This is a genomic window from Streptomyces albipurpureus (genome assembly GCF_023701525.1).
Classification (GTDB): domain Bacteria; phylum Actinomycetota; class Actinomycetes; order Streptomycetales; family Streptomycetaceae; genus Streptomyces; species Streptomyces albipurpureus.
The window spans coordinates 224,731-266,232 of the sequence record NZ_JAMQAW010000029.1 but is presented as its reverse complement, the minus strand read 5'-3'; the positions used below and the strand labels follow the sequence as shown (position 1 = coordinate 266,232).

38 protein-coding genes and 1 tRNA gene are annotated in these 41,502 nt (G+C 67.5%); 27 read left to right on the top strand and 12 right to left on the bottom strand.

The genetic code is table 11. The features are described from left to right. Window positions 1–208 precede the first annotated feature (208 nt). The 10 genes from NBG84_RS24020 (at window position 209) to NBG84_RS23975 (ending at window position 8,605) form a co-directional block, all read left to right on the top strand. A complete protein-coding gene (locus NBG84_RS24020) occupies window positions 209–580 on the top strand; it encodes a DUF6251 family protein (RefSeq protein WP_250921640.1) in 372 nt (123 codons plus the stop codon). Window positions 581–656: 76 nt separating this feature from the next. Next, on the top strand, window positions 657–1,061 hold the full coding sequence (locus tag NBG84_RS24015; protein WP_250921639.1) for a hypothetical protein: 405 nt from the start codon (window positions 657–659) through the stop codon (window positions 1,059–1,061). Between the two features lie 74 nt (window positions 1,062–1,135). Beyond that, the gene (locus tag NBG84_RS24010) at window positions 1,136–1,303 is read left to right on the top strand and encodes a hypothetical protein (RefSeq protein WP_250921638.1); all 168 of its coding nucleotides are present in this window, start codon (window positions 1,136–1,138) and stop codon (window positions 1,301–1,303) included. Further along, on the top strand, window positions 1,300–1,500 hold the full coding sequence (locus tag NBG84_RS24005) for a DUF6257 family protein (protein ID WP_250921637.1): 201 nt from the start codon (window positions 1,300–1,302) through the stop codon (window positions 1,498–1,500). Before NBG84_RS24010 ends, NBG84_RS24005 begins: the two co-directional genes overlap by 4 nt. 88 nt (window positions 1,501–1,588) lie before the next feature. Continuing rightward, window positions 1,589–3,706 (top strand): zonular occludens toxin domain-containing protein, encoded by a 2,118-nt coding sequence (locus NBG84_RS24000; protein ID WP_250921636.1) that lies wholly within the window; start codon window positions 1,589–1,591, stop codon window positions 3,704–3,706. A gap of 195 nt (window positions 3,707–3,901) precedes the next feature. Further along, complete coding sequence (locus NBG84_RS23995; protein WP_250921635.1) at window positions 3,902–4,210, top strand: hypothetical protein; 309 nt, start codon at window positions 3,902–3,904, stop codon at window positions 4,208–4,210. Between the two features lie 88 nt (window positions 4,211–4,298). After that, entirely contained in the window at window positions 4,299–5,168 is an 870-nt protein-coding gene (locus tag NBG84_RS23990) for a bifunctional DNA primase/polymerase (RefSeq protein WP_250921634.1), read from the top strand. 3 nt (window positions 5,169–5,171) lie between these two features. Next, complete coding sequence (locus NBG84_RS23985; RefSeq protein WP_250921633.1) at window positions 5,172–6,644, top strand: ATP-binding protein; 1,473 nt, start codon at window positions 5,172–5,174, stop codon at window positions 6,642–6,644. Between the two features lie 567 nt (window positions 6,645–7,211). Beyond that, entirely contained in the window at window positions 7,212–7,421 is a 210-nt protein-coding gene (locus NBG84_RS23980; protein ID WP_250921659.1) for an excisionase family DNA-binding protein, read from the top strand. Further along, window positions 7,421–8,605 carry a tyrosine-type recombinase/integrase gene (locus NBG84_RS23975; protein ID WP_250921632.1) on the top strand — a complete coding sequence of 395 codons (1,185 nt, stop codon included), beginning with the start codon at window positions 7,421–7,423 and terminating at the stop codon, window positions 8,603–8,605. The genes NBG84_RS23980 and NBG84_RS23975 overlap by 1 nt, the downstream gene beginning before the upstream one ends. Before the next feature lie 51 nt (window positions 8,606–8,656). Here the strand turns inward: NBG84_RS23975 and NBG84_RS23970 are convergent. After that, window positions 8,657–8,730 (bottom strand) — tRNA-Gly (locus NBG84_RS23970). 462 nt (window positions 8,731–9,192) lie between these two features. Between NBG84_RS23970 and dcd the strand changes: the two genes are divergently transcribed. Next, the gene (gene dcd / locus NBG84_RS23965; RefSeq protein ID WP_250921631.1) at window positions 9,193–9,768 is read left to right on the top strand and encodes a dCTP deaminase; all 576 of its coding nucleotides are present in this window, start codon (window positions 9,193–9,195) and stop codon (window positions 9,766–9,768) included. A 3-nt stretch (window positions 9,769–9,771) separates the two neighbouring features. Next, window positions 9,772–10,269 carry a phosphoribosyltransferase gene (locus tag NBG84_RS23960; protein WP_250921630.1) on the top strand — a complete coding sequence of 166 codons (498 nt, stop codon included), beginning with the start codon at window positions 9,772–9,774 and terminating at the stop codon, window positions 10,267–10,269. A 63-nt stretch (window positions 10,270–10,332) separates the two neighbouring features. On the opposite strand, the gene NBG84_RS23955 is transcribed toward NBG84_RS23960, so the two are convergent. From NBG84_RS23955 to NBG84_RS23940, 4 genes are all read right to left on the bottom strand, one after another. Then, window positions 10,333–11,223 carry a Yip1 family protein gene (locus NBG84_RS23955; RefSeq protein WP_250921629.1) on the bottom strand — a complete coding sequence of 297 codons (891 nt, stop codon included), beginning with the start codon at window positions 11,221–11,223 and terminating at the stop codon, window positions 10,333–10,335. Window positions 11,224–11,434: 211 nt separating this feature from the next. Next, window positions 11,435–12,520, bottom strand: a complete 1,086-nt coding sequence (locus NBG84_RS23950) for an FG-GAP repeat domain-containing protein (RefSeq protein ID WP_250921628.1) — start codon at window positions 12,518–12,520, stop codon at window positions 11,435–11,437. Window positions 12,521–13,060: 540 nt separating this feature from the next. Then, entirely contained in the window at window positions 13,061–15,352 is a 2,292-nt protein-coding gene (locus NBG84_RS23945; RefSeq protein WP_250921627.1) for a heterodisulfide reductase-related iron-sulfur binding cluster, read from the bottom strand. Window positions 15,353–15,524: 172 nt separating this feature from the next. Then, entirely contained in the window at window positions 15,525–16,091 is a 567-nt protein-coding gene (locus NBG84_RS23940) for a sugar transferase (RefSeq protein WP_250921626.1), read from the bottom strand. 393 nt (window positions 16,092–16,484) lie between these two features. On the opposite strand from NBG84_RS23940, the gene dnaK reads away from it, so the two are divergent. From dnaK to NBG84_RS23920, 4 genes are read left to right on the top strand one after another with little or no spacing between them, the layout of a single operon-like run. Further along, window positions 16,485–18,341 carry a molecular chaperone DnaK gene (gene dnaK / locus NBG84_RS23935; RefSeq protein ID WP_250921625.1) on the top strand — a complete coding sequence of 619 codons (1,857 nt, stop codon included), beginning with the start codon at window positions 16,485–16,487 and terminating at the stop codon, window positions 18,339–18,341. Beyond that, the gene (gene grpE, locus NBG84_RS23930; RefSeq protein ID WP_250921624.1) at window positions 18,338–19,063 is read left to right on the top strand and encodes a nucleotide exchange factor GrpE; all 726 of its coding nucleotides are present in this window, start codon (window positions 18,338–18,340) and stop codon (window positions 19,061–19,063) included. Before dnaK ends, grpE begins: the two co-directional genes overlap by 4 nt. Before the next feature lie 39 nt (window positions 19,064–19,102). Then, entirely contained in the window at window positions 19,103–20,293 is a 1,191-nt protein-coding gene (gene dnaJ, locus NBG84_RS23925; RefSeq protein WP_250921623.1) for a molecular chaperone DnaJ, read from the top strand. Between the two features lies 1 nt (window position 20,294). After that, the gene (locus tag NBG84_RS23920; protein WP_250921622.1) at window positions 20,295–20,747 is read left to right on the top strand and encodes a heat shock protein transcriptional repressor HspR; all 453 of its coding nucleotides are present in this window, start codon (window positions 20,295–20,297) and stop codon (window positions 20,745–20,747) included. Window positions 20,748–22,153: 1,406 nt separating this feature from the next. On the opposite strand, the gene NBG84_RS23915 is transcribed toward NBG84_RS23920, so the two are convergent. Then, window positions 22,154–23,137, bottom strand: coding sequence for a helix-turn-helix transcriptional regulator (locus tag NBG84_RS23915; RefSeq protein ID WP_250921621.1), 984 nt, complete (start codon window positions 23,135–23,137; stop codon window positions 22,154–22,156). 368 nt (window positions 23,138–23,505) lie between these two features. Here NBG84_RS23915 and NBG84_RS23910 point away from each other — a divergent pair, with 368 nt between their 5' ends. Continuing rightward, on the top strand, window positions 23,506–23,826 hold the full coding sequence (locus NBG84_RS23910; protein WP_153486448.1) for a Rieske (2Fe-2S) protein: 321 nt from the start codon (window positions 23,506–23,508) through the stop codon (window positions 23,824–23,826). 345 nt (window positions 23,827–24,171) lie between these two features. Here the strand turns inward: NBG84_RS23910 and NBG84_RS23905 are convergent, their stop codons facing one another. Next, window positions 24,172–24,579: a pyridoxamine 5'-phosphate oxidase family protein gene (locus NBG84_RS23905; protein ID WP_250921620.1), complete on the bottom strand. Its 408-nt coding sequence runs from the start codon at window positions 24,577–24,579 to the stop codon at window positions 24,172–24,174. A gap of 150 nt (window positions 24,580–24,729) precedes the next feature. On the opposite strand from NBG84_RS23905, the gene clpB reads away from it, so the two are divergent. Beyond that, a complete protein-coding gene (clpB, locus tag NBG84_RS23900; protein ID WP_250921619.1) occupies window positions 24,730–27,327 on the top strand; it encodes an ATP-dependent chaperone ClpB in 2,598 nt (865 codons plus the stop codon). A 172-nt stretch (window positions 27,328–27,499) separates the two neighbouring features. Then, the gene (locus tag NBG84_RS23895; RefSeq protein WP_250921618.1) at window positions 27,500–28,030 is read left to right on the top strand and encodes a type III secretion system chaperone family protein; all 531 of its coding nucleotides are present in this window, start codon (window positions 27,500–27,502) and stop codon (window positions 28,028–28,030) included. 227 nt (window positions 28,031–28,257) lie between these two features. Here the strand turns inward: NBG84_RS23895 and NBG84_RS23890 are convergent, their stop codons facing one another. Together NBG84_RS23890 and NBG84_RS23885 are read right to left on the bottom strand one after the other, a co-directional pair. Beyond that, window positions 28,258–29,529 carry a hypothetical protein gene (locus NBG84_RS23890; protein WP_250921617.1) on the bottom strand — a complete coding sequence of 424 codons (1,272 nt, stop codon included), beginning with the start codon at window positions 29,527–29,529 and terminating at the stop codon, window positions 28,258–28,260. A gap of 453 nt (window positions 29,530–29,982) precedes the next feature. After that, window positions 29,983–31,179: a pyridoxal phosphate-dependent aminotransferase gene (locus NBG84_RS23885; RefSeq protein WP_425608687.1), complete on the bottom strand. Its 1,197-nt coding sequence runs from the start codon at window positions 31,177–31,179 to the stop codon at window positions 29,983–29,985. Between the two features lie 845 nt (window positions 31,180–32,024). On the opposite strand from NBG84_RS23885, the gene NBG84_RS23880 reads away from it, so the two are divergent. From NBG84_RS23880 to fbaA, 6 genes are all read left to right on the top strand, one after another. Continuing rightward, complete coding sequence (locus NBG84_RS23880; protein WP_250921615.1) at window positions 32,025–32,573, top strand: DUF2617 family protein; 549 nt, start codon at window positions 32,025–32,027, stop codon at window positions 32,571–32,573. A gap of 75 nt (window positions 32,574–32,648) precedes the next feature. After that, the gene (locus NBG84_RS23875) at window positions 32,649–34,247 is read left to right on the top strand and encodes a polyamine aminopropyltransferase (RefSeq protein WP_250921614.1); all 1,599 of its coding nucleotides are present in this window, start codon (window positions 32,649–32,651) and stop codon (window positions 34,245–34,247) included. Window positions 34,248–34,288: 41 nt separating this feature from the next. Continuing rightward, window positions 34,289–35,212: an SRPBCC family protein gene (locus tag NBG84_RS23870; RefSeq protein ID WP_250921613.1), complete on the top strand. Its 924-nt coding sequence runs from the start codon at window positions 34,289–34,291 to the stop codon at window positions 35,210–35,212. A 95-nt stretch (window positions 35,213–35,307) separates the two neighbouring features. After that, complete coding sequence (locus NBG84_RS23865) at window positions 35,308–36,108, top strand: aldose epimerase family protein (RefSeq protein ID WP_250921612.1); 801 nt, start codon at window positions 35,308–35,310, stop codon at window positions 36,106–36,108. 19 nt (window positions 36,109–36,127) lie between these two features. Next, window positions 36,128–36,676 carry an orotate phosphoribosyltransferase gene (gene pyrE, locus NBG84_RS23860; RefSeq protein ID WP_250921611.1) on the top strand — a complete coding sequence of 183 codons (549 nt, stop codon included), beginning with the start codon at window positions 36,128–36,130 and terminating at the stop codon, window positions 36,674–36,676. A 283-nt stretch (window positions 36,677–36,959) separates the two neighbouring features. Then, window positions 36,960–37,991 (top strand): class II fructose-bisphosphate aldolase, encoded by a 1,032-nt coding sequence (gene fbaA, locus NBG84_RS23855; RefSeq protein WP_250921610.1) that lies wholly within the window; start codon window positions 36,960–36,962, stop codon window positions 37,989–37,991. 674 nt (window positions 37,992–38,665) lie between these two features. On the opposite strand, the gene NBG84_RS23850 is transcribed toward fbaA, so the two are convergent. From NBG84_RS23850 to NBG84_RS23840, 3 genes are all read right to left on the bottom strand, one after another. Next, complete coding sequence (locus NBG84_RS23850; RefSeq protein ID WP_250921609.1) at window positions 38,666–38,869, bottom strand: hypothetical protein; 204 nt, start codon at window positions 38,867–38,869, stop codon at window positions 38,666–38,668. Beyond that, the gene (locus NBG84_RS23845) at window positions 38,866–39,204 is read right to left on the bottom strand and encodes a hypothetical protein (protein WP_250921608.1); all 339 of its coding nucleotides are present in this window, start codon (window positions 39,202–39,204) and stop codon (window positions 38,866–38,868) included. Before NBG84_RS23845 ends, NBG84_RS23850 begins: the two co-directional genes overlap by 4 nt. A gap of 383 nt (window positions 39,205–39,587) precedes the next feature. Then, window positions 39,588–39,809, bottom strand: coding sequence for a hypothetical protein (locus NBG84_RS23840; protein WP_250921607.1), 222 nt, complete (start codon window positions 39,807–39,809; stop codon window positions 39,588–39,590). A gap of 170 nt (window positions 39,810–39,979) precedes the next feature. Between NBG84_RS23840 and NBG84_RS23835 the strand changes: the two genes are divergently transcribed. Both NBG84_RS23835 and NBG84_RS23830 read left to right on the top strand, forming a co-directional pair. Then, complete coding sequence (locus NBG84_RS23835; protein WP_250921658.1) at window positions 39,980–40,819, top strand: helix-turn-helix domain-containing protein; 840 nt, start codon at window positions 39,980–39,982, stop codon at window positions 40,817–40,819. Further along, window positions 40,816–41,025 carry a DUF397 domain-containing protein gene (locus NBG84_RS23830; protein ID WP_250921606.1) on the top strand — a complete coding sequence of 70 codons (210 nt, stop codon included), beginning with the start codon at window positions 40,816–40,818 and terminating at the stop codon, window positions 41,023–41,025. The genes NBG84_RS23835 and NBG84_RS23830 overlap by 4 nt, the downstream gene beginning before the upstream one ends. Window positions 41,026–41,502: the final 477 nt, after the last annotated feature.

Below are 41,502 nucleotides of genomic sequence, written 5' to 3'. Positions count from 1 at the left end.
CGATCTTGTCGGCACCAAGCTGCCCAAACTGCCGCACTCATAGGCATTTTCAATGACGCTCAACAATGGGCTGCACCTGGATGACCAACGTCGAAGCCCGCCAAGCCGTCCCACCCGCCTACACCCAGTGGATCGGTCGGCAGTTCCTCACCCACCAGGTGCAGGGGGCCGCCGCGTGAACCCATCTGACCCTCCTGAGGAGCCCCGCATGGAGTCCCTGCCCGAGCCTGCCCGGGTGCGGCTGCCGGACGGTAGCCAGGTCTACGCCTACATCAACCCCGCCGACCTACCCACCGCTCACCAACCGCAGATCGTGCACCAGCACATCCACCAGGCGCCCCCGGACCGCACCGTGCAGCGGGTCGCATTGGGGTCCGGGATCGGGGCCGGAGCAGTCGGAGCCAGCGTCTATTTCGGTCCGCTGCTGGTCGCCGCCATCACGTCCATGGCTGTTTCGCTTGCCGTGGCCGCGCTGGTCATCATCGCGATCACCTGGGGCCTGGTCACTGTCGTGCGATCCGTGGGCGGTCCGGATGGCAAGGCCGCTGCGAAAAACCTGAGCAAGGCCCGTCGCGGCTGACGGCTGCCTAGTCGCACCCGGACCTCGTTCCGGGTGCGGTGGGGAGCCGGGACAGTCCCGGCACCAGGAAGGTGGCATGACCTCATACCCACGACAGGACGGCCGGCCGCTGCCAGCGTGGACCGCTATGTGTCTGGAGGCCCGGCAGGATCTGGCCGAGGAAACGCCCCACAGGCTTCAGCGGCTGATGTACATGAGCAACGCCGTCGATGTGCCCGCCGACGCGTTCGCCGCTCACACCGCCGCCGCTGGCCGCAGGCTGCGGAAGCTGCTGCGCGACGACCCCAACGCCATGGCCTACTTCAACGGCTGGACGTTCGCCGCCGCAGCCGACACCGCCGACCCCATGCGCGCAGCGGAAGCCGAGTACTACCTGTGCGACGCGCTGATCGAATACGGCGCCCAGGTCCACGACTTTCCCGGTCACCCAGTGCTCGACCCCTCCCTCTACGGCCTCTACGAGGAAGAGCAACCGGCCTGACGGCTGCCTGCCCTACCCGCCACACGCGGGCGGGGTGGGGAGCCGGGACAGACCCGGCGCCAGAAACGGGAGCCATGACCAGCCAGGAATACCGCACCCGCGCTGAGCAGCTGCTCACGCCTCTGCCCGGACGGCCGATGCCGTCACTCGACGCCGTACGACTCGCGGACGTCTATGCACGCCTCGCCCTCTCCGCCTCCCTCGACACCGGTAGCGAGCACACCGAGGAGGCCCGTCGATGAACCGCGACGAACCCCAGCTGACCGTGGCCGAGAAAGCGCGGGTCGTGTACTACGTCGCCCGCATGGCTAAGCGCGGTATCGCCGACCCTGACCGGCAGCGCGGCACGGTCGATCTCTCTGACCTGGAACGCGGGGTGGAGCGGGTCATCGACGGTGCCCGCAAGCGCGAAGAACGCGCCGCCAAGGCAAGCAAGTAGCTGCCCCGGGGTGACCGCCCGGTCTCGCCAAAGATGCGCGGTCACCCCGGCCCATCAGTCCCGAATCAGACCTCAGGAGGTCTCCAGCATGACGGACAACGCCAACGTCGTTCCTCTGTTCAAGGCCCCACCCGACGCTCCGCCCATGCCATCCCATCCACCGGTCTCCATCCCGGCCCCGGTCGATGCGACCGAGCGAGCGGGGAAGCTGCGGCGTTCGGCCCGGTCGGTGAAGCGGGTTGCCACCCACGAACGCACCCGTACCGCGGCTGCGTTGGTCGCCCGACATGGCGCCTACACCCTCGGTGGCACCCGCATCGTTGCCCGCCGCGCGTGGGACGGCCGTACGACCGCACGCTATGAGCGGATGATGCGGGGCGCTGAACTGGCCGGTCAGTACGAACAAGCCGCAGAGTGGGAACAGCGTGCGGCGGTGTTCCGGTCCGCGCGTCATCAGCGGCGCATGGATCTGTTGGCGGCTCCGCAGCGTGCGGCCAAGGCGGCCCTGTGGGGTACCGGTCTGGGTGTCGGCGGTCTCCTCGCTCTGGGTACGACCATGGCGATTGCCACCGAGGATGTATCGAACGTGATCGCCCCGACCATGGGCGTGATCGAGTTGGTTCACTGGCTCGCGGTCATCGTCTCCGTCGTGTGGGGGCCGCTGGTCGCGTTCGGTCCCTGGCTTGCCCTGGTCGCGTTGTGGGCGGTGGGTCGGTCGCGTGGGGCGGCTCCTGCCTGGTCCATGCCCCCAAGTGCCGGTGGCCAGGGGGATGTTGTCCCCGATGAAGGCGCCATTCTCGATGCGCTGCGGCATTTGGGTATCGGCCCGTTGAACAAGGCGGTCAAGGAAGGGTGGCAACCCCGCTGGGTGTCCGGTACCGGCCGGTTGGGCAACGGATGGCACACCCAACTCCAACTCCCCTTGGGCGTAACCGTGGAGATGGTCAACGGCAAGAAAACCGTCCTCGCACACAACCTGCTGCGCAAGCCGGTGGAAGTCTGGCCCACCGAACCGCACAACCAACCCGGTGTCCTTGACCTGTGGGTGGCCGATCAGGGGTCCCTGTCCGGGACAGTGCCCGACTGGCCGCTGCTGGTGGAGGGGGAGGCCGACTACTTCAAGGGCGTGCCGCTGGGTGTGTCCCAGCGTGGTGAGCCGGTGTTCGGCAAGCTCATGGCCGCCAACTACATGGTCGGCGGGATCATGGGATCGGGTAAATCGTCCCTGGTCGTGGGCCTGCTCCTGGGTGCCATGCTCGATCGGCTGGTAGAGATCGAGGTCTATGTCATGGCCTACAACGTCGACTACGACGTCATGAAGCCGCGGCTGCGGACCCTGGTCAAGGGCGACGAAGACGAACAGATCGAGGCCGCGCTGATCGCGCTGCGGGGGCTGCGGGATGAGGTCACCCAGCGCGGGAAGCTCCTGGATGAGATGGGCGGGGAAGAGGTCGCCCTCACCCGGGGCATCGCCGAGCGGGACGTGCGGATGCGGCCCAAGGTGGTCGTTTTCGACGAGTGCCACGAACTCTTCATGCACAAGAAGCACGGCCCCGAAGCGGCTGAACTGGCCGTGAAGGTGATGAAGAAGGCGAGGAAGGTCGGCATCACGCTGATCTGGGTCACCGTCTCGCCGACCGCTGACAGCATCCCGAAGGACGTCACCCGCAACACCTCCCACCGGGTGGCGTTCGCGGTTGGTGACCACGTCGCCAACGATGGCCTACTCGGCACCGGGAAGCACAAGGCGGGGATCACCGCGACCACCCTCAACCCCGCCGAAAACGTCGGCACCGCCCTCACCGTGGGGTTCACCAAGAACCCGTTCGAACTGGTCCGCGCCTACTACGTCCGCAAAGACTCGACCATCGACCAGATCACCCCGGTGGTCACCCGCGCCCGCGCTCTACGAGAAGGCCTCACCGTGGCCCCGGTCGCGGAAGCCGGGCCGGTCGACCACCTAGCGAACATCGTCACCGTCCTCGGAGACAAGCCCACCATGCGGTCGACCGAAGTCCTGGCCGCGCTCATCGCGACGTGGCCGGCGCTGTATGGCAAGTGGACGTTCGCTGACCTGACCGGCGCCTTGACCGAGGTCGGGGCCGAGCCGCGCAAGCTCGGCGGGATCATGACCGTCCGCCTCTCCCGGGTCCTGGAAGGCATCGAAGAACGCGCCACCGGCACCGACGAAAGTAACGCTTCGTAAGGGGAGCTCGGAGGGGAGGTGGGGAGTTCTCCCCTACCGCCTCCCCTAGCCCGCCTCCCCGCCCCTGATCAGCGCATACCCCGGATTGGGGAGGCAGGGGAGGCGCCCCAGACACACCCCGTGGGCCCCGGTTTTCGCACTCTTCCAGGCCTTAGCTTGCCTCCCTCCCCGTCACAACCAGTTAAGGAGACCTCAATGGTCGACACCGTCACCGTGACGCGGCAGGTACACGGAAAACCAGATGTCCGCGATCTCGGCAAGAGCATCATCACGCCCCAGACCGTGCGGCTCATCTACCGGCTCGACAGTCCCGGGCCCATCAACGGGATCTATCCCGTCCGTGCCGAAGTGACCGGCCCCGCCCGCAGCGCACAGACAAACAAGCCACACAGCGACGGCATCCGCCACCTCACCGAGTTCTTCGACCGCGACCAACCGCAGCACTGGCCCACCTGGCTGATCCAGCTCGGAGCCGAACACCGCCCCCAGCAACACCACGCCTAACCCGAACACACCGAGGGCGGCCCCCGTCTCGCCAAAGTCCGGGGCCGCCCTCGTTCCAGCACCGACTTAGAGAACTGGAGATACCAGCATGACCCATGACCGCACCACCGCGCTGCTATCCGCGGCGCTGAATCTCGCTCAGCACGGGGTTCCCGTGCTGCCGCTACGGGCTAAGCGTCCCCCCGCGAACTGCCGATCCTGCCGGGACATGGTGTGTGGGGGAAGGCCGAACATGCTGCGTCCCGGCCCGTGCGGGTGCCCGCTCCCCTGCCACGCGTGGGCAGCTGCCACCACCGACACCCGTGTGCTCACCTCTGCCCAGTGGGCAGCCGACTGGCGCCACGCGGACGGCATCGCCTACCACCCCGGGGGAACAGAGCTGACCGTCGTGGACCTCGACAACCCCACCGCCGTCGCGTGGGCCCGTCGGGAGCTCCCCGCCACCCGGATCGTGTCCACCACCCGCGGGGAACACTGGATCTACCAGGGGGCCATGCGATCGGCGAACGCTGTCCGGGCCGGTGTCGACATCAAATCGACCATGGCCTATGCCCGGTGGCTCGGACCCGGTACCGGAACGATGACCGCACTGCCGGACACCCTGCGTGCCCTGGTGCTGAAGGACGCGACCGTCCCCAGCAAAGTCGAGCCTGTCTCCATTGGTGTGCGGCCCGTCCCGGTGCCCACGTCGGCCGGTGGTGGGGAGTGCAGGCACCGCACCCCCACCTACCTGACCCGCGGTATCGCCATGGCCGAGCAGTGCATCACCGAAGCTCAGAGCGCGATTCACGCGACCGTGTACCGCACGTTCCTCGCTGTCCTGTCGACGCATGGCCGGTGCGGCTGCCTCACCGAAGCCCACATCGACCGGCTATTCGCCGCCGCGCAGACCAAGGGCGAATCACCCCGCCACTGCTCTGATGCGTGGGCCAACGCCCAAACTGCGCTGGGGCTGTGAGCCATGAGCGACGACGAGAAGACCCCGGGCCGTGAAGTCATCACCGACTACGCAGCCCAGCATTTCCGCTACTTCCGCACCGCGGACGGGACCGTGTACGCGCAGAAGAACGGCCACCCCGTCGCCCGCCCGATCCGCTCACAAGGCACAACCGGCAGCCACCGACAGGAACTCATGGTCGGCCTCTACAACGACGGGCGTGGTGTGTTCAACGGAACCGCGCTCAAAGAAGCCCTCGACCTCATCGAAGCACTCGCCCTGAACACGGAGGTACAGGCCGTGCACATCCGCGTCGCCCCCGGCGCCGACGGAGCCACCTGGCTCGACCTCGGACGCAACGACGGGCAGTCGATCCGTATCCACCCCACCGGCTGGGACATCCTCACCCCCGACCCGCGGGAAGTGTGCTGGCGACGCACCCAACTCACCGGGGAACTACCCCTCCCAGTGAAGGGCACAAACGGCAAAGGCATCGACCTGTTGTTGCGGCTCAACAACTTCGCCACCGCGGAAACCGAGTGCCTTGCCATCGCGTGGTTGATCGGCTGCCTGGGCCCGTCCGTCCCCGTCCCCGCCCCCTTCCTCACCGGCCCCCAAGGGGCGGGCAAGAGCACGTCGGGCCGGATGCTCACCCGGGTCATCGAAGGAATGAGCGCAGACCTACGGCGCCCCCCGAAAGACGAAGAATCCCTAACAGCAGCCGTGGCCGCTGGATGGATCACCGCCCTCGACAACCTGTCCCACCTTGGCCCCGATCTGTCCGACCTCATGTGCTGCATCGTCACCGGCGCCGAGACCTTGAAAAGGGCCCTGTTCACCGACGGAGACGTCTACCGGGCCCGCTACCGGCGCCCCCTACTCATGACCGGCATCGACGTAGGCGTCATCCGACCCGACCTCGCCGAACGGCTCCTGCCACTACGGCTCGAACGCCCCACCATCCGCCGCACCGAGGCCGAGCTGTGGCGGGAGTTCGAAGAGGTCCTGCCCGTGATCCTCGGTTCGCTGCTGGACCTGACCGTCCAGGTGCGAGCCGCGCAGACCGACATCCCCACCGACCTACGTATGGCCGACTTCGCCCACCTGTGCGCCCAGTTGGACGCGGCGACCGGTCTCGGAGCGCTAAACGCCTACCGGGCCACTCTGGACGACCTCAATGACGACGTCATCGAAGGTGACCTGCTCGCGCAGACCGTCCTTCAGCACGCTGCCACCCTCGAACCCGGCGCCGTGCTCCGGATGACGTCGGCTGAGTGGCTCCACGCGCTCACCCGCCTCTACAGCGGCGAAGACTGCCGCCCCCTACCTAAGGGATGGCCCACCACCGGCAAAGTCCTCTCAGACCGCCTCAAACGCCTCCAACCCACCCTCTCAGCCCGCGGCGTCGTCATCGAGTGGGGCCGCACCAAAACCGCCCGCTACATCGAACTCGACTGCCCCCCACCACCCAGCCCGGACCAACAGACAGCGTTCTAACCCACAGACATCCGCTGCGCTGCTGAACAAGCAAGAGGAGCACCCCGGCGCCGCGGTGCTCCTCTTGCTTATCCGGCGCTGTGCGCCGCCCAAAGGTCGTGCCGCGAAGCGGCTCCTTCCTCACGTTCTAACGGGTCGCACCACAACAGACACCACCCTCTTTTGTCCGAAGAAAGAAGACCCTGCGTCACCTGCGTCACCACCGGTACCAAGACCGTCAATGACCTGCGGCTTCACGGGTGACGCAGACGCCAAAAGCCTGCGTCACCCCGCGTCACCTGCGTCACCAATGACGCACGCCCTACGTCACCAATGACGCAGATCCGAACCCCTGCGTCACCCCAAAACCCCAGCTCAGACCACATCAGTGACGCAGATGACGCGGTGACGCAGAAATCCGCACCTCGGACAACACAGCCAACGCGAGAGACCGATACCGCTTCCCCGCAGACAGAAACGGGGCCTCCACCCCACCGCCTCACTGACAAGGAGTCACGCCTGATGGGCAACCTTGCTCACGCTGGCCGCAGGCTCACAGCCGTGCCCACCACGGTCAGACCTGCGCCGCTGGAGGAGACCTACCTAGACGTTCCAGCGCTCGCAAAGCTGCTGGGGACCACTGAGCGATTCCCGCGCCGTCTCGTAGCTGAGCGACGCATCCGGTACCTCAAGGCCGGTACTCACGTGCGTTTCCCTGCGAGCGCTGTCGAAGAGTTCCTTGCCGCCAACACCGTTGAACCGATTCGGCCGCGGCGCCGCATGAGGAGGGCCGCTTGATGGCCAAGCGCAACAAGAGCAAGACGAAGATGACGATGCGTCGGTTCGGGGCAGTCAGGCAGTACCGGTCCGGGCGCTGGACTGCCTCGTACCTGGACCCGACAGGGGAACGGCGCCGTGCGCCCGAGACTTTCGAGACGAAGACCGATGCCGAAATTTGGCTCTCGCAGGTCGAAGCGGACATGACCCGCGACACGTGGCGGAACCCGGACGCAGGGGCAGTGAACTTTGCGGAGTACGCGAAGAAGTGGGTGGTGGAACGGAATGTCGCCCCCCTCACTGAGGAGTTGTACACCCGGCTGCTCAGGCTCCACCTCCTCCCTACATTTGGTGCGGTCGACCTTGACGAGATCACCCCACCGCACGTGCGGGAGTGGAGGGCGGAGCGTCTGACCACTACGGGTGCCACGACCGTGGCGAAGTCCTACCGGCTACTGAAAGCCATCCTGGAGACCGCGACCGATGACGAGCTGATCCGCCGCAACCCCTGCCGCATCCGCGGCGCTGGAAAGGAGGTCTCCCAGTCGGGCCAGGTGGCGACAGTGGATCAGGTCGATGCGCTCGCTGATGCCGTCGGGCCTCGCTGGCGGCTCATGGTGTACCTCGGCGCGTACGGTCCGATGCGCCCAGAGGAACTGGCCGAACTACGGCGCAAAGACGTCGACCTCGATGCGATGACCATTCGGGTGCGCATGGCAGCGCCCGAACTGGCGACCGGTCGTCGCGCTCTGGGCGAGACCAAGTCAGACGCTGGTAAGCGGCTCGTCGCCCTGCCGGCCTTTCTGCGGACCGACCTTGTGCGGCATCTCGACTGGTACGCCGAGACGGGCCCGAGCGGGCTGCTGTTCGTGGGGGAGCGGGGCAAGCCGTTCCGGCGCTCCACCTTCGGGCGGAAGTGGCGCAAGGCTCGGGCGTACGTCGGGCTGCCGGACGACTTTCGTTTCTACGATCTTCGTCACACGGGGCACACCCTCTCGACTCGGTCGGGCGCGACGCTCAAGGACACGATGGTGCGGGCCGGGCAGTCGTCGGAGAAGGCCGCGCTGATCTATCAGCACTCTGACCATGAGCGGCAGAAGGAGGTAGCGGGCGGACTGGACCGGATGGTGCGGCTGACCCGTGAGAAGGGGCGCGAGGAGCGCGAAAAGGGTTCAGGCGGTGCGCAGGTGGTGCGGGAGCCCTAGAGAGGTCTAGACAACATGAAGCCCCCGGGTCTCTGACCTGGGGGTTTTCTTTGGAGCGGGTGACGAGAATCGAACTCGCGCTCTGAGCTTGGGAAGCTCATGTTCTACCATTAAACTACACCCGCGAATGACCGCCCATAGGCAGTCGCAGCGACGCTCACTCTACCCCATTCCAGGCCCATGGCGTATGAAGCCCATGGGCCTTTCGCGTGTGTCGGGTGGCTATGTGGGTGCGGTGGGCGGGAGTTGGGGCGTACCGTTGGGGGGCGGAGTGCCGGGTGCGGTGCGGGGTGGTTGATCCCCTAATGTGGTCGTTCGTCCACATTCTTTGGGGAAGGGACTCGATGGACTTGATGGATCGCACCGTCGTCCGCTGTGCCGACGGGCACGTCTTCGCTACTGCCTCGTTTCCGATGCAGCACCTTGGGGCTGCCAGGATCGGGCCCGGGCGGCTTGTGCGGTGTCCGCGGTGTGCGCGGCTTCGCAGTGCTGTGCCGGTGGGTGCTGCCAAGCGGTAGTTGCCCATGAGGTGGCGCGCGGAGCCGTCCGATTGGGGCGGGTCCGCGCGCTCTGCGTATCCTCGGGGGGTGCTTCTCTCAGACAAGGATATCCGGGCCGAGATCGCCGCCGGTCGTGTACGAATCGACCCTTATGACGAATCCATGGTGCAGCCCTCAAGCATCGATGTACGACTCGACCGCTACTTCCGGGTGTTCGAGAATCACCGCTACCCCCACATTGACCCTGCCGTAGAGCAGGCTGATCTCACTCGTACCGTTGAGCCCGAGGGCGATGAGGCGTTCATCCTTCATCCCGGTGAATTCGTCCTGGCTTCGACCTATGAAGTCATCTCCCTGCCGGACGATCTTGCGTCACGGCTTGAGGGGAAAAGCTCTCTCGGCCGGCTCGGGCTCGTCACGCATTCCACCGCGGGATTCATCGATCCCGGGTTCTCCGGGCATGTGACCCTTGAGCTCTCGAATCTCGCCACTCTGCCGATCAAGCTCTGGCCAGGAATGAAGATCGGGCAGCTCTGTCTGTTCCGGTTGAGTTGCCCCGCTGAGTTCCCGTACGGCAGTGAGCGGTACGGCTCTCGTTATCAGGGGCAGCGCGGACCCACAGCCTCCCGTTCGTTCCAGAACTTCCATCGGACGCAGGTGTGAGCCATGGCTGAGGTACGCGAGAACCTGACGTACGAGAATTTCGGCGGTGCGGTTCGGGAACTGGCGCAGACCATCGCCGATGATGGATACGAGCCCGACGTCGTGCTCTCCATCGCCCGAGGCGGGGTGTTTGTGGCCGGCGGGCTGGCGTACGCACTCGACTGCAAGAACATTCATCTGGTCAATGTCGAGTTCTATACCGGGGTGGGGACGACCCTGGAGATGCCGGTCATGCTCGCTCCCGTACCGAACGCGATCGACTTCTCCGACAAGAAGGTTCTGATCGCCGACGATGTCGCCGATACCGGTAAGACCCTCAAGCTGGTCCATGACTTCTGTGTCGACCATGTTGCCGAGGTTCGGTCCGCCGTTATCTACGAGAAGTCTCACTCGCTCGTTAAGTGCGAGTACGTCTGGAAGCGTACCGATGAGTGGATCAATTTCCCCTGGAGCGTCGAGAAGCCCGTCGTACGCAGGCAGGGGCAGGTTCTCGATTCCTGAGAACTGAGGAAAAGGGAGAGGGCCCGTCCGGTCACCGGACGGGCCCTCTCCCTTTTCGAATCGTCAGAGCGTGCCCAGCTTGATGATCGACAACAGTGCGATCAGTTGGATGGAGGACGCTCCCAGCGCCTTGGGCCACGGTAGGTCGTGTGACCTGCTCACCATCAGGGTGAAGAGGGCTCCCGCACCCAGCCAGGTGGCCCAGCCCAGCAGTTGGACCAGCGAGTTCTCGCCGCCCAGGAAGAGCGCGAAGAGCAACCGGGGCGCATCGGTGATCGACATGATCAGCATGGAGAGGCCGATGGTCGGCTGCCAGGCCCCGCTGCCGCCGAGTTGGCGGGCGAGGGTGTGGGTCACCGCGCCCAGGATCAGGCCTGCGACCACCAACGCGACGCCCGTGGTCAGCACATACGGGATCGCCGATGAGATCGTTGCGTTGATCGTCTCTTCGCGCGCCTTGTCGAAGCCGAAGATGGCGAGCAGGCCGTAGAGGAAGGTGACGACCAGCGCCGGGCCCCAGACGGCGTAGTCCCGCATCTGCCAGAAGGTCGCCTTCGGGCGCAGCACGATTCCGCTCAGCAACTGCTTCCAGTGCAGTCGCGGGCCGGCCGGTGGCGCGGGTGTATTGCCCGCCTGGTAGGTCGCGCCGTCGGCATAGGGGTCATTGACGCTGAACGCCTGGGTATGACCTGGGTTGTTTGCGTAGGGGTCCTGCGGCGTGGGGCCGCCGTGATGCGGTTGGCCGCCCTGGTGAGGGTCGCCGAAGTATTCCGGCTCGCCGTACTGCGGCTGATGGCCTTGACGGCCACCAGCCCCCTGGGGCCATTGCGGCGGCTGCTGTGGCTGCCGCGCATACGGCGGCTGGCCGCCACCACCCGCGTAGGGCGGTGGTGCCTGCCGAGGTTGCTGCTGCGTGCGGTTGTCCCGGCCGCGTCCGATCCTGAATCCAGCCACGCCTTGAACGTACCCGTTCTCTCTGGGTCAAGTACGGGCGCACGGTGTTGAGCGCCCCCATTGCGGCCGACCTGTGACATCCCCTAGGGGAACCCTGGGGGGTCAGCACCCATGTCCCGGCCAGGGCCTTTCTAGCCAGGGTCCTTCTTGTCAGGGCACATGGGTGCACTCCTTTCCCCTGGGTTTGTCGCGGGGGCAGCCTTGGGCCGCATCACCGTAGGAAGATCGCCGTGCTGAACGTCAGCAGCGGCTTGGTTCCCTTCCGCTTGGTCCCGTACACCGCCACCACATCGACCCGTTCGTCCTGGTGGGTCCGGGTCACCACGTCCCGGCGTCTGTCGCCGTCGAAGTCCGCGTAGCGCAGGAAGTCCGTCACCCCGTCGGCGAGCGGGGGTTCTCCGGGAGGCTTCAGGGCCTTCGTTCCATAGGTGCCGCCGGCCTTGCCCGGCCCCTGCGGGCCGCCCAGCAGCACGGTGCCCCGGAATGCCTGGCCCACCCGTGGCGGGCGCTCGGTGATCACCAGATCGTCATAGCCGTCGTCATTGATGTCGGCGTCGCCCGCCGGCACTGCCAGCGCCGCACCGCCGTCTGGCAGCGGGGCGCCCGCCGCCTTGGGCGCGCCCGCCCTGGTGAAGGGTCCGCGCAGATAACTGATGCGGCCCGCGGACGCGGTGATGGCGAGGTCGGCGCTGCCGTCGCCGTCGAAGTCGCCGCAGACCGGGTTGTCCGGCCACTCATCCCCGTAACGGGCCCGCTCGGGGATTTTCAGGACGACGGCCTTGCCGCCGATCCCCTTCGGGGAGCCGAAGAGTAGTTGGAGGGGTACGGGCGGACGGCCGACTCCGTCGTAGGGCGGGTCCGTGGTCACCACGAGGTCCGCGAAGCCGTCCCCGTCCAGGTCGCAGGAGACCTCGGCGTCGAACGCCGCGGGCAGCGCGCCCTCGGTTGCCGCCGCGTTCTGGCGCACGGTGAGCAGCCGGTGGACGGCCGGGTCGAGGGCGCGTGGGCCCGCGGTGCCGTAGACGATGCCGATGCCCGCGTCGTCGCCATGGCTGTCCTTGGGATCTTTGACCAGGTCGTTGAGTACGAGATCACGGTGGCCATCACCGTTTAAGTCATCGGGGAGCTTGCTGCCCTTGCCCGAGGGGACCGGGAGTTGAGGGGCGGGGGCCCGACTCGCGGTGGGGGGAGCATCGCCGTTCTTGGCCGACTCGGCGGAGTCGTCGGCGGCCGAGCAGCCCACCAGCAGGGTGAGGCAGAGGGCGGCCGGAACCAGAGCGCGGAGGGTGCCTGGCATGGATGACAGGGGGGCGGAAAAGTTGTGGATCAGCACTCGGGACCCGGTGGCCGATCGCTGCTCTCTGACCCGAACCCAGGTCCACTTCTTCCCTGCGCCTGCTGCCACAACATCCGTCCCATCTCCATTCGGCCGCCCCATGATGCTCTGTCCTGTCACCCTCGTACAGCCGGAATTTGACGGGACGGACGGCGGCTGGGCGTTCTGGGCGGAGGGCATCTGATTCGGGTGGAGTGTGCGGGATATGGCGCTTGGTCCGGTACGGTCCGCCCCCTGATGACCAGGACCGGGAGCAGGACCAGAAACAGGAGCGGGAGCAGGACAGAGAACAGAAACAGGGGGAGCAGGACCAGGGCAAGGGCCAGGGCTTCTTCGTGTCCCGTAGCAGGGGGCAGGGCAGCGGTCCCGGGCAGCCGGAGTCGCCGGTAGTAGACGGAGGAAGCGGCCGGTCCTGCCCCCGAGGCAGTCCCGACCGCTTCCTCGCGCCGTGTCTCCGTGCCGCCACCTGAGGTTGCGGCGGGTTGATCGGTGACCGGTCGGCTACTTCACCGGCTCCGGCTGCGGGGCGTCCGCAGGTGAGTCCGCTGCGGCCGGTGGGTCCGATGGAGGGAGCTTCACCGAGTCCAGGAGGAGTTGGGCCACATCCACGACCTGGAGGGTTTCCTTGGCCTCGCCGGCGTTCTTCTTGCCGTTGACCGAGTCGCTCAGCATCACCAGGCAGAACGGGCAGGCGGTGGAGACGATGTCCGGGTTGAGGGAGAGGGCCTCGTCCACGCGTTCGTTGTTGATGCGCTTGCCGATCCGCTCCTCCATCCACATCCGCGCGCCACCGGCACCGCAGCAGAAACCGCGTTCCTTGTGGCGGTGCATCTCCTGCTGACGTAGACCGGGGACGGCGGACATGATCTCGCGCGGCGGTGTGTAGACCTTGTTGTGCCGACCCAGGTAGCACGGGTCGTGGTAGGTGATCAGACCCTCCACGGGGGTCACCGGGATCAGCTTGCCCTCGTCGATCAGATGCTGGAGCAGTTGGGTGTGGTGGATGACCTCGAACTCGCCACCCAGCTGCGGGTACTCGTTGGCGATGGTGTTGAAGCAGTGCGGGCAGGTGGCGACGATCTTCTTCGCGGACTTGGGCTTGCGCGTCGAGTCGTCCTCGTCATCCTCGCCGAAGGCCATGTTCAGCATCGCGACGTTCTCCTGGCCGAGCTGCTGGAACAGCGGCTCGTTGCCCAGGCGCCGAGGTGAGTCACCGGTGCACTTCTCCTCGCCGCCCATGATGGCGAACTTGACGCCCGCCATGTGGAGGAGTTCGGCGAAGGCCTTGGTGGTCTTCTTGGCGCGGTCTTCCAGGGCTCCGGCGCAGCCGACCCAGTAGAGGTAGTCGACCTCGGTGAGGTCCTCGATGTCCTGGCCGACGATCGGGACCTCGAAGTCGACCTCCTTGGTCCACTCGACGCGCTGCTTCTTCGCGAGACCCCAGGGGTTGCCCTTCTTCTCCAGGTTCTTCAGCATCGTGCCGGCCTCGGACGGGAAGGCCGACTCGATCATCACCTGGTAGCGGCGCATGTCGACGATGTGGTCGATGTGCTCGATGTCCACCGGGCACTGCTCGACACAGGCGCCGCAGGTGGTGCAGGACCAGAGCACGTCCGGGTCGATGACACCGTTCTCTTCGAGGGTGCCGATCAGGGGGCGTTCGGCCTCCGCCAGTGCCGCGGCGGGTACGTCCTTGAGCGCCTCGGCGGATGCCTTCTCCTCGCCCTCCATCGTCTTGCCGCCACCGGCCAGCAGATAGGGGGCCTTGGCGTGGGCGTGGTCGCGCAGGGACATGATCAGCAGCTTGGGGGAGAGCGGCTTCCCGGTGTTCCAGGCGGGGCACTGGGATTGGCAGCGGCCGCACTCGGTACAGGTGGAGAAGTCGAGGATGCCCTTCCAGGAGAAGTGCTCGACCTGGGAGACGCCGAAGACGGTTTCCTCCGCGCCCTCCTCGTCGTCGAAGACGGTCTCGAAGTCGATCTCCTTGCCACCGGAGACCATCGGCTGGAGCGGGCCGAGCGCGGACTCGCCGTCGGCGTTGCGCTTGAACCAGATGTTGGGGAAGCCGAGGAAGCGGTGCCAGGCGACACCCATGTTGGTGTTGAGCGAGACCGTGATCATCCAGATCAGCGAGGTGCCGATCTTGATCATCGCGGTGAAGTAGATCAGCGTCTGGAGGGTGGCGACGCTCAGTCCGTCGAAGGCGAGGACCAGGGGGTAGGAGACGAAGTACGCGGCCTCGTAGCCGTCGACGTGGTGGATCGCGCCTTCGAGTCCACGCAGGACGAGGATCGCGATGCCGATGGTGAGGATGACGTACTCGACGAAGTACGCCTGCCAGGCCTTGGAGCCCGCGAACCGGGACTTGCGGCCGGCTCGGGAGGGAAGGTTGAGCAGCCGGATCGCCATCAGGGTGACGATGCCGACCACGGTCATCAGACCGATGAACTCGATGTACATCTCGAACGGTACGAAGCCGCCGATGACGGGGAGCATCCAGTCGGCCTGGAAGAGTTGGCCGTATGCCTGGGCCAGGGTCGGCGGCAGCGTCAGGAAGCCGATCGCGACGAACCAGTGGGCGAAGCCCACGATTCCCCACCGGTTCATCCGGGTGTGGCCGAGGAACTCCTTGGCCAGGGTGATCGTGCGCTGCTGGGGGCTGTCGGTGCGGCTGCCCGCGGGCACGGGCTGGCCGAGCTTGACGAAGTGGTAGATCTGCGTGACGGCTCGGGCGATGAGCGCAACGCCGACCACGGTCAAGACCAGCGACACAATGATCGCGGCGAGTTGCATTTCGGGGCTCCTCGGGCCTGCGAGGTTGGGAAAGGTCCAGCAGGGCGACCTCAGACGGGTGGCCGACCGGACAGCTACCCGCGTACTACTAAGCGGTAACTTATTTGATTTGTGCTGAGCGTATCCAGTTCTGCCGTCGCACTGTAGTTACCGGATTGGTGATCTTTGTCGCTCAGGTGACCCTTGCCGGGCCGTGTTCCCGGCGGTCGGGCGCGATGCGCGGACCCCGACCGCGTACGCAGGTGGGTACGGTCCGCGCCAGGATCAGGAGGTCCATGCCCAGCCAGTGCTCCTCCGCGTAGTGCAGATCCAGTACGGCCATCTCTTCCCAGGGCAGCCCCGAGCGCCCGCCGATCTGCCAGAGGCCGGTGATTCCGGGGCGTACGGCCATCCTGGCGCGGTCGGGGGCTCCCGCGGCCTTCTCGGGCGGTAGTGGCCGCGGGCCCACCAGGGACATCTCGCCGCGGATCACATTGATCAGTTGGGGCAGCTGGTCAAGGAAGTGGTGACGCAGCCTTCGTCCCCACGCGGTCGAGGGGGCGGTCTGGAAGGTGAACATCGCGAACGGTGTTCCGCCCAGGCCGAGGCGTTCCCGCCGAGTCACGGCGGGGCCCCGGGAGGTGGCGGCGATGGCTGCTCCGAGAGTGAGCAGCAGAGGGGCGAGGAGAAGGAGGAGGGCGCTGGCTCCGATGAGGTCGATGACTCGCTTCGCGGGTGCGGCGGTTCGCTCATCGGGCATGGCGCGCGTTCCTCATCCGTCGGGGTCCCGGGGGATCCAGGGGGATCCCGACGGGACCTGCGTCATCTCTCGGCCCTGTGGTGGCGGCTCTTCGTGATCCATCGGGGCGGTGCCGGTGGGTGCCCGCCACCTCCTGGGGTGGCCTCAGCGGGTCGCGCCCGCACCGGCCATGCGCTACCCCCAATTGGATCATTTAGGGGTATTACGGGCATGACTCTTGCAGATGGGGTGCTGGTGTGGTGGATGCGCCACGCGTGGGGGGCCTCGGGGGTGAGGGTGCACATAAGGGTGGGATAAAAGTTGAGTGGGGTCGACTCAGCTCTGTTGACGCGGGAGTCTTGGTCATGCATCCTTGAGCGAGATCCACTCAAGTAGTCAGCTGGAGGAATTGACATGGCACGTGCGGTCGGCATCGACCTGGGCACGACTAACTCCGTCGTCAGCGTTCTGGAGGGCGGCGAGCCCACCGTCATCACCAACGCCGAGGGTGCCAGGACCACGCCGTCCGTCGTCGCCTTCGCGAAGAACGGTGAAGTGCTGGTAGGCGAGGTAGCCAAGCGCCAGGCGGTCACAAACGTCGACAGGACCATTCGGTCGGTCAAGCGCCACATGGGCACCGACTGGAAGATCGAGATCGACGGGAAGACGTTCAACCCGCAGCAGATGAGCGCCTTCATCCTGCAGAAGCTGAAGCGGGACGCGGAGTCCTACCTGGGCGAGAAGGTCGCCGACGCGGTGATCACCGTCCCGGCCTACTTCAACGACTCCGAGCGTCAGGCCACCAAGGAAGCCGGCGAGATCGCGGGCCTCAACGTCCTGCGCATCGTCAACGAGCCGACGGCCGCCGCTCTCGCGTATGGCCTCGACAAGGACGACCAGACGATCCTGGTCTTCGACCTCGGTGGTGGCACCTTCGACGTCTCCCTGCTGGAGATCGGCGATGGCGTCGTCGAGGTGAAGGCCACCAACGGTGACAACCACCTCGGTGGTGACGACTGGGACCAGCGCGTCGTCGACTACCTGGTCAAGCAGTTCGCCAACGGTCACGGCGTGGACCTCGGCAAGGACAAGATGGCGCTCCAGCGTCTCCGCGAGGCCGCGGAGAAGGCGAAGATCGAGCTGTCGTCGTCCACCGAGACCTCGATCAACCTGCCGTACATCACGGCGTCCGCCGAGGGCCCGCTGCACCTGGACGAGAAGCTCACGCGGGCTCAGTTCCAGCAGCTGACCTCGGATCTGCTGGACCGCTGCAAGACCCCGTTCCAGAACGTCATCAAGGACGCGGGCATCGCCCTCTCCGAGATCGACCACGTGGTGCTGGTCGGTGGCTCCACCCGGATGCCCGCCGTCGCCGAGCTCGTCAAGGAGCTGACCGGCGGCAAGGAGGCCAACAAGGGTGTGAACCCGGACGAGGTCGTCGCCATCGGCGCCTCGCTCCAGGCCGGTGTCCTCAAGGGCGAGGTCAAGGACGTACTGCTCCTCGACGTGACCCCGCTGTCCCTCGGCATTGAGACCAAGGGCGGCATCATGACCAAGCTCATCGAGCGGAACACCACGATTCCGACGAAGCGCTCCGAGATCTTCACCACGGCCGAGGACAACCAGCCGTCCGTGCAGATCCAGGTCTACCAGGGCGAGCGCGAGATCGCCGCGTACAACAAGAAGCTCGGGATGTTCGAGCTCACCGGTCTGCCGCCGGCCCCGCGCGGGGTCCCGCAGATCGAGGTCTCCTTCGACATCGACGCCAACGGCATCATGCACGTGACCGCGAAGGACCTGGGCACGGGCAAGGAGCAGAAGATGACCGTCACCGGTGGCTCCTCGCTGCCGAAGGACGAGGTCGATCGGATGCGCCAGGAGGCCGAGCAGTACCAGGAGGAGGACCACCGCCGTCGCGAGGCCGCCGAGACGCGGAACCAGGGCGAGCAGCTGGTCTACCAGACCGAGAAGTTCCTCAAGGACAACGAGGACAAGGTTCCCGGTGAGGTGAAGACCGAGGTCGAGACCTCGCTCACCGAGCTGAAGGAGAAGCTCAAGGGCGAGGACATCGCCGAGATCCGCACCGCCACGGAGAAGGTCGCGGCCGTCTCGCAGAAGCTGGGCCAGGCGATGTACGCGGACGCCCAGTCGCAGCAGGCAGCGGGCGCCCCGGGCGACGCCGGCGCGGGTCAGCCTGCTGACAGCGCGGACGACGTTGTTGACGCCGAGATCATCGACGACGACAAGGACGCCAAGGGTGGTGCCGCGTGACGGAGGAGACTCCGGGGTTCGACAAGCACGGTGAGCACGACGCGCAGGACAAGCACGAAGTGAACGACCCGAGCGAGGCGAACGCCGACGGTGCCGCATCCGATGGCGCCGCGTCCGACGGTGCCGCGACTGAAGGTGCGGCATCCGACGAGTCCTCCGCGAAGGAGGACAAGTCGGCCCTGTCCGGGGACGCGGCCAAGGTCACAAGCCTCACGGCGCAGCTGGACCAGGCTCGTACGGCGCTCAGCGAGCGCACCGGCGACCTCCAGCGGCTCCAGGCGGAGTACCAGAACTACCGCCGCCGGGTGGACCGGGATCGGATCACGGTCAAGGAGATCGCCACGGCGTCCCTGCTGACCGAGTTGCTTCCGGTGCTGGACGACATCGGACGCGCCCGTGAACACGGGGAACTGGTGGGCGGCTTCAAGTCCGTCGCCGAGTCCCTGGAGACCTCGGTCGCCAAGCTGGGTCTCCAGCAGTTCGGCAAGGAGGGCGAGCCCTTCGACCCGACGATCCACGAAGCGCTGATGCACAGCTATGCGCCGGACGTCACCGAAACCACATGCGTCGCGGTGCTCCAGCCTGGGTATCGCATCGGCGAGCGGACCATCAGGCCCGCTCGGGTCGCGGTGGCCGAGCCCCAGCCGGGTGCGGCCGCGGGTTCGAGCGGCAAGGATGAGGCGACGGACGACGAGGAGAGCGGTGGCCCGGACGAGGGCTGACGCGCAGACACCAGTGACAGTCCGGAAGGAGGGACGTCGATGAGCACGAAGGACTTCGTCGAGAAGGACTACTACAAGGTTCTCGGCGTCCCCAAGGACGCCACCGAAGCCGAGATCAAGAAGTCGTACCGGAAGCTCGCCCGCGAGTTCCACCCGGACGCCAACAAGGGCGATGCCAAGGCGGAGGAGCGCTTCAAGGAGATCTCCGAGGCCAATGACATCCTCGGCGACCCCAAGCGGCGCAAGGAGTACGACGAGGCACGCGCCCTCTTCGGCAACGGTGGCTTCCGACCCGGGCCCGGCGCTGCCGGCGGCTCGTTCAACTTCGACCTGGGCGACCTCTTCGGAGGCGCCCAGGGCGGTCCGCAGCCCGGGGCCGGCGGGGCCGGCGGCTTCGGCGGCGGGCTCGGCGATGTCTTCGGGGGCCTCTTCAACCGCGGTACGGGGCCCGGTCCCCGGGTCCAGCCGCGGCGCGGCCAGGACATCGAGTCCGAGGTCACGCTGAGCTTCACCGAGGCGGTCGACGGGGCCACGGTTCCCCTGCGGATGTCCAGCTCCGCCGCGTGCAAGGCCTGTTCGGGCACCGGCGACAAGAACGGCACCCCCCGGGTGTGCCCGACCTGTGTCGGCACCGGACAGGTCTCCCGCGGCGGCAGCGGTTCCTTCTCGCTGACCGACCCCTGTGTGGACTGCAAGGGACGTGGGCTGATCGCCCAGGACCCCTGCGAGGTCTGCAAGGGCAGCGGACGGGCCCGTTCCTCGCGCACCATGCAGGTCAGGATTCCGCCGGGCGTCTCCGACGGGCAGCGCATCCGGCTGCGCGGCAAGGGCGCACCCGGCGAGCGGGGCGGCCCCGCGGGCGATCTCTATGTCGTGGTGCACGTCGGAGACCACTCGGTCTTCGGGCGCAAGGGCGACAACCTCACGGTCACCGTGCCCGTCACCTATCCGGAGGCGGTACTCGGCGGCGAGGTGAAGGTGCCGACGCTCGGTGGGCCCCCGGTCACTCTCAAGCTGCCCCCGGGTACCCCGAACGGGCGGACCATGCGAGCTCGCGGCAAGGGAGCGGTCCGTAAGGACGGCACCCGCGGTGACCTGCTGGTCACCGTTGAGGTCGCGGTTCCCGAGGAGCTGAGCGACAAGGCGAAGGAAGCGCTGGAGGCCTACCGCGAAGCCACCGTGGACGAGGACCCGCGGGCCGAGCTTTTCCAGGCCGCGAAGGGAGCATGAGATGGATGGCCGGTCCGGACGCAGTCGTAACCCCTACGAGCTGACCGCGGAGTCACCGGTATACGTGATCTCCGTTGCAGCCCAACTCTCCGGTCTGCATCCGCAGACTCTGCGGCAGTACGACCGGCTGGGCCTGGTCTCGCCCGACCGCACGGCCGGGCGGGGTCGTCGCTACTCCGCCCGCGACATCGAACTGCTGCGTACCGTCCAGCAGTTGTCGCAGGACGAGGGCATCAACCTGGCGGGCATCAAACGCATCATCGAGCTGGAGAACCAGGTAGCGGCCCTGCAGTCGCGCGTCGCCGAGCTGTCGGCCGCGGTGGAAGGCGCGGCGGCCGCGATGCGGCAGCGCGAGGCGCAGGTCCATGCTTCGTACCGCCGGGATCTCGTGCCCTACCAGGATGTTCAGCAGGCGAGCGCTCTGGTGGTGTGGCGGCCCAAGCGCGGCGAGTAGCCACGCTTGGGGGCGGCGGTCGCCGAACCGCCCTGGCCCGCTCGGCCCTCCTGGAGCCCACGCTCGCCGGACCGCTTCAGAGGCGCTCTCCGCCAGCGGCTGCCCGGTCTTCCGCGCGGATTCACCAGAATCCGCCGTAGGAGCCGGGCTTCTGCGTCCGCTGGATCGATCCTCTTCTGCGTCCTTCTCCGTCTTTCTCTGTCTATCTCCGGAGTCTCCGGGCCGTTCTCGGTGCCTGTCACCGCGTCTGGCCCTGAGCCTGTCTCGGCGTCGGCCGAGGCCCTCGGTCTCCTGGGTCCACTGGCTGATGATGTCGGCTGGACTGCTGGGGCCGGTGTTGTCGTCCGGCCTCGACCGGTCGCTGCGGGCATCGCTGACTGCCCCGCCAAGGCGTGCCCCGGTCTCTGCTCCCGGGTCTCTGTTCCCCAGCCTCTGCTCCCCGGCGCATCCGGGGGCACTTCCGTTGCCGGCCCGCCCGTGGACCCGGCACCCACCGATTGCCGTACCTCGGATGGCGGGTGCGGCGAGGAACGAGCCCGGCCCGCTCACGGAGTGCCCACGGCGATCCGCTCAAGCGGCAGCGGTCCCGCACCGCCCAGCCACCCAGCACAGGCCAGCGGGTCGGCGCTGCTCGGTGACTGACGCCGAGAGGGCCGTACGGAATGGCCCTACGCCGCTCCCTGCCGCGTTTCCCCCTACTTGGGTCACCCCGGAGTCGTATTGCCGTCCCATAGGCCCTTAGACGGGCGTCTAAGGGCCCTCCGTAACCTCCGAGCGGAAAGCTCCCGCTGGCTGCCGGTAGGAGCGGGTGTGTGTCTCTATGCCCCGGCCCTCGCTCGCCGTCCCCCTCGGTACGGGTGCCTCGCCCCGCCGGCGGGTGTCCCGGGCCTGGGGAGACTCCCGTCGCGACCCGGGTGGCGCGATGGCTCAGGAGCGGTGGCCGGCCCCGCGAATCCCGTCGGTCGCCACGGACCGCTACCACCGCTACCGATCCCGACCGCGCCCCCACCGCGTCCCCATGGCTCCCGCAGTCTCTCCATGGCCCTTCGCGGAACTCCACGGGACCGCACCGAACTGCACCGAACTGCACGGGACGACACGGGGTCGTAGGGATCTGCACAGACCCCACAAGTCTGAACGGATCCGTGAGGATCGGTGATGATCGGTCAGAACCCGTATGAAGCGGCTTGAATAGGCGCAGAGAGGTATGGATGAGTGGGGCGAGGTGGCCTTGCGCCCCGCCCCCAGGCCCCCCGCCAGCCCTCATGCCGTCGCGTCGGAGCTTCCGCCAAACGGCCTACCGCCATTCACCTCGCCCCCGGCTTTCTTAAGCCGGAGTGCGATGGTTTCAGGTCGAACTACGAGCGCCTTGTCCTCCTCTAGCGCACTCGTATATCGGACATACGTTAGGAATCATGCTCCAAGATCCCCGACTGGGCGATCAGATAGCCGAGTTGGGTACGGCTGCCACTCCCGAGTGATGACCCGAGTTTGGCGATATGTGCCCGGCAGGTCCGAACGTTCATCCCCAACCGGCGCGCGATCGCCTCATCGACGTGTCCCTCCACCAGCAACTTGGCGATGGAGCGCTGGACGCCCGTGATGCCGTCGAGGTCGGGGCCGTAGGAGACGGGCTCCTCCCAGGGCAGTCCATGCAGCCAGAACTGCTCGAAGACCCCCACCAGGTACTCGACGATCCCCTTGTGCCGCAGCTCCAGTGCCGACAGCCGGTCGCTGCTCGCCGGGATGAAAGCCACCTTGCGGTCCACGATGATCAGGCGGTCGATTATCTCTTCCAGCGTCCGAACCTCCACGCCGGAGGGCCCGACCTTCTCCATGTAGGCGAGCGTGGCGGGGTGGTGGCGTGCGGTGTGCTGGTAGAGCGTGCGCATCCGCACCCCGCGCTCGATCAGGGGTTCCACCCTGCGCAGCGCCTTCTCCAGGATGTGCGGCTGTCGTCCGCTGCCGGGTTGGACGGTCAGCAGCTCCTCCGTGCAGTCCGCGGTGACCTGGTCGAGGGTCGTGTTGATGCGGGTGAGGCCTTCAAGGACGGTTATCCCCTGCGGCACGGTGGAATTCTGAGCGGTGAAGGCCATGAATGGCTCAAGAGCATCGGTCAGAGCGACAGTTCGTCGTCGCCGCTCTTGGATCTCACGCTCAATGGGGTGTATCAGCTGTGTCAGCGCTGTTGTCGGAGGGACCGGACGCAGCCACTGGGCGTCGTCCGGGTCGGGATGCAGTAGGGCGAGATCGAAGAGACAAGGTGTGGGTTCCGCTTCTGACCGGGCGATTCTCCCGGTGCGAAGAGCGGTGATGTACAGACGTTTCCCCACCTCGCACAGCTCACCGTCTGCGTGAGGGTGTCCGGATTCCCCCCCATTCGACGTCATATGCACCCCCTCAGGCTCCTGCAATTCAGGAACATGATGCCTGCCGTCGCTGGTGCAAGCGTTCGGAGTGAGACATCGTCTTATGCGCGGGGGAGGAGGAATGATCAAAAGAGGTGGAGATCACCCATGTCTAGGACGCTACGTGCTCTTTGTGCTCTTGCCATAACGGCGGCCACGCTAGGCGCGGTGGCCTCCGGTGAATATTCCTGGGACAAGCCTGGCATGGCGATGATCCAGGGGGAGCCCTCATGGGGTGCCGCTCCATCCAGTGGTGCGGTCACTCTTGGTGAGCCCTCCTGGGGTGGCGCTTCGCCGGCCGTCGTCGGTGAGTCTTCCCGGAGCGTCACTTCGAACAACGGCACAGAAGCATGACCGTTCCACCGGACGACCGGGTCTTCCGGCGTGAAATGGCAACGGCATACCGCTCGGGGTGGCATTTCATCGACCTCGTCACGGCAATCCCCCACCGTGGCGACTCGTTGATGGTCACTTTGTTCGGAGAGCCGATCGTCGTGGCACGCGAGGAGGACGAGGACGTCCGCGCTTACCGGTGCCTGCGCAGGCCCCGTGGAGCGCCGCAGCCCGTCCGGTGCGCCATCCGGTACGGAATGATCTTTGTGAACCTCGACCAGCGCGACCAGCAGATGGTCGAGCCTGACACCACCACCGCCACCCCCCGCAGTGCCTGAGCGATTCCCCCGTCGAAAAAGATCGCTCGGGTACTTCCCCCACACAGTGGTGCCATCGCGGACCTGAAACGCGATGGCACCACTGTGCTTTTCCCCGCGAGGCGCCTGCCCGCGGGGCCCTGAAGGCGCCCCCGTCCCCGCGCCGGTTTCGCCCTCGCGGCCGTATGTGCCCGCCCCCCGTGCATACGGCCGCGAGGGTCCGTGAGGGTGGCGGCATCTGTGCGGTTTCGCGTGCATGCGACCCCTGAGGTGAGCCGGCGGTAGTCCCGGCGGTCCTGTCTTCTGGCACGGGCCGGGCGGGCAGGGCGTTCATATTCGCGGCCCGACAGGGTGCCGGCGTCCCGGTCAGGGGCGGCCCAACGCCCGATTCACCGCGATTTCGACCACGACCCGGTCCGGGTTGGGCCTCGGCGTGCGCTCATAGCGCTCCGCGTACCGCCGTTCCGCGTCCGCCACCAACTCCGGCTCCGTCCGCACCCGGGCCAGCCCTTCCAGGGTCGCCCAGCGCCTGCGTTCCAGTTGGCACACCGCCACCCGAGCCCCGCCCGTATCCGCTGATTGCAGGATGTGGGCGATCTTTCTGCTGTGACGGTTGGCGATCACCCGTGCGATCTGCTCGTCGGGGTCATAGGTCACGCCCACCGGTACGACATGCGGACTGCCGTCCGCCCGCAGGGTCGTCAGGGTGCACAGATGGCGCTCGCGCCAGAACGCCAGATACTCGGGGCTGAGATGGGATAGATCATGGGCCATGGGCTCACCCTAGTAGCGCTCGGTGATCGTCCACGGTGGGAGCACCATGTGGGTGGCGCAGAGAGATTGAGTGGAATAGGCTCAACTTTATGCAGGTTGAATGAGTCACTCTAAGGAAGAAGCAATGCCTGCAAGGAGGAGAGAGCACGCGTGGACGCCGAGCTGACCAACAAGAGTCGGGAAGCCCTCAACAACGCCACCAATCGGGCCGTGGCCGCCGGACACCCCGATCTGACGCCGGCGCATCTTCTCCTGGCCCTGCTCGCGGGCCAGGAGAACGAGAACATCATCGACCTGCTGGCCGCCGTCGAAGCGGACCAGGCCGCGGTGCGGGCGGGTGCCGAGCGGCTGCTCGCCGGGCAGCCGAGTGTCACCGGCTCCACGGTGGCACCGCCGCAGCCCAACCGGGAGTTCCTCGCCGTCATCGCCGAAGCCGCCCGGCAGGCCAAGGAACTGGGCGATGAGTATCTCTCCACCGAACACCTGCTGATGGGCCTGGCCGCCAAGGGCGGACAGGCCGGCGAGGTGCTCGCCGGGCAGGGCGCGACCACCAAGCGACTGCTGAACGCTTTCGAGACTGTACGGGGAGGCAGGCGCGTGACCACCGCGGACCCTGAGGGTCAGTACAAGGCCCTGGAGAAGTTCGGTACGGACTTCACCGCGGCGGCCCGGGAGGGCAAGCTCGACCCGGTCATCGGCCGTGACCAGGAGATCCGGCGGGTCGTCCAGGTCCTCTCCCGGCGCACCAAGAACAATCCGGTCCTGATCGGTGAACCCGGTGTGGGCAAGACCGCCGTGGTGGAGGGGCTGGCCCAGCGCATCGTCAAGGGCGATGTGCCCGAGTCGCTGAAGAACAAGCGGCTGGTCTCGCTCGACCTCGGCGCAATGGTTGCGGGTGCCAAGTACCGGGGTGAGTTCGAGGAGCGGCTCAAGACCGTACTGTCCGAGATCAAGAACAGCGACGGCCAGATCATCACCTTCATCGATGAGCTGCACACCGTCGTCGGCGCGGGCGCGGGCGGCGACTCCGCCATGGACGCCGGCAATATGCTCAAGCCGATGCTGGCCCGCGGTGAACTGCGGATGGTCGGCGCGACGACGCTCGATGAGTACCGCGAGCGGATCGAGAAGGACCCGGCGCTGGAGCGCCGTTTCCAGCAGGTGCTGGTGGCCGAGCCGACCGTCGAGGACACGATCGCGATCCTGCGCGGTCTCAAGGGCCGCTACGAGGCCCATCACAAGGTTCAGATCGCCGACTCGGCGCTGGTGGCCGCCGCCACCCTTTCCGACCGGTACATCACCTCGCGATTCCTCCCCGACAAGGCCATCGACCTCGTCGATGAGGCCGCGTCCCGGCTGCGGATGGAAATCGATTCCTCGCCCGTCGAGATCGATGAACTCCAGCGGGCCGTGGACCGGCTGCTGATGGAGGAGATGGCTCTCAAGAACGAGTCCGACCCGGCGTCCAAGCAGCGTCTGGAGAAGCTGCGCCGTGACCTCGCGGACCGGCAGGAGGAACTGCGCGGACTCACCGCCCGCTGGGAGAAGGAGAAGCAGGGCCTCAACCGTGTCGGCGAGCTCAAGGAGAAGCTGGACGAGCTGCGCGGGCAGGCCGAACGCGCCCAGCGCGACGGCGACTTCGACTCCGCTTCCAAGCTGCTCTACGGGGAGATCCCGGCGTTGGAGCGCGAGCTCGCTGAGGCGACCGAGGCGGAGCGGGTGGCCGCGAAGGACACCATGGTCAAGGAGGAGGTCGGCCCGGACGACATCGCCGATGTGGTCGGTGCCTGGACCGGCATTCCGGCCGGTCGGCTGCTGGAGGGCGAGACCCAGAAGCTGCTGCGGATGGAGGACGAGCTCGGCCGCCGGCTGATCGGGCAGTCCGAGGCGGTACGCGCGGTCTCCGACGCGGTGCGACGTACGCGCGCGGGCATCGCCGACCCGGATCGCCCCACCGGATCGTTCCTCTTCCTCGGCCCCACGGGCGTTGGCAAGACCGAACTGGCCAAGGCACTCGCGGACTTCCTCTTCGACGACGAACGGGCCATGGTCCGTATCGACATGTCCGAGTACAGCGAGAAGCACAGCGTGGCCCGGCTGGTGGGTGCGCCTCCCGGCTACATCGGCTACGAGGAGGGCGGCCAGCTGACGGAGGCGGTCCGCCGCCGCCCGTACAGCGTGGTGCTGCTCGACGAGGTCGAGAAGGCGCACCCGGAGGTCTTCGACATCCTGCTCCAGGTGCTGGACGACGGGCGGCTCACGGACGGCCAGGGCCGTACGGTCGACTTCCGCAACGCCATCCTGATCCTCACCTCCAACCTGGGCAGCCAGTATCTGGTCGATCCGCTGACCAGCGAGGAGAACAAGAAGCAGCAGGTCCTGGACGTCGTACGCGCCTCGTTCAAGCCTGAGTTCCTCAACCGGCTGGACGACCTGGTGGTCTTCTCGGCGCTGAACCGGGACGAGCTGGAACTGATCGCCGGGCTCCAGATCGATCGGCTCGCCAAGCGGCTGGCCGAGCGCCGGCTCACCCTAGAAGTCACTCCGGCCGCGCTGGCGTGGCTGGCGGACGAGGGCAATGACCCGGCGTACGGGGCGCGTCCGCTGCGCCGGCTGGTGCAGACGGCGATCGGCGACCGACTGGCGAAGGAGATCCTGTCGGGCGAGGTCACCGATGGTGACACCGTACGGGTGGAGCGTTTCGAGGACGGGCTGATCGTGGGCCCAGCCACGGCCGGGACCGACTGACAGCCGGCGCCGCCCGCCGCCCGGGCCATGGCCCCTTTCAGGGGGCAGACAGTGGTAACAGTCGCAAATAGGTCAGCTCGGAGCGGATACCTGTGGATAGCGGGGCCGGGGTTGCCACCCCGGCCCCGCCATGGGGGAGGATGGCGGCTATCCGTACGAAGGGAAATCCACGGTGACCATCGATCCGTCCTCGATTCCGAATTTCGGGGGCCAGCCCCAGCCTCAGGCCGCAGGACCGGCGGGCCCCGTCGTTCCCGACCAGGACCTGGTCAAGCAGCTCCTCGACCAGATGGAGCTGAAGTACGTCGTCGACGACGAGGGAGACCTCGCCGCGCCGTGGGAGGAATTCCGCACGTACTTCATGTTCCGCGGCGAGGACGAGCAGCAGGTCTTCTCGGTGCGGACCTTCTATGACCGTCCGCTGCCGGTGGAAGACCGGTCCCAGATCCTCGATCTGATCGACGACTGGAACCGCCGCACCCTGTGGCCCAAGGTCTACACCCACCTCCACGAGGACGAGGAGGGTGGCGCCACCATCCGGCTCATCGGTGAGGTGCAGATGCTCATCGGCACCGGTGTGAGCCTGGACCACTTCGTCTCGTCCACCGTCAGCTGGGTGCGCGCGGCGATGGAGTTCGAGAACTGGTTCGCCGAGCAGCTCGGTCTGAAGCCCGAGGACGAGAAGCCTGCCGACGACGCCTGAGCAGCCACGCACCAGAAGGTCCCCAGGGTCGTATCGGACCCTGGGGACCTTTCTGTCGTGGCACGCCCTTCGTCGCCCTGACGCGCTGAACGAGCTCCGCAGACCCGGGTCAGTCCGTGGGCGAGACGACTCCGGGTGCGGGATTCAAGGGTTCTGAGAACTCCCCGGGCGTTGCTCTTGCGCTGGTGCCCGGATGGTGATTCATGTGCCCGGTGCCGGCCCGCCCGCTAGAGCGCGATGGGGGAGAGCGTCAGTAGATAGGCCCCATAGGCGAAGGAGAGCCCGGCGAGGGCGATCGCAAGGACGGCCGCCGTCCCCGGTCGGGCCTTTGCCAGCGCCCGGGCCGCCGGGATCAGCAGGGGGAACGCGGGCAGCAGGAAACGCGGCTTGGACTCGAAGAAGCCCGAGCCGCCGACGGTGATCAACACCAGTACCCCGGTGTAGACGAGAAGTGCCATCGGCGGCCGATCGAGGGCCAGCAGGACGAAGAGCACCAGCGAGACCAGCACGACCAGCAGCGCCATCACCAAGGAGAGCAGGGTGGGCCGCAACACGATGTCCCGCACCACCCGCAGCGCTCCGGCGCCGAAGTCGAACTTCGATGTCCAGCCGCGCTGCACGGCGAAGTACCCACCGAGTGGATCGCCGGTGCGCACCCCGACGTACAGCACATAGCCACACCAACCGGTGGGGGCCAGCGCCGCCGCCGTCCAGATCCGCCAGCCGCCCCGCCCCCGCAGGGCACGCCCTTTGGGGGTTCGGCCGTCCGGGGATCGGCCGTCCGGGGTTCGGTACGCGCGCCACAGCGTCCACCCCGCGACCGCGATCACCGCGGCCGCGACCGCGATGCCGTTGGGCCGGGAGAACCCGGCGAGCGCGGAGAGGGCGCCCGCCCAGAGCCAGCGGCCGGTGAGCACCGCATAGAGCGCCCAGGCGGCGAAGGCGGTGAGCAGCGGTTCCGTGTAGGCCATGGAGAGCACCACCGAGTGCGGTAGCAGCCCCCACAGCAGTACCAGCGCGGTGGCGGTGCGCCGCCCGTGGAGCCGTTCGCCGATCGCGTAGACGCCCCAGGCCGCAGCCCCGGCCGCGGTCCAGGAGATGAGCAGTCCGGCACTACCGCTGGTCACGGGGACGACGGAGGTGACGGCCCGGACGAGCCCTGGATAGAGCGGGAAGAACGCCAGATCGCTCTGGACCGCGCCGTCCGGCCAGCGCAGGACGCGGCCGTAGCCGTGATCGGCGATCAGGAGGTACCAGTCGGAGTCCCAGGCACGGGCGAGGATGCGTCGTGGCTGCCGGTCGATGTGCCCGGCCCAGAGCGCCATCACCACCAGGCCGAGGAGGCGCGCCGCGGCGAACAGCCCGATGGCGGGGGCCGCCCGCAGCAGCGCGGCCCGCCAGGGGGGTACGTACCGGCCGTCGGCCCCCACGGTGGCGGCGAGGGTGGCGGCGGGATCGGCGGACGTCTCGGCGGACAGGGGGCACCTCCGGGCGGGCATACGAGTCGGACAACCCGACCATGGGCTGACCGTCCGTCTCATGCGAGCGCAGACCGGCCGACAGGCCCGCGTTCCCACCCGGTCGGCTGAAGGCCCACCCGCTGGTCCTGAGCATCGACCGGCTCGGCGCCGTCCCTCTTCCCGCGCCGCCGCGGACGAGGCATGGCGAACGCGCGTCGGTGCCTGGAAGCGCTTCGCACCGGTCCGCAGTCCCGCTCCCACCGGGATCGTCGGCATCAACTCCGGGGGAGGCATGCCGCCAAGGAGTGGAAGGGGTCCCAGCTGGAGCAGTGGGGGTACGAGACCAGTGGCGGCCGGGTTGGTTACCTGGTCAGCCCGGAGACCTCCACGGTGATCCCGGTGTACGCCCCGCCACGGCATCCGAAGGACACCGGGTGCGGGCCGGCGGGCCATGCCGGCCCGCACCGAGTGGGCGGGTTCGCCGGTCGCCCGTCAGGGCGTAAGCCGCTTGAGGCGGGCCACCGCCTCGTCCAAGACGTCCGTCCGCTTGCAGAAGGCGAATCTGACGAAGGGCGCGCCCTCGGCCCGGTGGTCGTAGAAGACCGCGTTGGGGATGGCCACCACCTGGCAGCGTTCCGGGAGTGAGCGGCAGAACGCGAAGCCGTCGCTCTCGCCCAGCGGGCGGATGTCGGTGGTGACGAAGTAGGTGCCGGCCGGGCGGTAGACCGTGAAGCCCGCTTCGGCGAGCCCGGCGCTCAGCAGGTCGCGCTTGGCCCGCAGATCGTCGCGGAGTTCCCGGAAGTAGCTGTCCGGCAGCCGCAGCGCCTCGGCCACGGCGTACTGGAACGGCCCTCCCGAGACATAGGTCAGGAACTGCTTGGCCGAGCGGACCGCCGTGACCAGTTCCGGGGTCGACGTCACCCAGCCGATCTTCCAGCCGGTGAAGGAGAACGTCTTGCCCGCTGAGCTGATGGTGACGGTGCGCTCGCGCATCCCGGGCAGCGACGCCAGGGGGATGTGGTCGCCCTCGAAGACCAGGTGCTCGTACACCTCGTCCGTGATCACCAGCAGATCGCGTTCGATCGCGAGCTCGGCGATCGCGGTCAGTTCCCCGCGGGTGAGCACGGTGCCGGTGGGATTGTGCGGTGTGTTCAGCAGGATGAGCCGGGTGCGGGGCGTGACCGCGTCCCGCAGTTCATCGAGATCGAGGTGGTACGCGCCGTCCCGTGGACGCAGTGTCACCGGGACACGCCGCCCGCCGGCGAGGGCGATACAGGCCGCGTACGAGTCGTAGTAGGGCTCCAGGGCGATCACCTCGTCGCCCGGTTCCACCAGGGCGAGCAGGGCCGTGGCAATGGCCTCCGTCGCGCCGGTGGTGACCAGTACCTCGGTGTCGGGGTCCAGACCGATGCCGTGGAAGCGCCGCTGATGGTCGGCGATCGCCTCGCGCAACTCGGGAACTCCGCTCCCCGGCGGGTACTGGTTGCCACGGCCGTCGCGCAGCGCCCGTACCGCTGCCTCCCGCACCGATTCGGGGCCGTCGGTGTCAGGGAAGCCCTGGCCGAGGTTGATCGAACCGGTCCGGTTCGCCAGTGCCGACATCTCGGCGAAGATCGTCGTGCCGAACTCGGTGAGCCGCCGGTTGAGCAGCGGCCGTCCGCCGGGCGGGGGTGCATCCGTGGTTGCCATGGATGCCATCCTGTGCGGAAGCTCTGGACTTGCTCAAGTCTGCTTTGGCGTTCTTGGGCCTTGGGGATTCTTCAGACACACGAGAAGCGGCCGGACCGGGAAACCGGTTACGCAAGGGTGCGGGGGGCTTGCTTCGGGGGACTCCGGAGGTGTTCCGGAGACGAAGAGGGGTGGGTTCGATGGCTGCGTTCTTCTTCATTTTGGCGGGCGCCCTGTTCGTGGGGCTCGTGGTCCTGTTGGTGCAGGTCACACAGGGATCGAAGAAGGCTCGTCGGCGCCGGGGGCGGCGTGCCGCCGCGGCCGGGGGCGGTTCGTCCTCCAGCTCCAGCGGTGGCTGGGTGTCGGGTGGTGACAGCGGGGGATCGTCCTGCGGGGGTGGGAGTTCGTCGTCCTGCGGTGGGGGCGGTGGATGCGGTGGCGGAGGCTGCTGACACGGGGCAGCAGGTCCGCAGCCGGTCCACGGGCGATCCGTGACCCTGCACGGCGCCTGACGGGGCTCACGCTCCGTCAGGCGCCTCTTTTCTTGGGATGATTTCCGGGGATTCCCACGGTTTCGCAGGTTTCCGATGCAACCCGCACCGATTTCATCGGGTTTTACCGGGGTTCTTAGTTGAACAGTTGAACCGTAAGGCCCCCCAGGGGATGGAAACCCCTTCAAGTTGGGTAAAAACACTGTGAGCGAGGCGTACTTCGTGATTCCCTCGCTGACGGAACCTGTTGGAACCATCCAGCCCTCGGACCGGCTTTCTGGGCCCGAGCAGGCGGTCCCCCCACTTTCTTGTCATTCCGCCAGGGGCGCCCAGGTCCACGTGTCCACCGCCGAAGCGTGTTTGCGGAGCCGACCCATGCTCACGACCCTCAGTACCGCCTATACCGACACCCGTGCCGACGACCTCGCCTGGGCCCTCGGTCGGGAGCCGCTTCCTGCCCTGGCCGTTCTCGACCTAGAACTCTCCGGGGCGAAACTCCAGCTCAGACTTCTCGGGGCCTCCCATCAGGTGCTCCTTGAGGAGGAGCAGGGCAGCTGCTCCGAAACCGTCGCCTGTATGCCCGGCAGCAGTACACCGCTACCATTGGGCGTCGCCAAGAGACTCGGTGATTGGGAGTACGAGTTCGCCGCCCGGGTTGAGACCCTCTCCCGAGGCTCCTTCGCCGGCCGTGCGCAAGAGCTGCTCGCTCTCGTCGCCGACCATCCCAACTCCCTCGCCGGCACCTTCCCCGGCTCGCCGCACGCCTTCACGGCGATGATGGCGCAGCACCAGGGGGGCCAGGTCCGTTGGCGTACCTGGCACGCGTATCCGCAGGAGGGGCGGCTCGTCGTCACCCGTACGCGGGTGGGCGCGGTCCCCCGAGGCGCTCGCGCCGAGCGGGTCCCGCAGTCGGTGGGGCGGTGAGTGCCGCCCCGCCGTCCGCCAGGTGCACACGTGTGGGTGACGAGATGTGCACTTGACGTGACATAGCGTTACTGCATGATTGACCGGCCCCAGCAGCTGTCACCGCCCCAGGGGCCGGTGCGGCTGCCGGTGCGCCCTGCGGCGGGCCGCTATCTCGTCCTGCTGACGGTCTTCGTCTGCGCCGCCTGCGGACTGGTGTACGAGCTGGAGCTGGTCGCCCTCGCCTCCTATCTCATCGGCGATTCGGTGACCCAAGCCTCCGTGGTGCTGTCGCTGATGGTCTTCGCGATGGGCATCGGCTCGCTGCTCGCCAAGCGGCTGCGTTGCCGGGCAGCCGTCGGCTTCGGTGTGTTGGAGCTGACCCTCGCCCTGGTGGGGGGCTGCTCGGCACTGGTGCTCTACGCGTCCTTCGCCTGGGCCGGGGAGGCCCGCATCGTGCTGGTGGGCTTCTCGCTGGCCATCGGGGTCCTCATCGGCGCCGAGATCCCCCTGCTGATGTCCCTGATCCAACGCATCTCCCGACGGGACGCGGAAGGCACGGTCGCCGATCTCTTCGCCGCCGACTACGTGGGCGCCCTGGTCGGCGGCCTGGCCTTCCCCTTTCTGCTGCTGCCCTGGCTCGGCCAGCTCACCAGCGGACTGCTGACCGGCGCCGTCAACGCGCTCGCGGGCGGGGCGCTGGTGCTCTGGCTCTTCCGCCATGAGCTCACCCCTCGCTCCCGCGGCTGGCTGCTCTTCGCGAACTTCTCCGTGCTGTGCCTCCTGGGCATCGCGACCGTCCTGGTCGATGACTTCGAGGAGGCCGCGCGGACCGCGGTCTACGGCGACCACGTACGGGTCGCCGTCCACACCGGCGTCCAGGAGATAGTGCTCACCGGAAGCCGGTCCGGGCCGTTGGAACTCTTCCTCGACGGACGGTTACGGGTCAGCGGGCGCGATGAGCACCGCTACCACGAGGCACTGGTCCACCCCGCCATGGCAGGTCCGCACCACCGAGTGCTCATCCTCGGCGGCGGCAACGGACTCGCGGCCCGTGAAGTTCTGCGCTACCCCCGGGTGGCCGCGGTGACCATCGTCGAACTCGACCCCGCCGTCGTCCATCTCGCCCGCACCGACCCCGCGTTGACCGAGCTCAACCGGCACGCCTACCGCGATCGGCGGATACGGGTGGTGCACGCCGACCCCTTCAGCTGGCTGCGCATCCCGCACGGCCCGTACGACGTGGTGATCGTGGACCTCCCGGACCCCGGCATCACCCAGAGCACCAAGTTCTACTCACAGGAGTTCTACGGACTGGCCGCACGGACCATCGCCCCCGGCGGGCGGATCGTCGTCCACGCCGGGCCGCTGGTCTCCCGCCCCCGTACGTACTGGACGGTCGAGGCGACGCTGCGGGCCGCCGGATACGGCACCAGCTCCTATCGCGCCACCGGGCGGCGCTCCAGTTTCGCCGCCGGCCCCGATCGCGCCCACGACACCGAAGCCGCACCCCATGACTGGGGCTTCCTGCTGGCCGCGCCGGGCCGCACCCCGGCACTGGGACTCACCCCAGGAGCGCCCCCACTGCGGTCGCTCACCCCGGTCTCGCTCGCCACCGCCGCCGGGAACGCCGAGCACACCCGGCCGCCCGGGCTCGCGCCCTCGACCCTGGTCCATCCGCGCTACACGGACTGAATCGAAGACGGATCAGGCCGCCCTGGGTACGCTCGGTTGCCATGGACCATGAGGTGTTCGTTCCGGTTCCGGCAGAGACCGTCCGGCAGCTGTTGAGGGACCCCGCGCGGGTTGCGCGCTGTGTCCATGGGCTCCAGCAGGAAGCCACCGACTCCACCGCGGAACCCGAGGCCCCGGGCGGTTCGCTGTCCGGCCGGCTCAAGGTCCGCGTCGCCAATCACTCGATCACCTACCGGGGCACCCTGCGCATCACCGAGCGAGACGGTGGCTTCGTCCTGACCGGTGAGGGCGTGGAGGTACGCGGCGCGGGCTCGGCCCAGACGGAACTGACGGTCGGTGTGACCGACACCGAAGGCGGCACGGCACTGCACTTCAGCGGTTGCGTCCAAGCGGATGGCCGGCTGAGCGAACTCTCGGACGAAGCGGCACTGCACGCCGCGCACCGGCTTCTGGACCGGTTCGCCGAACGCCTGGTGGCGGAGGTCGCGGACGAGCAGAGCGCTGCCGGGACCGCACCGGAGGTCTCGACACCGTCCGAGCAGGCCGCGGGCGTGGAAGGCCCGGGCCCGGTGAGCCGTGAGGACGCCGAGCGATTGGGGATCGTCGGGGACGAGCCCGAAGAACCGACCGAGCCGAACGCGGACACCACCAAAGCAGCCCCCTCCGCACCGCAGGCCGGCGCCGAAGCCGAGTTCGTCGATCTGGAAGGGCTCGCGCTCGAAGGCATCGAAGACTTCGGCCCCATCCCGGAGGAACCACCCGCCGAGGCAGCCCACGCCCGGCGCACCATGATCGGACGCAGCGCCGAAGAGGTCGACCACGCCCCACCGCGCGGCCGGTACGCACCCGTTCCCGCACCCGACGGGAGCAACGCGGGCGTACCACTGCGCTGGGTCGCCCCCGCCGCCGCTCTCGCCCTCGCCTCCGCCGTTGTGGTCAGCCGCGCCCTGCGCCGACGGCGGTAGCGGGGCGGGCGGTCTATGAGAACCCGCGGCACGATGCCGTGAGAAAGCCGGAGGCCGCCGGGTGGTCCCCGGACCGCGACAGTAGGGTTCGAAGGGTGAGCAGCAGCGAAGAGAGCGTCCGGCTGGCAGCCTCGGACGTCGAAGTGACCGTGCACCCCCAGAACGGCTGCCGTATCGCCGGCCTGACCATCGGCGGCACCGAGCTGCTGCGCCAAGGGGAGCGATACGGCTGCTTCCCGATGGTCCCCTGGGCCGGCCGGCTCGCCGAAGGGCGGTTCCGCAACGGCGACAAGGTCCACCAACTGCCGCTGAACTCCCCGCCGCACGCCATCCACGGCACCGGCCGCGACACCGGCTGGCGCACCGCCCGCGCCGAGAAGGACCAGGCCGCCTTCACCTATGAACTGGCCGACCCCTGGCCCTATCCCGGCCGGGTCACCCAACTCGTCGAGCTGGCCGCCGACTCCCTCACCCTCACCCTGGGCGTCGAGGCGTATGAAACGTCCTTCCCGGCTCAGCTCGGCTGGCACCCCTGGTTCCTCCGCGACCTCGGCGACGGCGGCGCTGACGTACAGGTCGACTTCTCCCCGGGCTGGCAGGAAGAGCGCGGTGAGGACCACCTGCCCACCGGCCGCCGCATCGAAGCGCAGCCCGGGCCGTGGGACGACTGCTTCGGGCTGCCCGAAGGCGTATCGGTCACCCTGACCTGGCCCCAGCGGCTGGAGCTGACCGTCACCAGCCGCGCCGAGTGGCTGGTGATCTACGACGAGCAGCGCGAGGCGGTCTGTGTGGAGCCGCAGTCCGGGCCGCCCAACGGGCTCAACACCGACCCGAGGTTCGTCACCCCGATCGACCCCCTGGAGCTCTCGACCACCTGGCGCTGGCGCCGGCTGTGAGCCGCTTAAGCTCATGGGCATGACTGACGTACGCGCTGAGCTGCTCCAGCAGATCAAGGACAAGGCCGTGGTGCACGGCCGAGTGACCCTCTCATCGGGTCTTGAGGCCGACTACTACGTGGACCTTCGCCGGATCACGCTCGACGGCACGGCCGCCCCGCTGGTGGGTCAGGTCATGGCCGATCTGACCAGGGAGCTCGACTACGACTGCGTCGGCGGCCTCACCCTGGGCGCCGACCCGGTGGCCACCTCGCTGCTGCACGCCTCCGCCGCCCGCGGCCGGCGGGTGGACGCCTTCGTCGTACGCAAGGCGGCCAAGGCCCACGGCATGCAGCGCCGGGTGGAGGGTCCGGACATCGCGGGCCGTCGCTGTCTGGTGGTCGAGGACACCTCGACCACCGGTGGCTCCCCGCTGACCGCGGTGGAGGCAGTGCGCGAGGCCGGCGGCCAGGTGGTGGCCGTGGCGACGATCGTCGACCGGGCGACCGGCGCCGGCGAGAAGATCAGCCAGACGGCGGGGGTGCCGTACCTCTACGCGTACTCCCTCGCCGAGCTGGGTCTGAGCTGACCGGGGCACTCACCGAGGTCCCTTGCGGGCTCGGAGCGACTCCGGGCACCATCAGGTCAGGGATCTGATCAAGCCACACCGCCTCCCTCGGGATAAGACCGACTCTGACCTGCGGTGATGCAATAGATCTTGCTTTCCTGCCAGAAACGGCAAGATCGTCTCGCCTGGTCGGCCCCCGGGGTGCCCGGGTCCTGTGGGGAGTCTGGAAAGATAGGGGCTGACGATGACGTCGCCCCAAGGTCAGGGCCCATATCGCCAACCCGCACATACAAGGAGCGGACAGATGCCCATCGCAACCCCCGAGGTCTACAACGAGATGCTCGACCGGGCGAAGGCAGGCAAGTTCGCCTACCCGGCCATCAACGTGACCTCCTCCCAGACCCTCCACGCCGCACTCCGCGGCTTCGCGGAGGCCGAGAGCGACGGCATCATCCAGATCTCCACCGGTGGTGCGGAGTTCCTGGGCGGCCAGCACAGCAAGGACATGGTCACCGGAGCGGTCGCGCTCGCGGAGTTCGCGCACATCGTCGCCGCCAAGTACGACGTCACGATCGCGCTCCACACCGACCACTGCCCCAAGGACAAGCTCGACGGCTTCGTCCGCCCGCTGATCGCCGTCTCCGCCGAGCGCGTCGCCAAGGGCCTCAACCCGCTGTTCCAGTCCCACATGTGGGACGGTTCCGCCGAGACCCTCGCCGACAACCTGGCCATCGGCCAGGAGCTGCTCGCGCAGGCCGCCGCCGCCAGGATCATCCTTGAGGTCGAGATCACCCCGACCGGCGGTGAGGAGGACGGCGTCACCCACGAGATCAACGACGAGCTCTACACCACGGTCGACGACGCCCTGCGCACCGCCGAGGCCCTCGGCCTGGGCGAGAAGGGCCGCTACCTGCTGGCAGCCTCCTTCGGCAACGTCCACGGCGTCTACAAGCCGGGCAACGTCGTCCTGCGCCCGGAGCTCCTGAAGGACCTTCAGGAGGGCGTCAGCCAGAAGTACGGCAAGGCCGACGGCAGCCAGCCCTTCGACTTCGTCTTCCACGGCGGGTCCGGCTCCAGCACCGAGGAGATCGCCACCGCGCTGGAGAACGGCGTCGTGAAGATGAACCTCGACACCGACACCCAGTACGCCTTCACGCGTCCCGTCGCCGCCCACATGTTCACCAACTACGACGGCGTCCTCAAGGTCGACGGCGAAGTCGGCTCCAAGAAGACCTACGACCCCCGCACCTGGGGGAAGCTGGCCGAGGCGGGGATGGCTGCGCGCGTCACGGAAGCGTGTGCCGCGCTGCGGTCGACCGGGACGCGGCTGAAGTAGCCCTTCCCCATGCGGGGGCCTTCCCCATGCGGGGGTGCTTGTGCCCTGGGCGTTGAGTCCATGGGCTGGGCGCCCCCGCTTTTGCGTTGGCACTTGGGGCCTTGGGGTTGGGTGTCCTCACCTGGGGTGGGGGTTCCGTCCTCAATCGCCGGACGGGCTGAAGCTGTCTCTTGGCGGAGCGCCCCTGCCTTTGGTGTCCTCACCTGGGGTGGGGGTTCCGTCCTCAATCGCCGGACGGGCTGGGGTTGTCCCTTGGCGGGGTGCCTTGTTTGGCGGGGCTGCCTGTGCCCCGGGGCCTTGAGCCCAAGGGCTGGGCGCTCCCGTGTTGGTCGTCCTCACCCGGGGTGAAGGGTTCCGTCCTCAAACGCCGGACGGGCTGAATTGGTCCCCTTGGCATGGGGTGCTGCTCGTTTGCGTGGGGCTGCTGGTGGTCGAGGGCTTGGGTTTCCTGGGGCTGGGGGTCTTGTTGTGTTGGGGTTGGGGGGTGCTATCGGGGGTGACTCCTCAGCGTCGACGGCCTGGAGCTTCTTTGATCCGGCATGCGGGTCTTGCCGTCGATCGCTTCCGGGGACACCCCCTGCGCGCCCCCACGCCGAGACTTGCATCCCCTTGCCCCTGGGGTTCACGTCACCCGGTAGGCGCCTGGGGGAGGTTGCCGGCCGGTAGGTGCTTTCCTACTGCTTCCAGATCAGGTCGCCGGGGGTGGGGCCGGGATCATGGTTGGGGAAGCAGTGGGGGCAGGTGTAGAGGGTGGTCCCCGGCCCGTTGGTGGTGTGGAGGTGGCGGATGGCGATGGGGGCTCGGGTGAGTTTGCCGCAGTCACAGCAGTGCTCAGCTGGGTCGGGTGAGATGTCGGGGAAGAGCTCGTCGATGTTCATGCGGCTACCGCCGCTGTACTGAGTGGGACTTGGTGGACGCCTGTGGTGGCGGTGTAGGGGTAGTCGTAGCCGCGCTCGGCCCATGCGGTGGCGAAGTATCGCTCTCGGCACTCGGGGATGAGTAACTGCGCCTCTTCGGCCCGGAAGATCGAGCGCGCGAGCTCCGCACTCGGCCCGGTCCACGGCCGTGACCAAGCGGAGGAGTTGGGACCAGAGTTCGGTTCCGGGGCTGTTGTGGTGAGGTAGTTGGCGGAGTGCCGTCCGGGCTGGGGGCGGCGGGTCCAGTGAAGTGTGTTCAGCACCCATACGAGTGCCCGGGCGATACGATCACACATACGTCGTTCAGCTCCTTCGAAGCTGTTCGGTGAGCCCCGAGGAACTGGGTAGGACCGGTTCCTTGGGGCGCTTTTCTTCGCGTCCCCTACTGGGTGTGCGCATCGGGTGCGTGCACCGATGTTGTGTTCTTCGGGGTGTGTTGGTGGCCCCGGCCATCGGGGGCTGAGTCGACCGGGGCCCAGGGGCTGGTGGTTGCCCCTTGTGTCCCTTGGTGGGGGATTGGCACCTACCAGGGGAGATTGGGTTGGGTGGCCCGTCCGACCGTCGCTGTCCGGGTACGGTCGGACGGGCCTGTTTCGCCACCCCGCTTGATAATCCCGCTGCATTCCCATGGCCGGGTATTCAGGGGGTGGACGTTCTCAACGCTGGCAACTCACCAGCGTTACAGCGCTCCCCGAGTGCTGTTGGCGTTAGCAGCGACCTCGGCCGCACTGAGCCGATCGGAACGCGCCCAGGGACTGAGGCTCTCGCCACCCGCGCTCCACTCCTGCCCACCCCCAAGAGGCCGCAGGAAGTAGATCCCGGCGAAGTAGTCCATGACCTCCCCCACCCGTTTGCCATCGGTGTCACGGACCACAACCCCGATCGCGAACTCTTGACACATCACGAGTGCCCCAGCGGGCGGGGGAATTTGGCGGTTCTGCCGCTCGGATGAATGTTCTTCCCGGACACCATCGCTCCTCTCCGTAGTGATTCCACTACCAAGTGGAGTCAGCGTGGCCTAGAGTCGAAGTCCGATCAACGTGGCATATCCGCTAGATAAGTTGGTGGTACCTGTTGAACCGCAAAGAGCTAAACCCGGACAGCTCCCCGCAGGCAGCATTCGGCGCGCGTTTACGCAGCTCACGCGTTGCACGCGGCTGGAAGCAAGACGACCTTTCAGCCCTGATGGGGTTCTCCAGTGGGCACATTTCCGCCGTCGAAACTGCTCGCAAGCTTCCCACTTTGCGTTTCTCGCGCAGTGCTGACTCCGCATTTGGCATGGCGGGCACTGCAGATACGTTCGAACGTGCGTGGCGCGAGATCCGACACGGCGCCCTGCTGGAAGGCTTCCCGGAGTACGTGGGATACGAGGGCCGGGCTGCGGAGATCAGGGTGTACGAAGTCGGTGTCATCCCTGGGTTGCTTCAGACGGCTGAGTACGCGGCAGCGATCGAGGCGGGCCACGTCGAGCGGGGAGCGAGCACCGCCGAGCAGGCGCACGAGCGGGTGTCACTTGTTGCCGAGCGGCAAGCGGCGCTCGTTCGGAATCCACCGCCGTTGATCCATATGGTGTTGGACGAAAGTTGTATCCGTCGACCAGTTGGTGAACGCGACGTAATGGAAGACCAGTTGGCGAAACTGATCGCGTTTGCCAAGCAGCCGAACGTCACGTTGCAAGTCGCAGACTTCGCGATGGGGGTTCGTCGGCCGTTCAGCTTGCCGATAACGGTGCTGACTATGGCCGACCGATCCCTCATGTCCTATGCCGAGTCCGCCACCCGTGGGCATCTAGACCGTGAGACCAACTCCGTGTTGCCCCTGCTGACGGCCTACCATCAGTTGCAGAAGCACGCGCTTCCGCAGTCGGGCTCTATGGCCATGATCGAACTGGTACGAAAGGGCACTTCGTGACGACCGAACCTCATATCTGGATCAAGTCTTCATACAGCGGCGGCGGGGGGCAGTGCGTTGAGGTTGCCGTCAATCTGGCAGCCTCGCACGGCATAGTCCCCGTCCGTGACTCCAAGACCCTGAGCGGGCCCGTACTGGATATCCCCACTGGTGCGTTCGCTTCCTTCGTGATGGGTGTCAAGGCCGGAGAGTTCAGTACCATCTGACCGGCCGAGGCAGCACGCCCAGCGCAGTACTTCCGACATCGAAAGCCCCGCCTCATTCCGGTTCGGGAACGTGGCGGGGCTTTCGCGTGCGCCGTAGCCACGATCTGCCTCCCCCGGTTCCTCAGGAGGACAGGACCCTGAGGGCAGGGGATGCAAGTCTCGGCGTGGGGGCGCGCAGGGGGTGTCCCCGGAAGCGATCGACGGCAAGACCCGCATGCCGGATCAAAGAAGCTCCAGGCCGTCGACGCTGAGGAGTCACCCCCGATAGCACCCCCCAAGCACAACAGAACAAGACCTCCCAGCCCAGGTAACCCAAGACCTCGGCCACCAGCAGCCCCCGCAAACAAAAGCACCCCGCCGAGGGGACCAATTCAGCCCGTCCGGCGTTTGAGGACGGAACCCTTCACCCCGGGTGAGGACGACCAACACGGGAGCGCCCAGTCCTTGGGCTCAAGGCCCCGAGGCACAGGCAGCCCC

Bases quoted from the DNA above. Each gene is read 5' to 3' on its own strand.
- NBG84_RS23940 (WP_250921626.1), bottom strand. From the start codon at position 16,091: ATGCCCGATGAGCGAACCGCCGCACCCGCGAAGCGAGTCATCGACCTC.
- NBG84_RS23985 (WP_250921633.1), top strand. From the start codon at position 5,172: ATGAGCGACGACGAGAAGACCCCGGGCCGTGAAGTCATCACCGACTAC.
- NBG84_RS23870 (WP_250921613.1), top strand. From the start codon at position 34,289: ATGGACCATGAGGTGTTCGTTCCGGTTCCGGCAGAGACCGTCCGGCAG.
- NBG84_RS23845 (WP_250921608.1), bottom strand. From the start codon at position 39,204: ATGTGTGATCGTATCGCCCGGGCACTCGTATGGGTGCTGAACACACTT.
- NBG84_RS23950 (WP_250921628.1), bottom strand. From the start codon at position 12,520: ATGCCAGGCACCCTCCGCGCTCTGGTTCCGGCCGCCCTCTGCCTCACC.
- NBG84_RS23890 (WP_250921617.1), bottom strand. From the start codon at position 29,529: ATGCCCGCCCGGAGGTGCCCCCTGTCCGCCGAGACGTCCGCCGATCCC.
- NBG84_RS23905 (WP_250921620.1), bottom strand. From the start codon at position 24,579: ATGGCCCATGATCTATCCCATCTCAGCCCCGAGTATCTGGCGTTCTGG.
- NBG84_RS23945 (WP_250921627.1), bottom strand. From the start codon at position 15,352: ATGCAACTCGCCGCGATCATTGTGTCGCTGGTCTTGACCGTGGTCGGC.
- NBG84_RS24020 (WP_250921640.1), top strand. From the start codon at position 209: ATGGAGTCCCTGCCCGAGCCTGCCCGGGTGCGGCTGCCGGACGGTAGC.
- dnaK (WP_250921625.1), top strand. From the start codon at position 16,485: ATGGCACGTGCGGTCGGCATCGACCTGGGCACGACTAACTCCGTCGTC.
- NBG84_RS23875 (WP_250921614.1), top strand. From the start codon at position 32,649: ATGATTGACCGGCCCCAGCAGCTGTCACCGCCCCAGGGGCCGGTGCGG.
- NBG84_RS24000 (WP_250921636.1), top strand. From the start codon at position 1,589: ATGACGGACAACGCCAACGTCGTTCCTCTGTTCAAGGCCCCACCCGAC.
- NBG84_RS23910 (WP_153486448.1), top strand. From the start codon at position 23,506: ATGACCGTTCCACCGGACGACCGGGTCTTCCGGCGTGAAATGGCAACG.
- NBG84_RS24005 (WP_250921637.1), top strand. From the start codon at position 1,300: ATGAACCGCGACGAACCCCAGCTGACCGTGGCCGAGAAAGCGCGGGTC.
- NBG84_RS24010 (WP_250921638.1), top strand. From the start codon at position 1,136: ATGACCAGCCAGGAATACCGCACCCGCGCTGAGCAGCTGCTCACGCCT.
- dnaJ (WP_250921623.1), top strand. From the start codon at position 19,103: ATGAGCACGAAGGACTTCGTCGAGAAGGACTACTACAAGGTTCTCGGC.
- NBG84_RS23920 (WP_250921622.1), top strand. From the start codon at position 20,295: ATGGATGGCCGGTCCGGACGCAGTCGTAACCCCTACGAGCTGACCGCG.
- fbaA (WP_250921610.1), top strand. From the start codon at position 36,960: ATGCCCATCGCAACCCCCGAGGTCTACAACGAGATGCTCGACCGGGCG.
- NBG84_RS23975 (WP_250921632.1), top strand. From the start codon at position 7,421: ATGGCCAAGCGCAACAAGAGCAAGACGAAGATGACGATGCGTCGGTTC.
- NBG84_RS24015 (WP_250921639.1), top strand. From the start codon at position 657: ATGACCTCATACCCACGACAGGACGGCCGGCCGCTGCCAGCGTGGACC.
- NBG84_RS23990 (WP_250921634.1), top strand. From the start codon at position 4,299: ATGACCCATGACCGCACCACCGCGCTGCTATCCGCGGCGCTGAATCTC.
- NBG84_RS23840 (WP_250921607.1), bottom strand. From the start codon at position 39,809: ATGTGTCAAGAGTTCGCGATCGGGGTTGTGGTCCGTGACACCGATGGC.
- pyrE (WP_250921611.1), top strand. From the start codon at position 36,128: ATGACTGACGTACGCGCTGAGCTGCTCCAGCAGATCAAGGACAAGGCC.
- NBG84_RS23885 (WP_425608687.1), bottom strand. From the start codon at position 31,179: ATGGCAACCACGGATGCACCCCCGCCCGGCGGACGGCCGCTGCTCAAC.
- NBG84_RS23960 (WP_250921630.1), top strand. From the start codon at position 9,772: ATGGCTGAGGTACGCGAGAACCTGACGTACGAGAATTTCGGCGGTGCG.
- NBG84_RS23915 (WP_250921621.1), bottom strand. From the start codon at position 23,137: ATGACGTCGAATGGGGGGGAATCCGGACACCCTCACGCAGACGGTGAG.
- NBG84_RS23850 (WP_250921609.1), bottom strand. From the start codon at position 38,869: ATGAACATCGACGAGCTCTTCCCCGACATCTCACCCGACCCAGCTGAG.
- NBG84_RS23995 (WP_250921635.1), top strand. From the start codon at position 3,902: ATGGTCGACACCGTCACCGTGACGCGGCAGGTACACGGAAAACCAGAT.
- NBG84_RS23880 (WP_250921615.1), top strand. From the start codon at position 32,025: ATGCTCACGACCCTCAGTACCGCCTATACCGACACCCGTGCCGACGAC.